Here is a 57,358-nt window from a genome sequence, read left to right as displayed (position 1 = left end):
CCGCCCCACGGGGGGCATGTCGGCCCCCGATTTGTATCGTCCCGGCGGCCGGGTTCGAATCGCTCATCTGGCGCCTCTGCGCGCAGTGAGACGGCAAGGTGAGCGATTCGAACGCTGTCAAGACCCTCCGACCGGTGAGCCCACAGTCGTAGCGTGTCGGCATGGACGGGTTCGCCGCCGTCGACTTCGGCTTCGCCCGCGAGGTTCTGCAGAGGGGCATCGCGGCGCTCTACCTGGTCGCGTTCCTCTCGACGCTGAACCAGTTCCGCCCGCTGCTGGGCGAGCGCGGACTGCTGCCCGCTCCCGAGCTGCTCGCGTGGGCGACATCGTCTTCCGCGAGACGCCGGATGCTGCGCCCGACCCTCTTCACGCGCATCCGCTACACCGACCGCCGACTCGCAGCCCTGTGCTGGGCGGGGATGATCGTCGCAGGCACCGTGGTGATCGGCATCCCTCAGCTGGCGCCACCGTGGGTGCCGATGATCTGCTTCCTGCTGCTGTGGGGCGGGTACATGTCGATCACGAGCATCGGGCAGACGTTCTACTCGTTCGGGTGGGAGATGCTGCTGCTGATGTACCACCACGAGACGCAGCCGATGCCGGGGCCCTTGAGTCGGCAGGCGCATCTGCTGCCGAAGTGGTTCCACAGGGGTGAGGTGCTCGGCAATCACTTCGCTCAGCTGGTGGTGCCGTTCTTCCTGTTCGCGCCGCTCGCGACGCTGTTCACACCGACCACGGTCGACGCGATCCTGCTGCTGATCGGCGCGATCGCCGCGACGATCGTCATCCTCACCCAGCTCTGGCTGGTGCTCACCGGCAACTTCGCCTGGCTGAACGCGGCGACGATCGTCCTCGCCTTCTCGGCGTTCCCGACGTTCTGGTCGTCCGTCGACGTGCCGAATCCGGAGCCGCTGCGCGCCCCGAACGGCATCCCGCTGTACTGGGTCATCCTGACCTCGGCGGTCGGGATGCTGGTGATCGCGCTCAGCTGGCCCGCACTGCGCAACCTTTTCGCCTGCCGCCAGCTGATGAACGCGAGCTTCAGCCGGTGGCAGCTCGGCAACGCCTACGGTGCGTTCGGCACCGTCACGAAGCAGCGGATCGAGTACATCGTGGAGGGGACGACGGATGCCGATCCGGATGCCGCCGAATGGCGCGAGTACGAGTTCAAGGGCAAGCCCGGCGCCCTGCGCCGTATCCCGCGGCAGTTCGCGCCGTACCACCTGCGCCTGGACTGGCTGATGTGGTTCCTCCCGCTCGGCCGCTCGCTCGAGGATTGGTTCATGATGTTCCTCGTCCGTCTTCTCGAGGCCGACCGCCCGACGCTGCGGATGCTGCACCGCGACCCCTTCGACGGTGAGCGCCCCACGTGGGTGCGCGTCGTGTCGTACCGCTACCGCTTCGCGACCCGCGCCGAGCACCGCGGGTCAGGCGACGTGTGGGTGCGCGACCGGCGGCACGTGCTCGTGCGTCCGCTGGGCCTCGGCGACTGAGGCGCCCGCGCCGGCCACACACCGGGCCGTTCCCCCGGGTGCTGTCACACACACGGGGGAGCGGAGCCACACCCCGCTGAACGGAGCCACACACCGGGGGCCGACACTCCACATGTCGGACGCTTTCACGGCATCCGTCCGACATCTGGCGTGTCGGCCCCCGATTCGCAACGGACACTCGCGGCTTCGCAACGGACACGCTCGGCACCGCCCCGGACACGCGCGGCACCGCCCCGGACACGCGTCGCCCCCAGGACCGGCGGCGACGCGGGCGGGTCAGAACGTGATCGGGCGCTTCCCGGCGAGGGATGCATACGCGGCATCCACCACGGCGACCGCTGCCAGCCCGTCGGCGGCGGTGACCCGCGCCTCGCTGCCGGTGCGGATCGCCTCGGCGAAGTCGGCCAGCTGCGCGCGGTACGGGTCGGCACCGGCCGGGTCGAGGTCGGTGTCGAAGCGCAGGATGCGGTCCGAGCCGGCCACCTCGACCATCGACCGGAACGGCGTGCCCGGCTCGAGCCAGTCGGCCCGTAGGTGGCTGATCGCGCCGTTCGCGTGGGTGAGGGTGACATGCGCCGAGACCGGCGGCGAGACACGATCGGCGACCGCCGGTGGATCCTGGGTCGCCGTCACCTCGACGACCGATCCGGCCAGCCACAGCGCTTGGTCGATGTCGTGGATCATCAGATCGCGGATCACGCCGCCACCGGCATCCTCGGCATAGAACCAGGCCGAATCCGGCGCACCGACCGTGCGCCGGAAGGTCAGCTCGGCGAGGGTGCCGACCGATCCGATGCGCTCGTGCAGGTCGCGATACCCCTCGAAGTACCGCACGACGTGCGCGGGAAACAGCCGCACGCCGGCGTCATCGGCTGCGTCGATGAGCGCCCGCGCGTCGGCGGCGCTCGCCGCGAGGGGCTTCTCGCACACGACGTGCCTGCCGCGCGCGAAGGCGGCACGGGCGATCTCGAGATGCGTGGAAGTGGGGCTGATGATGTCGACCACGTCCACCGCATCGATCAGCTCGTCGAGCCCGCCGATGATCCGGATGCCGTAGCGATCAGCCAGCGCACCGGCATCCGTCCTGCGCAGGATCGCGACATCGGCGCCCAGCGCCATCCAGCCCTCGATGTGCACCGGGGCGATGCCGCCCGCCCCGACGATCCCCACCCGAAGCGTGCTCTTCATGGCCCGACTCTACGCCCGGGAGGGGCCGCGCGATCGGCTCAGCCCGCGAAAGGAAGCGTGGGCTGGCCCCGGATGCCGAGGTCGACGGCGAACAGCGACCCGGCCTCGGTGCCGTGGTCGGGGTCGAGTCCCTGCGCCGACGTCGTGATGAACAGGGTGTTCAGTCCGTGCCCGCCGAACGTGCACGCGCTCACCTGCGGCACCGGCAGCCGGATGCTCTCGATGAGCCCTCCCGAGCTGTCGTAGCCGTGCACGGCCGAGCCGCCCCACAGCGCCACCCACACGCTGCCGTCGGCGGCGACGCAGAGCCCGTCGGGTGCGCCGGCGTCGGACGGTATCGACACGAACGGCCGTCGGTTCACGAGGTCGCCGTCCGAGACGTCGAACACGTCGACGCGGCCGGTCGCCGTGTCGGCGTAGTACGCGTGCGAGCCCTCCGACGTGAAGGCGATGCCGTTCGAGATCGTCACCTCCGGCAGCACGTCGCTGATCGACAGATCCGCGTCGATCCGCCGCAGTGACCCGCGTCCCGCCCCCGCGTCGTAGGCCATCGAGCCGGCGAGCAGCCGGCCGTCGGGGTCGCAGCAGCCGTCGTTCATCCGCACGCCGGGATCGTCACCGAGCCGCGCGACCGCTCGGGTCTCGCCGTCGGCCTCGTCGGCCAGATACAGGGTGCGCGCTCCGACGGCGACGAAGCCGCCCGACCGGCGCGGACGTACGAAGGCCAGATACTCGTCGTCGACATGCTGCCGTGTCACGCCGTCATCGCGCAGCGTGAGCAGGTCGCCGGCGGCGCCGTCGACCCATCGCAACCCGCCCCACGCGGCTGCCCAGACCGGTCCCTCGGCATGCCAGGCGATCGGCCCGGTGACGTTGTCGACTCTCACGGCTCGTCCCTCCGCAGCGGCATGCGCTCGGGTTCCGGTTCGGGAGCGAGGGAAGAACCGGATGCCCGTGCCGGGCCGATCTGACCGGCCACCTTCTGCTCGAGCACGTCGACGGCCTCGTCGGAGAGCAGGATGAGTCCGTCGAGCTCTTCGCGCACGCGCTTGTAGGCGAGGTTGCGCTCGGCCTGCGTGGCTGCGTCGTCGAGGGCGACGGTGAGCATGTGCTGCGCGCGATCGAGGCGCTTGCGCTCGTTCTCGCTGAAGTTCGCATCGCGCAGTCGGCGGGCATCGCGCTCGGCGATGTCGAAGGCGACCGCGTAGTCGCCCACCGCGTCGACGTACTCCGCGATCTCGGCCTCGCTGAGCTTCGCATCCGCAGACGCGGGGCGCAGAGTGTCGGCGATCTTCTTCGCCCGCAGGAATGCGGCGGTCAGCGGCTGTCGCCCGTCGCTCATCGCCGGGAAGGCGATGAGCTTGGCGACATCGAGCTCGTAGTCGAGCCAGCGCGCGGTGATCTCGTCGTGCTCGGCGAAGAGGCGCTCGAGCAGCTGCGCGGTCGAGGCGCGCTCCTCGTCGGCCGCGTCGCGCGCGAGCTTCCTCGTCTGCTGCTGCGTGCCCCCGCGGGCGGCGAGCTGGGCGGCCTTGAGCTCGCCCTTCAGACGCAGCGTCTCGAGTCGCCGCTCGTGACGGCGCTTCGATGCGCGCTCCCACGACTTGCCGATGCCGCCGGCGACGCCCATCAGCGGAAACACCAGCCACCAGTAGTTGCCGGCGAAGTCCCACATGCCCCGGAAGAACTCATCCATGATGGGCCCAGCCTACTTCCGCGCACCGCGTGCGCGAGAGGGCTCTCAGCCGGCATCCAGTTATACCCCCGGGGGTATCGGGTACGATCGATCCGTACCCAAACCGAGGAGAGCGAAGATGTGCCGAGCAGTGACCTGCCGAACCTGTGGCAAGACGACGTGGGCCGGTTGCGGCCAGCACGTCGACATGGTGATGGCCGGCGTGCCGTCGAGTGACCGCTGCCGCGGACACGAGAACGAGCCCCGCACGGGCTTCTTCGCGAAGCTGTTCGGGCGGAGCTGACTGTGCGCGTGATCATCATCGGCGGCGTCGCCGGCGGCATGTCGGCGGCCACTCGCCTGCGGCGGCTCGACGAGCACGCCGAGATCATCGTGGTCGAACAGGGCGACTACGTCAGCTTCGCCAACTGCGGGCTGCCGTACTACGTCGGCGGCGTGATCACCGAGCGCGAGTCGCTGCTGCTGCAGACACCAGAGTCTCTGCGGGCGCGGTTCGCCCTCGATGTGCGCACCGGTTCCGAGGCCGTGGCGATCGATCGGGATGCCCACACCGTCACCATCCGGGATGTGCGCACCGGCACGGTCGTCGACGAGCCCTACGATCACGTCGTGCTCGCGACGGGCGCCGCCTCACGCGACGTCTTCGAGCAGATGCCGGGCGCCCCCGTCGTGTCGACCCTGCGCACGATCGACGACGTCGACCGCATCACCGATGCCCTGGCCGGCCTCTCCGAGCCCGGCCGCGCCGTCGTCGTCGGTGGGGGATTCATCGGCATCGAGGCGGTCGAAAACCTCGTGCGCCGCGGCCTGGCCGTCACGCTGGTGCAGCACGGCCCGCACCCGCTCAGCCCCCTCGACGTCGAGATGGCCGCGCTGGTCGTCGACGAGCTGCAGGCGCACGGCGTCGACCTGCGACTGCGCGCATCGGTCGAGTCGCTGGATGCCGAGGGCGTCCACCTCGACGACGGCACCGCCGTCGCCGCCGACATCGTCATCGACGCCAGGGGTGTGCGCCCTGCGGCATCCCTCGCCGTCGCCGCCGGGCTTGCCACCGGACCGACCGGCGGCATCGCCGTCGACGGGGTGCAGCGCACCAGCGACCCGCGCATCTTCGCCGTCGGAGACGGCGTCGAGAAGGTGGATGCCGTGTCTGCCGAGCCGACGCTCGTCACCATGGCCGGCCTCGCGAACCGGCACGGCCGCACCGCCGCCGACGCCATCGCGGCCGCTGCCGGGCTGCTCGATGCGGATCCGGCCGACGCGCTGCCCGCGCTCGGCACGGCCATCGTCGGGGTCTTCGATCTCACCGTCGCGATGACGGGGTGGAGCGAGAAGAGGCTGCGGGATGCCGGTCGCGCCCACCGCGTGATCCACGCGCATCCCTCCGACCACGCCGGCTACTACCCCGGCGCCGAGCGGCTGACCATGAAGCTGCTCGTCGAGCCGATGACCGATCTGATCCTCGGCGCCCAGGTGATCGGCCGCCGCGGCGCCGACAAGCGCATCGACGTGATCGCGACGGCCATGCAGGCCGGGCTCACCGCATCCCAGCTGAGCCGGCTCGAGCTCGCCTACGCACCGCAGTTCGCCTCGGCGAAAGACCCGGTGAACATGCTCGGCTACATCGCCGACAACGCCGCGACGGGGCTGACCCACGCCATCCAGTGGCACGAGCTCGAGGCCGCCGTGGATGACGGTGCGACCGTGCTCGATGTGCGCAGCGCAGGCGAGCACGAGGCCGGAGCGATCCCCGGCAGCGTGAACGTGTCGGTCGACGAGCTGCGCGAACGGCTCGACGAGCTGCCCGAGGGCGAGCTGATCGTGCACTGCCAGGTGGGTCAGCGCGGGCACACCGCCGTGCGGCTGCTGCGCCAGCACGGACGCCAGGCGCGCAACCTCGCCGGCGGATATCTCACGTGGCAGGCGGGCACCCGGATGCTCGCCGCCGACCGCTCTCTCGAAAAGGAGTCCGTATGAGCGCCGCACCCGATGACGAGATTCGCAAGGTCGTGAACCGGCTCAAGCGCGCCCGCGGGCAGCTGACCGCGGTGATCGACGCGATGGAGGCGGATGCCGACTGCCGTGACGTCGTGATCCAGCTCGCGGCCGTCGGCAAGGCCATCGACCGCGCCGGCTTCGCGGTGATCAGCACAGCGCTGAAGCACTGCGTGATCGACGGCGAGGATGCCGACGACGGCGCCCCCAGTATGGCGGAGCTCGAGAAGCTGTTCCTCACCCTCGCCTGACGCGGCGTCGACGCGTTGCGTTGCGTCGACGTTCCGTTCTGGGGGCCGACACGCCAGATGTCGGACGTTCTCGCGGGATCCGTCCGACATCTGGAGTGTCGGCCCCCGTTTCGTCCCGGCCCCCGTTTCGTCCCGACTCCCGGTTCGTCCCGACTTCCGGTTCGTCCAGCCCCCGGCCCGTCCCGGCTCGCGGGCCGTCAGGCGGCACGGTCACGCGCGGCCGCCGTGTCACCCGAGCTTTTCGGCGCACGGCACGCACAGTCGCGCGAAGGGGCGCACCTCGAGCCGACCCTCGGGGATGGGCCGGCCGCAGTTCGTGCAGATGCCGTAGTCACCGGTATCCCATCGCTCCAGCGCGTCGTCGTACTGCCGCACCTCGTCGGCCGCCGCGTCGGCCAGCGCCGACAGCCGCGACCATTCCGACGACAGTGTCACGCCCTCGGGGTCGTGTTCGTCGTCGTCGTTCGATCCCTGTCGGTCGTGCACGAGTTCGGCCAGGGCGGATGCCGCATGCTCGGCGCGCGCCGCCGCATCCTGCCGCTGGGCGGCGAGCGACTCCCGACTGATCCCGGCCATCTCGCCACCCTAGCCCGACTGCCAGCGACGTTGCCGCCGGTGCAGCGGCGTGCGGTCGGCCCGCCGACCCCGCATGCGCCCGCACCTCGAAGGCGAACAATGCCACATGCGCGCGCTCGCCGCAGGGGCCTTGCCCGCGGACACGCATGTGCGTGACCATGGGAATGCCAATCGACGGGAGACATGATGCAGCTGGGAATGATCGGACTCGGACGCATGGGCGCGAACATCGTGCGCCGGCTGATGCGGGACGGACACGAATGCGTCGGGTTCGACGTCAACAGCGACGCAGTCGACGCCATCGTCGCCGACGGCGCGGCCGGAGCCACCGACCTGCAGGACTTCGTCTCGAAGCTGCAGACCCCCCGCGTGATCTGGTTGATGGTCCCGGCCGGGCTCACCGGCTCAATTCTCGAGCAGGTCGCCGACCTGCTCGATGAGGGCGACATCGTCATCGACGGCGGCAACTCGAACTACCGCGACGACGTACGTCGCGCGGCCGCCATGCGCAAGCGCGGCATCGAGTACGTCGACGCCGGCACGAGCGGCGGCGTGTTCGGTCTCGAGCGCGGCTACTGCCTCATGGTCGGCGGATCGGATGCCGCGGTGCAGCACATCGAGCCGCTGCTGAAGACCATCGCTCCCGGCGTCGGCGAGATCGAACGCACCCCCGGTCGCACCGGCGAGCTCGCACCCGAGGAGCAGGGCTACCTGCACTGCGGTCCGGCCGGAGCGGGGCACTTCGTGAAGATGGTGCACAACGGCATCGAGTACGGCATCATGGCCGCGATCGCCGAGGGTCTGAACCTGCTCGAGAACGCCGACGCGGGAGTGCGCGAGGCCGAGCACTCCGCCGAGGTCGCGCCACTCGAAGAGCCCGAGTTCTACCAGTTCCCCATCGATACCGCGAAGGTCACCGAGCTGTGGCGCCGCGGGTCAGTGATCTCGTCGTGGCTGCTCGACCTCACCGCGACCGCACTGAACGAGAACCCCACCCTGCACGACCTCGCCGGCCGCGTCTCAGACTCGGGCGAGGGACGCTGGACGGTCAAGGCCGCCGTGGACGTCGGCGTGCCCGTGCCCGTGCTCTCGTCTGCTCTGTTCGAGCGCTTCGCCTCACGCGGTGAAGACCACTTCGCGAACCAGGTGCTCTCGGCGATGCGGCTGCAGTTCGGCGGGCACAAGGAACTCCCGGCCGGCGACGTCCTCGAGGCCGGCGGTCGCAAGTCGGAGTCGAACGACCGCGGGCAGTCCGACACCGCGTGAGGCGCCGGTCGGTCATCCTTGCGGATGCCGCGCAGGGCGCCAGTATCGGGAAGTATGCTGGCGCAGAATTGACTGGTTCCATCCGGTCGTCTCGGAGTACTCGAGGCCGCCAAATGGGACTCGCGAATGCGCTCCAGTGCGGGCGTCGTCACACAGCCCCCGTATGCTAATCCCCGGCGTTCCGCTCGTCGGTGCCCTCGGCGCGGTGCTCCCGCACGGCCTTGTCGTCGACCTGCGCGGGCGGCGTGTCCGGGGCCGCCGGTGCTGTCGTCCATGCCGTTTGAGAGCAACTCCTGGTCGTTGGGATCGCGGTCGGGTGTGCTGTCGCTCATGCCTACTCCTTCGGTCGGCGTGCACCCGATGCTCTCTGAGGTGTCGAGGTTGCAGGAGGAAGTTGATAGGTCGGCGTCGCGCGACCCAGGGATGCCCCAGGCCCACCTCCCGGAGGCATCCACGTCTACGCAGGCGCCGTCCACCGGCGTGAGCAGCCCACGCCCACTCTGCGCGGGCGAACACTGCTTGCTCTCGTGGTCGGCCGAAATCGCGTCACAAGTGAAGCTCGGTGCGCAGCAGCATCCAGAGCACCAATCGCGCGTCCGGTTCGTTGAGGTCCACCTTCAGCTGCTCCTCGAACCGCCGGAGTCGATAGCGCACCGTATTCGTGTGAATGCCGAGGCGTGCCGCTGCCGCGCTGGGATTGCCCCAGTCGTCGAGCAGGACGGCGAGCACTCGCCGCTGCTCCCGAGCGCGTGACGTCTTCGCGAAGAGCTGCCGGACTGTCTCTGGCAGAGCCGCTCGCGGAACCTGTTCGGGCAGCGCTTCTGCGAGCGTCAACGGTGCCCAAAGATCCGCGAGCGTCGCAAGGCCCGTACGACCGTCTCGAGCCATTTTTCTCACCATTCTGTCGGCGTCGTTCGCCGACTGCTCGATCCCGGAAGTGTCCGACCAGTGCCTCCCGACCGCGACGGCAATGGTCGCGCCCATGCCGGAGAAGCTCTCAGAGAGCGACTTGGCGAGCGTTGCCGAGCCCGCGGACGAGCATTCCGCGGCGGGGGAGTCGCAACCCAGATGCAGCATGAAAGCGACCCCGTCTGCAGTGGTCGAGAGCGTGGCTGCGCGACGGGACCTCGCTGTGACATCCGCGAGGACACGGATGGCATCGGCATCCATTGCCTGCCGGCTTCGCGGTAGGTTGACCTCTTTCAGCGCGATCGCGTGACCCGGGCGCGTAAAGTCCGGAGCGCCGTAGCCGAGCGCGGTACGGGGGTCCGCAGGCTCTTTGCCGGACAGTAGGTCTGCGACGGCTTCGTCGCGACGCACTCTTTCGTCGTCACGCCTACGCATTAGCGCGCCCAACAGAGGGCTCATCTCTGCGGCTGCAGCGCGCAGCACCTCGGCATCTCGTTCGCAGAAGACCGGGGCGTCACGTGCGAGCCAGATGCTGCCAAGTAGACGGCCGTGATGCCGAATTCCAGCGATCAATCGCTGCCCGAGGCCAGCAGCATCGACGCTCTCCGTCTGAATTATCGGAGTGCCAGCGATCAGTCGTGCAAGCACACCCTGGCCGTTAAAGATCTGCTGGTACGGGCCGGGGAGTTGCCGCTGAAGAACCGCCTCGCGGCGAGCCGGATCGACGCCGGGGGTCATTCGGGAGTACGCGAGCAACTGAAAGGTGTCATCTTCGACGATGATGTGCCCGCCGACGTCTGCTGCAGCTCTGTCCGCGATCGCAACGATGCTCATCCGGCCCATCTCGTCTGCGGAGCGGCGCTCTCCCGCGTCTTCTCCGATCTGCGCGAGACGAGCGCGCACCCATTCCGGGTCGGTCCCCGGCCGCAGCACGAGCACGGAGATGTCACAGGCGGGCGGCCAGACGATCGCCGTCGCGGTGTGCGTGAGGATCAGGAGGTCACACCCGTGCGCGCGTGCTGTCGCGACCACACCGTCGAGCGCCGCGCGATCGGAGAGACTGCGGGATTCGATGCGTACGGTACCCACGTCGGCGGGCACGGTGTCATCGCGCGCCCCGACCATGACGTCGACATAGCGATGCAGAGCGTCACTGATGCGCCCGAGCGATACGCGAAGGTCGAGACGAAGATCCGACATGACCCTCTCCTTGTTGCATGCGACAAGTTAGCTGTGGCGGTTTGTTGAATGTAACAGGAATCCACCGGCTCGGCTCTCCTAAGGTGATCGGTATCGCAGAGCAGCGAGTGAACATGAGGAGACGCGGATGTCGAAGCGGACGTTCGGCCTGGCAGTGGCACAGGTCGGTGGAATCCAACCCGAGGAGACGCGCGTCGAGGTTGTCGCAAGACTGATCTCGATGATGCGTGTGGCCCACCAGCGTGGTGCCGAGTTGGTGGTGTTCCCCGAGCTGACGCTCACGACCTTCTTCCCGCGATACTGGACCGAGTCTCTGCAAGCGTCCGACCATTACTTCGAACGTGAAATGCCCAGTGGCGAAACGGCTCCGCTGTTTGCTGCGGCTCGTGAGCTGGGCGTCGGGTTTTACCTCGGCTACGCCGAACTCACGCCGGAAGGGCGACGCTTCAACACGTCGATCCTTGTGGATGGTCAGGGCCGCATTACCGGTAAGTACCGGAAGATTCATCTGCCGGGTCACGCTGATAACCGGTCGAACTTGACGCATCAGCACCTGGAGAAGCGGTACTTCGAGGTCGGGGACCTGGGCTTCGGCGTCTTCGAATCTCAGGGCATCAAGATCGGGATGGCACTCTGCAACGACAGACGCTGGCCCGAGGTTTACCGCGCACTAAGCCTACAGGGCGCCGACCTGGTGGTGCTCGGCTATAACACGCCGCTGGATGTGCCGGGTTGGTCGGAGGAGCCGCACGCGAAGATGTCGACCCATCTGCTGTCATTGCAGGCGGGTGCGTACCAGAACTCGGTGTGGGTCGCAGCTGCGGGCAAGAGCGGTACGGAAGACGGCGTATACATGATCGGTGGGTCCGCAATCGCTGCCCCGTCAGGGGAGATCGTCGCGAAGACCATCGGCGACGAGGACGAGGTCGTCGTAACGCATATCGACCTGGGAATGGCAGAGATGTACCGAGAGAGCGTTTTCGATTTCGCGGCGCACCGGCGACCGGAGAACTATTCGATCATCGTCGACCGGGTCGGCCGGGGGGAACCCGTGCCCGTCCCCGGCTTCGACCGCGAGGCTTGAGGAGATCATGATGAACCGCACGCTCCTTCGAGCAGGGACTCTAGTCGACGGCGGGGGTCGCACGCGAGCGGATCTGCTGATGTCTGATGGGAAGATCGTCGCTATCGGTGACTTCAGCCAGATGTCGACCGAGAATGTTGAGGTCATCGACTGCACCGGTCTCATGGTGCTGCCCGGTGGGGTCGACGTGCACACCCACCTGGATGCGCCTCTCATGGGCACTACGACGGCCGATGACTTTGCCACGGGCACGGTCGCTGCCGCAGTGGGCGGTACCACGACCATCGTCGACTTCGCCATGCAGATCCCCGGGAGCACTCTGACTGACTCGCTCCAGCTGCACAGGGAGAAGGCGAAAGGAAAGGCAGCCATCGACTACGGGATGCACATGTGCATCACCGACCTGTACGACGGCGCGATCGACGAACTCACCGAGGTCAGGGCCGAGGGTGTAAGCAGTCTGAAAGTGTTCATGGCCTACCGTGGCACTCTGATGCTGCACGACGGGCAGCTCTACGATGTGCTGCGCGGTGCGAGTCGGGTCGGCAGCCAGGTATGCGTGCATGCGGAGAACGGCGACGTCATCGATCGGATCGCCGCGGACCTCGTCGCGCAGGGCAAGACCGGTCCCGGGTATCACGAGATCGCCCGGCCGCCCGCGACCGAAGTCGAAGCGGTCGAACGCGCCATTCGTATCTCGAGAATGGCTGATGCCCCACTGTACTTCGTACATCTGTCAACGGAAGGCGCCGTCGATGCGGTGGGCGAGGCCCGCATGGCAGGCTGGCCGGTCTCGGCGGAAACCTGCACGCACTACCTGACGCTGGATCGCGACATCTACGATCAGCCGGGTTTCCAACCGGCCAAGGCAGTGCTGACACCGCCGCTGCGCACGTTCGAACATCGCGAGGCGCTGTGGCGTGGACTGAACTCCGGCGTGCTCAGCGTCGTCAGCTCCGATCACTGCCCGTTCTGCTTCGAGGACAAGAAGCGACTCTCGGGCGATGATTTCCGTGCGATCCCCAATGGCGGGCCGGGAGTCGAGCACCGCATGTCGGTCGTGTACGGAAAGGGAGTCGCCACCGGCAAGCTCACGATCGAGAGGTTCGTCGAACTGACCTCGACGATTCCCGCGAAGCAGTTCGGCCTCTTTCCGCGCAAGGGCCACCTCGGCATCGGTGCCGATGCGGACGTGGTGCTGCTCGACCCCGACGGTACCACCCTGATCACGGCCGACACGCAGTACCAGAACATGGACTACACGCTCTACGAAGGCTGGTCGCTTCCCGGAAAGATCACGAAGGTCTTCGCGCGCGGGCGGCTGGTCGCCGACAAGGGGCGGTTCGTGGGGACTGCCGGCCGCGGCGAGTACCTGCATCGCGACGGCCTCTGAGCCGACCACACATCTGACGGCACCCGAGCCGTTCGCTATCCCTACCGATACTGAAGGAGACAATGATGTCCCGCACCATTACAGATTCGACGTCGACGCTCTACAACGTCGACCTCGCACCGGAGTCGGCCTCCGGCACCTGGAAGACCTGGAACCTCTTTGCCTGGTGGATGTCCGGCTGGCACAGCCTCGCTGGGTATTCTGTGGCCATCGGCCTCTTCGCCACAGGTCTCGTCGGCTGGCAGGTGATGATCGCGTTCGTCATCGGTGTGACCATCATCTACTTCGCCAATAATCTCAGTGGCGTGGCAGGACAACGTGAACGAGTCCCGTTTCCGGTGTTCGCCCGCGCAAGCTTCGGCGTACGCGGCGCAAACATCCCGGCCGTCCTTCGCGGCGTGGTTGGCGTGTTCTGGTACGGAGTACAGACATACCTCGCCTCCCAGGCCGTGATGATTTTGTTGGTCAAAGTGTTCCCGGCGACCCTTTCGCTGACAGAGACGTCCTTTCTCGGGTTGTCCGCCCTCGGATGGATCTGCTTCCTCGCACTGTCGCTCGCGCAAGCCCTCGCTCTTGCGAACGGCATGGAGACGGTGCGCAAGTTGTCGGACTTCGCGGGACCGGTGATCTGGATCGCGATGATCGCGCTCGCCGTTTGGATGCTGGCAAGAGCGGAATGGTCGATCGACTTCAATTTCCGCACAGTCGAGACCGGTGGCGGCTTTGTCGGGATGGTGGCTGCGGCGTTCATTCTCGTGGCGTATTTCGGCGGCCCCACCCTCAACTTTGCCGACTTCTCGCGCAACGCACCGACAGCTGCGATGGTACGCCGTGGCAACATGCTGGGCCTGCTCATCAACGCGACAGCTTTCGGGATTGTCTCGATCGTCATCGCTCTCGCTGCCGTCAAGGTGCACGGCTCGGCTGTGAGCGATCCGCTGGAGCTCCTCTACGACCTCGACAACGTCGCGGCCCTTCTCATCGCGCTGGTCGCGATAGCCATCGCCACCGCGGGAATCAACGTCATCTACAATTTCGTGGCGCCGGTGTACGACATCCTTCAGGTCTGGCCACGTCGGTTCACGTTCCGCTCGGCCGGCGTCGTCATCGCCGTTGTCTCGATTCTGATCACACCATGGAACTTGTTCGCCAACCCGGTCATCGTCAATCAGATGGTCGGTGGTGTCGGCGCCCTGATGGGCCCGCTATACGGGATCCTCATGGTCGACTACTACCTGCTACGCGGCAAGTCCTTGAACACACAGGCGCTCTTCGACGATTCGTCGACCGGGGCTTACTGGTACTCGAAGGGATACAACCCTCGGGCGGTAGTCGCGCTATTGGTCGCCGGAGTCGTGACAGTCTGCATGACGCTTCTTCCGCCACTGGCTGCAACAACCGCCTTTACCTGGCCGGTCGGCGTGCTGCTGGCGGGAGGGGTGTACTTCGGGATCGGCCGCACAAAGAGCACCGAGGCGGATCGGACGTCGCCACAAACGGTAGCGGGCGACGCATGACAGGGGAGTGAGATCCCCCGGGTTTCTATGCACGGGCGCAGGGCATCTGGCCAGTCGCTCGGCGAGATGCGCGGCGTCCTCGAAATGGAGGGCGCCGCCTTCGTCGCGCATCAGCGGGAAAGGATAGCCAAAACCGGCTTGGCGAGACCTTCATGGATGCCACGGCCCACCCGGAGAACCCCGCCCGCGTCAGCCGAACAGCAGCGAGAGCACGGTCACCCCGCCGCCGCCCACGATGAGCGCGACGATGGTGACCCAGGCGACGACCCGGATGCGGTGGCTGCGGCGTTCGCCGAGATCTCCGTAGTCCTCGCTGAGCTCACTCATGCGACCGGCTCGGTGACGGTCGGGCCGAACACGGCGGGCAGCGTGCCGCGCGAGGTCTCGCGCAGCTCGTCGACCGAGACGGTGAAGACGTCCTGCACCTCGAGGGCCGGCTCGGTGTCGGTCACGCCGATGCGCAGCACCGGGTAATCGCGTCCCTCGCAAAGTCCACGGAACTTCACGTCCTCTTCGCGAGGCACGGTCACGATCACGCGGCCGGCCGACTCCGAGAAGAGCGCAGTCGCAGCATCCACCCCGTCGCGCTCCATCAGCTCGGTGAGCCAGACGCGTGCGCCGACGCCGAAGCGCATGACGCCCTCGGCGAGGGCCTGGCCGAGGCCGCCCTCCGACAGGTCGTGCGCCGACGAGATCAGCCACTCCTCGCGAGCGGCTCCGAGGAGCCCTGCGAGGCGACGCTCGCCGGCGAGATCGACCTTCGGCGGCAGACCGCCGAGGTGGTCGTGCACGACGTCGGCCCAGGCCGAGCCCGACAGCTCGGTGGAGGTCACACCGAGCAGGTAGATGTTGTCGCCGGCATCCTGCCAGCCCGACGGGATGCGACGCGAGACGTCATCGATGATGCCGAGCACGCCGACCAGCGGGGTCGGGTGGATGGGCACGTCTCCGGTCTGGTTGTAGAACGACACGTTGCCGCCGGTGACCGGGGTGCCCAGCTCGTAGCATCCGTCGGCCAGACCGTCGACGGTCTGCCCGAACTGCCACATCACCTCGGGGTTCTCGGGCGAGCCGAAGTTGAGGCAGTCGGTGATCGCCGTCGGGGTGGCGCCGGTGACGGCGACGTTGCGGTACGCCTCGGCGAGGGCGAGCTGCGCGCCCGCGTACGGGTCGAGCTGGCAGTAGCGGCCGTTGGCGTCGGTCGAGACGGCGAAGCCGAGACCCGACTCCTCGTCGACGCGCACCATGCCCGCGTCGTCGGGGAAGGCGAGCGCGGTGTTGCCGCCCACGTAGTAGTCGTACTGGTTGGTGATCCAGCTGGTGTCGGCGAGGTTCGGCGAGCCGAGCAGCTGCAGGAACTGCGTGCGCAGCGCCTCGGGCTCGTTCGATCGCGGCAGGTCTTCTGCGGCATCCGCCTGCAGCGCGTCGATCCACGTCGGGTACGCGACCGGACGGTCGTAGACGGGGCCGTCGACGGCGACGGTCGATGGGTCGACGTCGACGATGCGCTCGCCCTGCCAGTCGATGATCAGGCGGCCGTCGCCGGTGACCTCGCCGAGCACGCTGGTCTCGACCTCCCACTTGCCGACCACCTCGAGGAACGCGTCGAGCTTCTCGGGCGCGACGATGGCCATCATGCGCTCCTGCGACTCGCTCATCAGGATCTCTTCGGCGGTGAGCGACGGGTCGCGCAGCAGAACGTTGTCGAGCGAGACGTGCATGCCGCTGTTGCCGTTGGCGGCCAGCTCGCTGGTCGCGCACGAGATGCCGGCGGCACCCAGGTCCTGAATCGCCTCGACCAGCTCGAGCTGGTACAGCTCGAGGCAGCACTCGATGAGCACCTTCTCGGCGAACGGGTCGCCGACCTGCACGGCGGGTCGCTTGGTCGGGCCGGCCTCGTCGAACGAGTCGGATGCCAGGATCGACGCGCCACCGATGCCGTCCCCGCCGGTGCGGGCACCGAACAGCACGACCTTGTTGCCGACGCCGGTGGCGTTGGCGAGCTTGAGGTCTTCGTGACGCAGCACGCCGACCGCGAGGGCGTTGACGAGCGGGTTGGCCTGGTAAACGGCGTCGAAGACGGTCTCACCGCCGATGTTCGGCAGGCCGAGGCAGTTGCCGTAGAAGCTGATGCCGCTGGTGACGCCGTGCACGACGCGCGGGGTGTCGGGGTGGTCGATGGCGCCGAAGCGCAGGGCATCCATCACCGCGACCGGGCGGGCGCCCATCGAGATGATGTCGCGCACGATGCCGCCGACGCCGGTAGCGGCGCCCTGGAACGGCTCGATGAACGAGGGGTGGTTGTGCGACTCGGCCTTGAAGGTGACGGCCCATCCCTCGCCCACGTCGACGACGCCGGCGTTCTGGCCCATGCCGACCATGAGCCTTTCCCTCATCTCGTCAGAGACCTTCTGCCCGAAGCGGCGCAGGTAGTTCTTCGACGACTTGTACGAGCAATGCTCCGACCACATCACCGAGTACATCGCCAGCTCGCCCGACGTGGGGCGGCGACCGAGGATGGTCTTGATCTGCTCGTACTCCTCGGGCTTCAGCCCGAGCGCGGCGTAGGGCTGCTCCTTCTCAGGAGTCGCGATGGCGTTCTCGACCGAGTCGGGAACATGCTGACGAGAGGCAGGAGTGGTCACGCGGGCTCCAGAAGAAGAGGGAGGCGGGGCGCGTCCAGTCTACCGGCGCGTCCCGTCGCCCTCCGCCGTGGGTCACTCGACGGCTACGACGCCCTCGCCGCCGGACTGCTCCGGGTCGGCGCCGGGCTCGGTGCGCACCGGCTGCCCCGCGGCCGAGCCGCGATCGCGCATCAGCTGCTCGCGCGGTGGTTGCGGTCGCTGGTAGGCGTACTCGCCGCCCTGGCGTCCGCCGTAGGGGCGACCGTGGTCGGCGTACTCCTCGCGGAAGAACGCCAGCCGCCACCGGCCCATCGTGATCAGCGCGCCGGTGCGCAGGATGCGTCCCTGCTCCTCATCGCCGATGCGCTCCCGATACGCGCCGCCGCCGACCGCACCCTTGGCGTACAGCACGTACTCGTCGCCCTGCTCGTGACGGATCTCGGCGTGCACCGTTTCGAGGCCGGGCAGCACGAGGTCGCAACTCGGCGATGAGCCGATGGTGACCCGGTCGCCGGTGAGGTCGAAGACCTTGGGTGCCACGCCGTCCCACTGCTCGGCATCCACAGTGAAGATCAATCGGGGATGCCCGGCACCCCACGCGTAGTGAGTGGTGGTGATGCGTCGCGGTCGGTTGCGCTGGAAGGTGGGTGCCAGGGGCAGCAGCACCTGAGCGACGTTCGGGATGGGCGGCAGCGCGCGGGTGGACTGGATGCGGCGCACACTGTTCAGCGCGCTCAGCGAGCCGAGTCGCATGTGCGATGAGCCGGTGACGAGACGCGCGAGCATGCTGCGTCGCACGTCGCCCACCTCGATCAGTGGCCCCTGGGGGCCCTCGATGCGCACGGTGAGCCCCTGCGCGGCGAGCTGCTTGGCGAGGGCGTCGACCTCGTGCAGCTGGGCGCGGTGCACGCTCGGAAGACGCTCGGGGTCACTGACGAAGACGTTCACGCGCTTGCCCTGCGCGGTGACCTTCACCGAGAAGGGCGGTTCGTCATCGGTTCCGAGCAGGGCGACCGTGAGGTCGGCGTCGACGGTGATCATGGCCCGTGCCCCACGGAGGCTTCAGCCCGCGGAGGGGCCGGAATCCCGGTCGGTGTACGTGCCGGTGTCGGAGGTGAGGGTGTTGTCGCTCGTCGTCACCCGAAGCGTGCCGTTGATCTTCCAGGTCGCGCGCGGGGCGTCGGGGCCGATGTCGCGCGGCACCTCGACGGTCATGTCGTCGAACGCGTAGTTGACGACGGCGCCGCGACCCGTCAGGAACGACCACATCTCGCGGCCGAGGTCGGTCCAGTCGCCGATCGAGCGGCCCTCGGGCCCGCTGCTCGATCCGAACAGGTCGGAGGAGGAAGAGGAAGTGCTGTCGCTCATGGTCGGCTCCTTTGCCGGTGTCGGTGATCAGACACTAGTCCTGGCCACCGACACCGGCAAGAGCCGAAGTCGGACCGAGGTCAGAGCTCGACTTTGCCGCTTTCGCCGCCGTCGTACTGCTCTCCCGTGAGCTTCGACTTCACGAAGCTGAACACCGTCGCGATTCGCCCACCCGGGGTGTCCCAGTACTCGGCCGACTCCGCCGTGAAGCGCACAAGACCCACGTCGGGGTCGTCGGATCCGTCAGGGAACCAGGCTTCGACCATCGGGTTCCACAGCTCGTCGATCTTCGAGCGGTCGTCGACCAGCCATGCCGTGCCGGAGAGCGAGACCCACGCGTCGTTCGAGCTCATCGAGACGTTCACGTCTGCATCGGCGGCGAGCTCTGCCGCGGGTGACGAGCTCTTCGAGATCAGGAACCACAGATCGCCGTCGAACTCCGCCTCCTGCACGGTGAACGGTCGAGACACGAGCTTGCCGTCGGCCTTGCGGGTCGTGAACATCGCGAAGCGGAAGTCCTTGATCAGCTCGGCGACCTTCTTGCGGTCATCGGTGGTATCGGTCATCGCCTGCCCCTTCCTGCCGCCCGCCGGTCGCGGGTGGCGTGTGGTCTCACGATGCCTTCGTCGGGTCGCGGGATCGAGGGGGTTGTGGTGCCGCGCGGGCTGGGTTACGCCGTCGGGTCAGAGACGGATGCGTGCCCGGTCGCCGACCGCTCGTCTGAAAACGCGAACTCCGTACGATCCCGGACGGCAGTTCGCTCATTCCGGACGCCCGAGTTTCCCAGACTGGGATCGTGTTCCCGACTTCACTTCACGCGCACCTCGTGCGTCCCCGAACGCGGCACGGCTGTGCCCTGACACCGGACGACTTCGTGTTCTTCCGCGCTGACGGACGGATCGGCTGGCGAGCCGCATCCAAAGTCGCCGGCGCCCAGCACATCCAATACGAGATCTGGGATACGAACGCGCATACGCGAAGCGCGCCGTGCACGACTGCGATGCATGGCAGCATCCGCGTCGATGGCGAGGAGAACGCCCTTCCCCACCCCTACCGAAGGTCCTTGAGACGAAAAGCCGCTCTGCAGGACTGGTACGACGCGATCCTGTTCGAAGAGGCACAGCGAGAGGCGAGCGCACGCAGTGCCCGGCGCTGGGGACAGGATGAGATCTCCAGCATGATCAAGCGCTCGTCCATGGGGATCTCGGCGTACGGCGCCCGCGAGGTCGCCGTCGACTCCTTCCCGACCGTGTCCGCCCTGCAAGCCTGGATCGATGAGGCGCTCTCGGGCACTCGGGTGCGTTTGATCGCGCTCTTGCTCGCGGACTACCCCTATTTTCGCGGCGAGATGCGGGATGGGCAGCTGTTGCAGAAGATGGACGGCGACGAAGCGGTCGCATATCTTCCGATCGTGGTCGCGACCAATCAGGATTCAGCGGTCGCGCTCGCTGAACGGGAGGGGAACCTGCCCCCTCGACCCTCGGCGACTGTCCGGATGTCGGGCGGCACGCGTGTCCGCTGGTCGGCCGACGCGGTGCTGTCGTGGTCTGCGGTGGCCCGCAACAGCACCCTGAGTCGCGACGGCGATGCACGCCCTGCGGCAGGCGACTGGATTCTGCTCGGGGTCGAAGGAACCGACATCGCTCTGCCGGTGCCGTGGGGCAGTTCGAATCTGCTCATCGAGACCGACGACGACGGGGCGCTGGTCGAGATCTCAGTACCGTCGACTGCGAGGCGCGAGCAGCACCATCGCCGCCGCGCAGAGTTCGAAGACAGGTGGGGGCGATGGCTCGACGAAGAGCAGAACCTCACGCGGGAAGAGCTCGAGGCCGGCATCCGGCGCGCCGAAGACGGACTGCGTGCCGTGCTCGCGATCGAGGAGGGCTGATGGCCACGAGGTCAAGCGTGGAAGACGACGTCATCGACATCGACATCGACGACAGCGACGGTGAGGACCGTCCACGCGGGTGCGCATGGGATGAGAGCGTCTGCACCACCGCGCCGGAGTACCGCATCGGGCGGGGCAGCCACGTCGGAGAAGACGACGAGCCGCTCGAGCCCGAGGTTCAGGTCTACTGCGGACGCCACTACGCGCTGGAACTCGCGCGACTCACCGAGGTGCATCTGCACGACTGCGCTGCGCCCGCTTCTCATCATGTTTCGCACTACGGGAGGGTTGCATGAGCAGCTTCAATCAGGATGACACCGTCATCGCACGGGTACTCGCAGATCTCATCACCGGCGACAGCAGTCGTCTGGTCGGCGAGATCCTGCGTCCGGTGCCCAATTTCTGGGACATCGTCGACTACGGCGCGAGCGCGGGTGAGACCCGGTACAGCAAGATGGTGGGCTGGCTGCTCGACCCGCAGGAGGACCACGGACTGGGCACGTTCTTCGCCTCCCGCTTCGTGCAGACGGCCCTCGGCGAGGGTGCGCCGGAGATCTCCGAGCGCGCCCGCGTGCACCCGAGGGAGTGGCGCAACATCGACGTCCTCCTCGTCGACTACGACGAGGAGGGGATGCCGGTGCGCACCCTGGTGATCGAGAACAAGACCGACACGAGCGAGCACACCCGCAGCGGACTGCTGACAGCGCAGACCACCTGGTACAACTGGGTCATCCGCGGTGATTTCGAGAGCATGGAGCAGTCGGTGGCATCAGCGGACCTCGAGCCGGCGCAGGCTGCTCGCCTGCGCAAGCAGATCCGCCGATGGAGGACCGACACCGGCGACTACCGCGGCATCGACGATGCCGGCCGCCACTTCGTCTACCTCACGCCCCGTCAGGACGAGCACGCAGAGGATCCGGAGTTCCGCACCGTCACCTACGAGCAGCTCGAGGGGCTGCTCGATGAGGTGATCCAGCTGCTCACCGATCGGGGTGACGCAGACGCGGCGAAGATCGTGCTCGACTTCCGCCGCACGATCCACCGCCGATTCGACAGAAGGCTCGGCGAGCAGATCACGCACGCCTTCGAGGAGTACCCCGATCTCGGCGCGGAGCTCGCTTCGGTGGCCCAGCAGATGGGTGTGGTCAACGCCGAGGACACGCGCGCCGGTGACAAGCAGTACTTCAAGGCCGCCCGCACGAAGAAGATCGACCCTGAAGAGCTGCGTGCGCACCTCGATCAAGAGCTCGGACGCCGGATCACGGAGATCGAACTGCGACGCCTCGTCGCCCACGTCTGGCAGAGCCGGCCGAGCTCCTTCGCGAACGACACGTCGAAGTTCCACTGGGGTGACAAGCGCAACGGCAGGTTCTCGAAGACGGAGATGCTGCAGAAGATCGCGCAGGCTTTCGTCGTCGAGCACAGGATCACATCGATCGACGAGTTCGAGGAGAAGTTCGGTGCGGTCGTCGGCACCGTGATCCTCCCCGATCCCGCCAATCCGTACGACGGCACGGCGCTGCTGTACGACCCGGACCATCACCCCTATAGCCCGTCCGACGAGAGGCGCCATAAGGCCAAGGAGATCGACATGCGCGACCGCATCGGAGCCATCACCTTCGACGACGGCAAGCGATACCGCGTGCACTGGAACCTCGGGCATCGGCGTCCGGGCCGGGTCGGTGTGATCGCTCACCTGCCTGTCATCCGTCACTTCCAGCAGACGGGCGATCCCCAGGTCTACCCGATCGAGGACGCCTCGTGAGGGGGCGTTCGGTCGACGGGGGCTCGGCCTGGTGGCGTCGCCCGTGGTTCTGGGGGCTGGTGGTGCTGCTGCCTCCCGTCGCGGCGATGCTGGTCTGGTCGCTGGTCGTGCTGGTGTGGATCGGCCTGCACACTCTCGCCGGTCTGCCGCTGCCCCCGGCCATCGAGGAAACCGTTCCCCTCGGCGCCGTCGGCGACACCTTCGGAGGTCTGCTCGGCCCCATACTCAACACCCTCGTGCTGGTCGTGACCATCTCAGTGGCGCTCGGGCAGCGACGGCATGTCGTCGCCGAGCGGGAGGCGAACGTCGAGGTCGCGGATCGCGCTCGCGCTGAACAGGTGACTGCCTGGGTCGCGGAAACCGCTCACTCCGATCAGCAGGGGAGCTATCTGGGCGTGGTGGTCATCAACAACGGTTCGACATTGGTGCGCGATGTCGACCTGGTGGTCACCGTGAAAAATGGCGAATCCCCTCTCGAACTGCGCAATCGAGAAGCGGTCATCCCTCCCGGCACATGGTTTCTGCCCATCAACCGCGCTCATGCCGAGGACCGCGGCGAGGCCATGTCACCGACGCCCGGGTCGGAACCGAGCAGCGATTGGGCCGCAGCAGTGGCCGTCGACACGAGCGGCCACCTGCGGGTCGATCTGCCGGATGACGACCGGCCGCGGGCGCCGCTGACCTCGCACGTGCTCGGCGTGCATCTGCCGATCACGGTGGACGGTCAGAAGCGTCCCTACTACGAGGTTCAGCTGCTGCGCTTCACTCTCGACGGCGCGCAGTGGTGGCGCGACGGCGGAGGCCGGCTCAGCCGCAGCATCCCGCCGGCCGAGGCGGCGCGGACGGCGAATTGGGAGAGCGAATTCTCGCCGCTTGCTTCGGTCCCTCGGCCTCCGTCCGAGGGACCGAAGCAGATCCACCGAAAGGACCCGGGCGTGCAGAGCTTCATCTCGCAGTTCGCGGCACGCCTGACGGGACGGAATGCGGACGACATCTCCCGGAACGTCCGCTACGCGACCGCGGAGCCGCTCCGCGGAGTGGGGATCGGGGCGCTGCGGATCAGCCGTGCAGGCCAGGGCATCGCGTTCTACGAGAGCGATTCGCCCGACGCACCGACAGTGCTGTGGCTCTCAGGCAACACGAATCGGATGCCGGCCGTCATCGACTTCGTGGAGGAGTGGAGAGAGCGCGCCGAGCGTCAGTCGGTCGGTCCGCTGATCTCGGAGCTCGTCGACTACAAGGACCCGATCGAGATGGCCGACCAGTTCGTCGCTCGTCTGCCGAGTCATCTCGCTGAGGTGGTGCCCGCCTCCGCGTGACCGCGCCGGGCCGGTGGCGGCTCAGAGCCGGATGTACGCCGCGCCCTCGAACTGGGCGTCGGTCAGGGCGACGATCGCGGCGGCGACGGTGCGGATGCCGGGCTGCAGGTCGTCTTCGGTGATCTCGTGTGCGCGCATGCCGCCCTCGCACGCCTCGATCGCGGCGCCTTCAGGCAGGCTGTCGATCGCGAGGGCGTCGGCGCCGCGCGTGACGCCGGTGATCGCCGGCCCGTTGACGATGATCCGGATGCGGTGCTCGGGCCGGCCCTTGTGCAGGATGCGCGCCGAGTTGATCGAACGCGCGACGTCAGCGGGGTCGGCGGTGACGTGGATGACGACGGTGCGGGATTCGGCCATACCGGCATCCTGCCACCGGATGCCGGGCGTGGGCTCAGCGCGCGAGCGCGGCCGCAAGATAGGGAGCCGTGCGACTCCCGGACGCTGCGGCGACGGCATCCGGGGTTCCGGTCGCGACGATCCGCCCGCCCGCGTCGCCGCCGGACGGCCCGAGGTCGACGACCCAGTCGGCGTCGGCGACGACGTTCATGTCGTGTTCGACCACGACCACCGTGTCGCCCGCGTCGACGAGGGCGTGCAGCTGCGCGAGCAGCAGGCGCACGTCGGCGGGGTGCAGTCCGGTCGTCGGCTCGTCGAGCAGGTATAGGGTGCGTCCGCGGCGCACCCGCTGCAGCTCGGTGGCGAGCTTGATGCGCTGCGCCTCGCCGCCCGACAGCTCGGTGGCAGGCTGGCCGAGGCGCAGGTATCCGAGACCGACGTCGAGCAGCGCGCGCAGGCTGCGCGCCGCCGCGGGGATCTCAGCGAGCACCTCGGATGCCTGCGCGACCGTGAGGGCGAGCACGTCGGCGATGGAGTGCCCGTGCCAGCGCACCTCGAGTGTCTCGTCGTTGTACCGGGCGCCGTGGCAGGTGGGGCAGCGGCCGTAGCTGCCGGGCAGGAACAGCAGCTCGACGGCGACGAATCCCTCGCCCTGGCAGGTCTCGCAGCGTCCGCCGGGCACGTTGAACGAGAACCGACCGGCCGAGTACCCGCGTTCGCGGGCGAGGTCGGTGCGCGCGAACGCCGTGCGCACCGCGTCGAACAGCCCGGTGTAGGTGGCGAGGTTCGAGCGCGGCGTGCGGCCGATGGGCTTCTGGTCGACCCGCACGAGCCGGTCGACGAGCTCGAGCCCGTCGGTCGATCGCACGGTGAGCACGTCGATGTCGGACGGTGCGGTCGCCTCGGCGATCCCCGGTTCATCGGAGTCGGTCTCGTCTTCTGTGGGGTCGGCGGCCTCGGCATCCGGATGCAGGTGATCGCGCACCACCTCGTGCAGCACCCGGCTGACGAGGGTCGACTTGCCCGAGCCCGAGACGCCGGTCACGGCGACGAGCGTCTGCAGCGGGACGGCGACGTCGACGTCGTCGAGGTTGTGCAGCCGGATGCCGTCGACCCGCAGCCACCCGGCCGCGTCGCGGCGCTCGCGCGGGGCTGCGTGCTCGCCCTGCGCGGAGGGGAAGAGGAAGGGGCGGGTGAGGCTGGCATCCACCTTCTCGAGACCGTCGACGGGGCCGCTGTAGAGCACCTCGCCGCCGCCCTCACCGGCGGCGGGGCCGACGTCGACGATCCAGTCAGCGCGGCGGACGACGTCCATGTTGTGCTCGACGACGAACACCGAGTTGCCCGAGCGTTTGAGCTGCTCGAGCACCTCGAGCAGCGGCTCGGCGTCGGCGGGGTGCAGGCCTGCCGAGGGCTCGTCGAGCACGTAGACGACGCCGAACAGTCCCGACCGCAGCTGGGTGGCCAGGCGCAGGCGCTGCATCTCGCCGGGCGAGAGGGTGGTGGTCACCCGGCCGAGGCCGAGGTAGCCGAGGCCCAGGTCGCAGAGCACCCCGATGCGGGCGCGAAGGTCGACGGCGATCGCGACGGCCACCTCGGTGCGCTCGCCGCTGGCCGCGGTGGGCAGCGCCGCGCCGGGGTCGGTGATCTCGGTGGTGGGGCGCAGCACCTCGGCCAGCTCGGTCATCGGCAGGGCGTTCAGCTCGGCGATCGAGCGCCCCGCGAAGGTCACCGCGAGCGCTTCACGGCGCAGGCCGGTGCCGTGGCACAGCGGGCACGGGCCGGAGCGCATGAAGCGCAGCACCTTGGCGCGCATCATCGCGCTCTGCGAGTCGGCGAGGGTGTGGAAGACGTACTTCTTCGCGCTCCAGAAGCGGCCGTTGTAGGGCTTCTCGATGCGGTCGCGTTGCGGGATGATCTGCACGACCGGCTGCTCATCGGTGAACAGCAGCCAGTCGCGGTCAGCGCGCGGCAGGTCGCGCCAGGGGCGGTCGACGTCGTAGCCGAGCGTGATGGCGATGTCGCGCAGATTCTTGCCCTGCCAGGCGCCCGGCCAGGCGGCGATCGCGCCGTCGCGGATGCTGAGCGACGGGTCGGGCACGAGCGAATCCTCGGTGACGTCGTGCACGACGCCCACGCCGTGGCAGCGCGGGCAGGCGCCGGCGGCCGTGTTGGGCGAGAAGGCGTCGGAGTCGAGGCGCTCGGTGACGCCTTCAGGGTAGGTTCCGGCGCGCGAGAGCAGCATGCGCAGCGAGTTCGACAGCGTGGTGACCGTGCCGACGCTGGAGCGCGAGCTGGGTGCGCCGCGCCGCTGCTGCAGCGCGACCGCGGGCGGCAGTCCGGTGATCGAGTCGACGTGCGGGTCGTGGCCCTGCTGGATCAGCCGCCGCGCGTACGGGGCGACGGATTCGAGGTAGCGGCGCTGTGCCTCGGTGAAGATCGTACCGAACGCGAGCGACGACTTGCCCGAGCCCGAGACGCCGGTGAAGGCGACGATGCGGTCGCGCGGCATGTCGACGTCGACGCCGCGGAGATTGTTCTCGTGGGCGCCGCGGACGCGGACGAACGGATCGGCGGCCGGTGACGTGTCGAGCATCCGGACGAGTCTAGTGACCGGGGATCAGCGCGGCGTTGAGCCGTCAGAACGGGATGGTCAACGAGCCGTCGGCCGCGCGGACGATGACCTTCTTGTCGATCAGTCGATCGATGACGGCGGGAGCGTCAATGGGCTGGGAGCCATCTTCCATCGGCCCGTCGCGGTCAGGGTCGTACCGGTATGCCGCTTCCAGACGCGCACGAGGCACGGGCCCGCCGAGTTCCCGCGACAGTCGCACGAGCGTGCCCGCGACATCCCCTTCGTCCGGCGCCATGCGCGTGAACTTCTGCAGGACGCCGCGCAACTGTCCGACCGCGGCAGCCAGAGGCAGAAATGCCTGACCGGTCAAGATCGATGCGAGGCCGACCAGCAGCTGCCAGAGCGCGTCCTTGCGGAGTTCGGTGGTGTTGATGTGCCACCGCTCGTCGGGCGTGACCATCTCCAAGACAGGGGAATCGCCGCGCCAGTATGAGTGCAGAGGGGCCGGTTCTACGATGATGCCCTCGATGGGCAGCGCACGGGCTTCGGCGAACAGCGCCTTGACGTCTTCGGGCGTGAGTCGGCTCGCGAGGTCGGGCTCGATGAGCGTGAGCGCTGCCGGGAGATCTCGTTTCGAGAAGCTGGTCACGAGCGACACTGTAGCGACGATCCCCGCCGTCAGGTACGGCCACGGCAGAATCACGCGCGCCTGAGTGCTGCAGGTGAGGGGGGAAGCGCGTGGGTGGCGAGATCAGGCTTCGCGCCGGCCGATGGCCCTCACCGCAGCGCCGCGCGCGCGAACAGTCGCAGATCGTCGTCGGCGCTCGCCGGATGCCGGCGCAGCGAGTCGCCGATCAGATCGAGCACCCGTTGCGGGTGGAAGGTGACGTGCGCGATGTCGCGCTCGGTGAACGCGCGGCGGGTGGATGACTGCCAGCCGCACACCTCGAGCCCGAACGCGATGGCGTGCCAGCGCTCGCCGGGCGGTGTGCCGTCGGCGACGGCGAGCAACAGCAGGGTGGCAGCATCGGACTCGGCATCGCTGAGCTTGCGGTACAGGCCACGGGCGATCAGCTGCAGCTGGGCACGAGCGTCGCCGAGCGCCTTCTTCGCCGCGGCGCTGAGCAGCAGGCGCCCCTTCTGCACCCGCATCAGCCCCAGGCGCTGGGCGGCGTCCCGCAGCTCGGCGATCGGCGGCGTGAGGTCTTCGCGGTTGCCCGCACCGATCCAGTCGTCGAGCAGGCCCAGCTCGGTCATCCCGGCGAGGACGGTGGCTGGTGGCATCCATCCCGCGGCGGTGAGCGCGAGGCCGTCGGCGCCGACGGTATCCATCAGCCAGGCGAAGGGGCGCACGATGCGCGCTGCGGTCTCGTCGTCGAGCTCGAGTGGCTCGAGCACCCCGGTGAGGTGCAGGTGCTGGCGCAGCTCGGAGCGGATCGGCGGCGGCAGCTGCGCCGCCAGTTCGACGATCGGCGACTCGTCGGTGACGTCGCCCGGGCGGCGCATCTCGTCGCTCTTCACCAGACCCGACATGTCGTACGGCGAGAGGCCAGAGCCCTGCGGGTTGAACATCAGATTCAGCTCGCTCTGCACGCCGACCAGGTCGAACGCGCCGGGCGAGCGCGGGGCCCACGGGCCGACGGTCGCGCGCAGCCAGTCGGTGATCTCGCGGTGCTCCGGATGCTGCGGATCGGCCAGCGTGGCGAGCTTCTCCGCGTAGCCGTGGATACCGCCCGCGTCTTCGAACGGGCCGCGGTTCGCGCCGTCGAGCAGCACCACCGGTGCGAGCAGCGGGGCATCCGGCTGGCGGTCGACGACGTCGAGGCGGTGCACCCACCCGTCGCCGAAGTCGTACTCGTACCAGAGGGTGTCGAGGTTCGAGAGAACCTGATCGACGGTGGCCGCGTCTTCCGACAGGGCGCCGTCGTCGCTCGCGAAGTCGGGCGACTCCCAGCGCCGCCCTTTCGGGGACGGCCGGTCGGGATCGGTGTCGCTGAACGCGTGCAGGTGCGATTCGCGCCAGCCCATTATCGTCTGCAGGGCGATGTGCAGCATGCGAAGGGGCATCCGCCCGTCGACGTCGAACTCGCGCCAGATCTCGGGTTCGCTGTCGACGAGGGCGACGCGCAGGCGGTACCGGGTCATGAGGTCAGCGTAGGGAAGGGGTGCGACATCTGTGCGCTTCTCGCGCACGAGCACGGGATACCCGCCAGTCGGGCGGTGGAGGAATGTCAGTCGGCGAGGATCGCGCGGGCGAGCAGCTCGTCGGCGATGAGCACATCGATCAGCCCGGATTTGGCGGCGGCGATCGTCGCCGCGGCCCGGTGCCCACCATAAGAGGTGGCGATGATGTGCGGCACGTCGCGCAGTGAGTCGATGGTGGCGCCGATAACCCTGTCGTCGATGTCGTGGCTTACCGGTCGCCCGTCCGCGTCGAACAGGCGTCCGGAGACTTCGCCCACAGCGCCCGCCTGCCGCGCGGCATTCGCCATCTTCCGCGGGACGATCGGATACAGGGCAGACCCGGTCTCCTCCCAGGTGCCGATGGAGAGCACGGCGACGTCGAGGTTCGAGACTCGAGCGAGGCACTCCGCGATCTCGGGCTGCTGTCGCAGAGCGGCCGCCGCGTCCAGATCACCGACGAACAACGGCGCGTACATGGGATGGGCGGTGCCCTCGGCGATGCGAGCGACCTGACGGATCACCTCCACCGAACCCAGGCGATCACCTGGCAGGGTGAGCGCGCCGGCGATCTGCACCACGTCACACGGAGCGAGGCGGGTGAGGTGGTGGGTCATGGCCTCGATGGCTCGGCTCCACGTGAGTCCGATGGTTTGTCCGGCCTGGATCTCCTCTGACAGCAGCGACGCCAGCGCTCGCCCGATCCCGTCGATGGTCGGCATGTGCGTCGAGTCGTCGCTGCGTGAGATCACTGTCGCTGACTTGAGTCGTAGCCGAGCGGCCAAGCGGCGACCCAGCTCGTCGTTCTCCTCGCTGGGATCTCCCACCTCGATTCGCACGAACCCGCGCGCTCGGGCAGACGCGATCAGCCGCGCCACCTGCCAGCGGGACAGCCCGGTCTCCGCTGCGATCTGCACCTTGGAGCGATCGTCGAGATAGTAGGCGCGCGCGACGCGCAGCATCAACTCGTCATCGAAATCCGGAACGTTCGCCTGTGCTGTCACGATCCCCCTCCGTCGGCCCGGCAGATAGCCATGCCCGCTCATATGAGCGCAATACTACCGCTCAGAATTGAAATAGGTGAAGGATGCTCCTACGCTGACCACGCTGACGCTCATTCGTGAGCACAGGTACGCTCAAAAGTGAGAACCCCTGGAGGACTTCATGACCGCACCCACCCGTGGCACAGTCGCCGCTCGGGATGAGGGCAAGACCGCTCGTCGCGCCACCACCGCCGCCTTCGCCGGCGCCTTCATCGAGTGGTACGACTTCTATCTCTACGGCACGGCATCCGCACTGATCTTCCCTGCCGTCTTCTTCCCGGAGACGACGCCGGAGCTGGCTCTGATCCAGTCGTTCGCAGCCTTCGCCGTCGGGTTCCTCACCCGCCCGATCGGTGCGATCCTGTTCGGGCACTTCGGCGACAAGGTCGGCCGCAAGCCGATGCTGCTGCTGACCGTGCTGCTCATCGGCATCGGAACGTTCGGCATCGGGCTGATCCCGAGCGCCGAGCAGATCGGCGTCACGGCAGCCATCCTGCTGATCTTCCTGCGTCTGGTGCAGGGCGTCGGCATCGGGGGTGAGTTCGGCGGCGGTTCGCTGGCCGCTCTCGAGAACGCCCCGATCGGCAAGCGCGGGCTGATGGGCAGCTTCCACCAGATGGGCACGCCGGCCGGTCTGCTGGTGTCGACCGGGGTGTTCAGCCTCGTGCAGCTGCTTCCCACCGAGGCGCTCTTCGACTGGGGATGGCGCATCCCGTTCCTGCTCTCGGGCGTGCTGACCCTGTTCGCGTTCTACATCCGCCGTCACCTGCCCGAGACCAAGTCGTTCACCGACGACTCCGAGGCGACCCGCAAGATCCCGTTCTTCGCGCTCATCCGCGAGAACTGGCGTGGCCTTCTCATCGGCATCGGCGCGCGCATGACCGACGCCGTCACGTACAACATCATCAACGTCTTCGCGATCTCGTACGCCACGAACTACATGGGCCTCGACAGCAGCCACATGCTGACCGGCTTCATCATCTCGGCCGCCGTGCAGATGTGCATCCTGCCGTTCATCGGCGCACTGTCCGACCGCATCGGCCGCCGCCCGGTCTACATCGCCGGCATCATCATCTGCGGTATCGGCGGGCTGTTCTACTTCCCGGTGCTGCAGATCGACAACGTCGTGCTCACGTGGCTGATGATCATCCTTCTGCACGCCATCGGCACCGGCAGCATGTTCGCCATCCAGGGAGCCTTCTTCGCCGAGCTGTTCGGCACCCGGATGCGCTACACCGGCCTCGGCGTCGTCTACCAGGGCTCTGCGCTGCTCGGCGGTGCTCCCACCCCGGCGATTGCCCTCGGCCTCAGCCTGGCATTCGGCACCTACTGGCCGGCCGTGATCTACCTCGTGGTCATGTGCGTCGTAAGCGTGGTGTGCGTCGTTCTGGCCGGAGAGACCAGCCGTATCGACCTGAAGGATGCCGGTCGCCGGCGTGCGGTGAGCGCGCCCGAGACGGCATCCGCTCTGAAGGAGAACGCATGACCCGTCCCAATATCGTGCTGATCATGACCGATCAGCAGCGGTTCGATTCGATCGCCGCCCTCGGTCATGATCACGCCGTCACCCCGCACCTCGACCGCCTCGTTACCGAAGGCGCCGCGTTCACGAACACCTACGTGGCCAGCCCTTCGTGTGCGCCCAGCCGGGCGAGCCTGTTCACCGGCCTTTACCCGCACAGCTCAGGCGTGCTGCGCAACGACGACCCGTGGAAGCACTCCTGGGTCGAGCTGCTCGCCGAGGCGGGCTACCGCACGACGAGCATCGGCAAGATGCACACCTACCCCTACGAGGCCCCGGTCGGCTTCAAGGAGCGCCACGTCATCGAGAACAAGGACAGGGCGCACCCAAACCTGCCCTACTTCCTCGATAATTGGGACAAGGCGTTCTGGATCCGCGGTCTGCAGAAGCCCAGTCGCGTCACCTATCGCGACCTGCCTGACTACGCCGAGCGCCTCGGCGCGTTCGAGTGGGAGCTGCCCGAAGACATGCACGCCGACAACTTCGTCGGTGGGCTGGCCGAGCACTGGCTGCGCACCTACCCGAATCACGATGAGCCGTTCTTCCTGCAGATCGGGTTTCCTGGGCCGCACCCGCCCTACGACCCGACCCCGCGGCACCTCGATCCGTTCCGCGAGAAGGACATGCCCGACGTGCCCCGTTCGCAGGAGGACCTGGACAGCCAGCCCACTCCCCTCAAAGAGCTGCGCAAGCACCACCAGGCCAACGACCACGACGCGATCGTCATGCTCGAGAACCCAACTCTCGAGCAGCTCCAGCGTCAGCGACGGCACTACTTCGCCAATGTCGCGATGATCGACGAGAAGATCGGCGATCTGATCACCGCCCTCGATGAGCGCGGTGTGCTCGACAACACCGTCATCGTGTTCACCTCCGACCACGGCGACGCGCTCGGAGACCACGGACACTCGCAGAAGTGGAACATGTACGAGGGCTCGGTGCACGTGCCCGGCATCATCTGGGGGCCGCCCTACATCCGTGGCGGCCAGGTCCACGAGGGACTCATCTCGCTGATGGACTTCGCGCCGACGATCCTCGAGCTCGCCGGCGTCACCCCGCCCGCGTGGATGGAGGCAGACTCTCTGGTGCCCGCCCTGTCGGGAGAGGAGTGGCAGGGGCGTGAGTACGTCTTCAGTGAGCATGCGCGCGACTTCATCCTCACCGAAACGGCGCTGATGACGATGGTGCGCGACGCGCGCTACAAGCTGGTCGAATTCATCGACTACGACGAGGGCCAGCTGTTCGACCTGCAGGAGGACCCCCGCGAGGAGATCAACCTCTGGAACGCTCCCGAGCACGCCGCCACCCGTGCCCGTCTTGAGAAGGCGATCTCGCGCTGGCGTGCCGAGAGCTCGATGCACACCGCGACCTGGGCGAAGGACATCCGCTGATGAACACGATCGAGTCGATTCCCGCGAGCATGCGCGTCTCGGAGCTGCTCGGCACCGACTCGCTGACCGTCACCGACCGCCCGGTGCCGTCGCCTCGCGCGGACGAGGTGCTGGTGCGGGTCACGTCGGTCGGCGTGTGCGGGTCTGACACTCACTACTTCACGCACGGCCGCATCGGCCCCTTCGTGGTCGAGCAGCCGCTCGTGCTCGGACACGAGGCGTCCGGTGTGATCGTCGCAGTGGGATCGGACGTGGATGCCGAGCGCATCGGTTCACGCGTGTCGATCGAGCCGCAGCGGCCCTGCCGGGTCTGCGAGCAGTGCAAGAAGGGCGCCTACAACCTGTGCCCGCAGATGCAGTTCTTCGCAACGCCCCCTATCGACGGGGCGTTCGCGGAGTACGTCACCATCCAGAGCGACTTCGCGCACGACGTCCCCGACAGCGTCTCGGCGCACGCGGCAGCACTCATGGAGCCGCTGGCGGTGGGTGTATGGGCATGCCAGAAGGCTCAGGTCACCATCGGCACTCGCGTGCTGGTCGCCGGCGCAGGGCCGATCGGTGTGATCACCGCCCAAGTCGCTCGTGCCATGGGGGCGAGCGAGGTCATCGTCACGGACGTCTCCGAGGAGCGTCTGGCGTTCGCGGCGAAGCACGGCGCGACGCGCACGCTGGTCGGCGGTGAGCCGATCGATGAGGTGAGCGTCGACGCGTTCATCGATGCGTCCGGTGCAGCGCCGGCGGTTCGCGCGGGGATCCCTGCCGTCGCGCCCGGAGGCCGCGTCGTGCTCGTCGGGCTCGGCGCCGACGAACTGACCCTGCCGGTGAACCTGCTGCAGAATCGCGAGCTGTGGCTGACCGGTGTGTTCCGCTACGCCAACACGTGGCCGACGGCGATCGAGCTCGTCGCCTCGGGGCGGGTGAACCTCGACTTGCTCGTCACGCACACCTTCGGACTCGATGAGGTCGAGGGCGCGCTTATGGCCGGCCGCCTTCCCGGCGCTCTGAAGGCCGTCGTCGAGCCGTGGCGGTGATTCACGATCGCTTCGCGGTGATCGGCGAATCGCTCGTCGATGTGATCGTGGACGCGTCTGGTGGGCGGACCGCGCGGGCGGGTGGCTCGCCGATGAACGTGGCGATCGGAGCTGCGCGACTGGGCCTGAACACCGCCCTCATCACCGCGTACGGAGATGACGAGCACGGCGCACTGGTGCAGCAGCACATCGAGCGCGAGGGCGTGACACTGATCAATCGCGGCGACGGCCGACGGCCCACCAATCAGGCCGCCGCGACACTCGCGGCCGACGGCAGTGCTGAGTATGGCTTCCGCATGCAGAACCAGGTGCGTGATGCTGCCGACGCCATCGTCGGCAGCGACCTCGCGCACCTGCACGTCGGATCGATCACTGCGGTGTCCGACGGGGAATGGGTGGACGTGCTCGCAGCGGTCGAGTCCAGCCGGGCCACCGCGACGATCAGTTACGACCCGAACTGCCGCCCCGATCTCGGTATCCCGGTCGCAGAGGGCCGCCGCCGCGCCGAGAAGTTCGTCGGAGTCGCTGATTTGGTGAAGGCGAGCGACGAAGACCTCGCGTGGCTGTACCCCGGGCAGACATCGGATGCCGTGGCCGCGCGCTGGATCGGTGCGGGAGCGCGTCTGGTCGTGATCACGCACGGCGAGGAAGGACCGATCGGATACGCGGAGGGCGTGCGCGTCAGCGTGCCGGCGTCGCGCACCCACGTGGCCGACACGGTCGGTGCGGGCGACTCGTTCATGGCTGCGATGCTCGCCTGGTGTGACGAGCGCGGGATGCTCGGCAGGAGCCGCCTCCCACGATTCTCTGCAGACGAGGTGCGGGGAATGCTGGAATTCGCCGCGCGCGCGTCTGCGATCACGTGTGCGCGCGTCGGCGCGAACCCACCCACCCGGGCGGAGCTCGAGAGGAACTGAGCGGCGGCTTCGTGCGTCAGCTCGCCTACCGTGAGTCGTTGCAGCACCGACTCACGACGATCGCTGTTCTGGTCGTCCCAGCGCGTGAGACTCCTGGTCGGCGAGGCGCCTACTTGACTGCCGCCATGCATCCGGATGCCGACGCCGATCCTTCTGCTGCGTCGAGACCGGTCTGGATCTCTCTGATCGTCGGCCTCGCGGCATCCGCCGTGATGCTCTTCCCGTCGTGGGTGGGCGGCGGCCGTCTGCCGCTGCAGAACCGGTGGCACGAGCGGACGCCGGCCGAGGCGATGCCGTTCTCGCTGCTGCCGCTGAGCCAGTACTACGCGCTGAGCACCTTCGTCATGCTGCTGCTCGGCGGGGTAGTCGCGGGCCTCGTCGTGCGCATGCTGCGGGCGCGCGCCTGGCCGACAGCGCTCGGCGTGCTGCTCGTGCACGTGATCGCGACGGCGCAGAGTTTCGCAGTGCTGGCCGGTGGGCTCGGCATTTCCGACGGCTCAGCCGGGTCGCGCGAAATCCTCTACTTCGGCGGGATGCTTGGCGGCGTGCTGGCCGGGATGCTGCTGGCGCAGCTCGGATGCTTGATGGCATCGCGCCCCGCGGTACCGTTGCCCGCGCTCGCCGTGGCGCTGTCGGCCGTGCCGGTGCGCAGCTGGATCGGCTTCGCGGTCGCGTCGTTCGATCCGATCAACGGCTACCCGCCCGAGGTGGGGACGGTGCTGCGCTGGGTGCCCGCGGTGATCGTCGCGGTCGCGCTGATCTGGTGCGTTGTGCGTCCGCTGTCCCGGCTGTTCGTATGGGCGGCGGGCCTGTTCTCGCTCTGGATGCTGCCGGCGGTGTTCACAGCTCTCAGCTACGCGCTCGGGATGCGGGTGCTCGACGGCGACCTGCGCGAGATGGCGCAGGCTGGCGCAGGTGTTCCCGATGGCGCTGGAGGTGGAGGTGCTGCCGGTGGGGGTGGCGCTGGTGGTTGCGCTGGTGGGGACTGTGGTGCGCTGGAAGACCACTGCCTCCCCGGTCGTTGAGCGAGCGCAGCGAGTCGAATGTCGTAACCCTACCTTCGGAAGCACCCGTGTCTTGAGGACATCACCTCGACCTACGCTATGGAGCGTGATTAAGCGACGCGGCGAACGCATTGAAGTTGAGGGAATCGAGTCCACCGCTGAGAGTGGTCTGGTGTACCAAGGGAAGAACGTCATTCCGACCGTGAGGCTTAGCTTCAAGACACCGGACAACGAAGTCGTCGCTGTGGAGATCTCCGCGTACGAGGCGAGCAAGTTGGTTGACGACATGATCGTCAGCTTGAAGACAGCGTTACCGAGGATTCCGCGGCGCCGCTGAGGGAGCCTGTCAAATCGTCTGTGTAAGGGGTGAGGTTCATCTCTGAAGGAGACACTTGTGACTATGAATGCGATCAGCCCGGAACGCGAGGAGCGTCGCCGCCGGCAGAAGGAGCTCGCCGACCAGTTGAAGGCGTCGGGAGCGATGGATGAGATCTTCGCGAAGATCGATGCGGGCGAGGCGCTCACTGGAGTGTGTGGTCGTGTCGAGGTGGGCGCGGACCGTGATTCGGATGCCGAGTTCTTCCTCGATCTCGCGAGCAAGCGCCGCCTCTGGTGACTCGCCGTCCTCGATCTTGCCGCCCGGAAACTCCCATTTGCCGGGCAGACTACCGAGCGGGCCCCGCTGCGCGCAGAGAACCCTGTTGCCGCGGACCATCACGGCACCAACCACCCTGATCTGTTTGCCCACTGGTTACCTTCCCCTTGAAGCCCCCGCACGCTCTCGGGGCAGGCGGGATGCGCATCAGTGTAGATCCGACGATTGTCGCCAAACTTCGCGCGGGAGGGTCCTCGCCTCGGTTCGGCTTGGATGTGGGGGAAGTCGCTGCCGGAGAGTCACGCGCGATGGGCCAGGATGGGAGAATCGCGGCATCGCTGCCGCTTGTTCGTTAGCTCTACAGCAGGAGTGCCCACCTGTGGTGAATCACGTCGCTTTCATCTGGAACATCGCCGAGTCGCTTCGCGGCCCGTTCAAGCCCTCCGAGTACGGGTCGGTGGTCCTCCCATTTACGGTGCTCCGCCGCCTCGACGCCGTCCTCGCCGACACGAAGCCCGCCGTGCTCGAGGTCGCGAAGACCATCCACGCGCTCCCCGAGATGCTCCAGGCGATCGAACTCCAGGAAGCATCGGGCCACCAGTTCTACAACACGTCCCCGTTCGACTTCGCCAAGCTCGTCGCCGACCCGGCCGACCTCCGCGCGAACCTCTCCGCCTACCTGGCCGGGTTCTCGCCGAACGTGCGGGACATCTTTGAGCGGTTCGAGTTCGACAAGACGCTGAACAAGCTGGCGGAGAAGAACAAGCTGTTCGCGGTGACAGAGAAGTTCGCGCAGGCCGACTTCCACCCCCGCACGGTCAGCAACATCCAGATGGGCCTCGTGTTCGAGGAGCTGATCCGGTTCGCGAACGAGAAGTCGAACGAGACCGCCGGCGACCACTACACCCCGCGCGAGGTCATCAAGCTCATGGTCGAGCTGCTGTTCGCACTCGACGACGACGCCCTCTCGAAGGCCAGCGTGGTGCGCTCCATCTACGACCCGACCGCCGGGACCGGCGGCATGCTCTCGGTCGCCGACGAGTACCTGCACACCCTCAACCCGAGCATCCAGTTGAGCCTCTACGGGCAGGACTACAACGACGCCTCGTACGCGATCTGCAAGGCCGACATGGTCATCAAGGGCCAGGACGTCGACAACATCGCCCTGGGCGACACCCTCACCGAAGACGCCTTCGACGACAAGAAGTTCGACTACGGCCTCTCCAACCCGCCTTTCGGTGTCGACTGGAAGGACCAGCGCGCCTACGTCGACGACGAACACACCAAGCTCGGCTTCAACGGCCGGTTCGGCCCCGGCACCCCCGCCGTCAGCGACGGCGCGATGCTGTTCCTGCTGCACCTGGTGTCGAAGATGCGCAAGCCCGAAGACGGCGGCTCCCGCATGGCGATCGTCCTCAACGGGTCACCCCTGTTTTCCGGCGGTGCTGGCGGTGGCGAGTCGAACATCCGCAAGTGGTTGCTCGACAACGACCTCGTCGAGGCGATCATCGGGCTGCCGAAGGACATGTTCTACAACACCGGCATCTCCACCTACATCTGGGTCCTCACCAACCGCAAAGACGAGAACCGCAAGGGCCGGGTGCAGCTCATCGACGGCCGTGAGATGTTCACCAAGCTCCGCAAGGGCCTCGGCTCCAAACGCAACGAACTCTCCCCGAAGAACATCGAGACCCTCGTCGGCCTGTACGCGGGGTTCGAGCACGGCGAGCACTCGAAGATCTTCCGCAACGAGGACTTCCTCTACCGCACCATCACCGTCGAACGCCCCCTCAAACTCAACTGGCACGCCACCCCCGAACGCATCGACACCGTCTTCGAAGCCAAGGCCATCCAGAAGCTGAACGAGACGGATGCCGCAGCCCTCCGTGCTGCACTCGACCGACTCGGCACCGACACGGTCTGGAAGAACCGGGCGGCGTTCCAGAAGGTCCTGAAGGATGCCGCGAAGGCCGAAGGCCTCACCCTCCCAGCACCGCTGCTCAAGACGGTGACGACGGAGCTCGGTGAGCAGGATGACACCGCCGACACCTGCACCGACGCCAAGGGCAACCCTGAGGCGGATGCGTCGCTGCGCGACACCGAGAACGTGCCGTGGGACGAGGATGTCGACGCCTACGTCGCCCGGGAAGTCCTCCCGTACGCACCCGACGCGTGGGTCGACGATGCCAAGACCAAGGAAGGGGCGGAGATCCCGTTCACCCGCCACTTCTACCTGTACATCCCGCCACGACCGCTCGAGGAGATCGACCGCGACCTCGACGCCGTCATGGACCAGCTCCGCGCAATGCTCGTCGAGGTCGAACGATGACGACTTCGGATATCGCGTATCCACTTCTACAACTTCGGCACCTCTCGGAGATTCCGATCACGAACGGTCTAGGCGAATCCGGCGATCCCAGGAACGATGCGAGCTGGCCCAGGTACATACGCACGACCGACATAGACACGGTTCGGAGCCTTGACCCTTCGAAGCGCGTGACGTTGCCCCCCGATATTGCTGCGCAAGCAGTGGTCGACCAGGGTGACATTCTGATGTCGAGTGCGGGTTCAGTCGGAAAGAGCTACCTGCACGTCACGGGTGAGTCGGCCTGCTTTGCGGGGTATCTGTCGCGCTGGCGGGTCAGGCGGGACAGGGCAGACCCAGAGTTCATGGCGTACTGGACAGAGTCAACCCACTTTCTTGACCAGGTTCTATCAGGGGCGGTCAAGTCGACCATCGAGAACTACAGTGCCGCGAAGTACCGTGCGACCTGGGCGCCGGCCCCCGCTCTGGAGATGCAGACGCAGGTGGTGGCGTACCTCGATCGGGAGACGGCGCAGATCGATGCGTTCATCGCCAAGAACGAGGAACTCATCACCCTTCTCACCGAGAGAAGAAACTCAGTCATCACGGCGGCAATCACCGGGGGGCTGTGCTGCTCGAGCGAGCGCGTTGATAGCGGCGTGGACTGGATCGGAGCGGTTCCGTCGCACTGGGAGGTGCGACCGCTTCGCTGGTCCGCCCGCATTCGGACGGGCACCACGCCCTCGGGCGCTTCTGTGTTTGCCGACGAGCCCGGCCAGCCATGGATTCGCCCGGACGATCTCGATGTGTCTGGCGCGCCAAGCGTGGCCTCGAGGTGGCTGACGGAGGGGGGCGCCAGCCAAGGCAGACCTGCTGCCGCTGGTGCCACGCTCGTCTGCACGATCGGTGCAACACTCGGCAAGGCCGGCCGCGTGACTGCCCCCTCCTACTTCAATCAGCAGATCACCGAGGTGAAGTGGGCGCTCAACGACGAGCTTCTGTTCTGGATCTTCGTAGCGGCGCGCGAGGCAGTCGCACGTCTTGCGGTTGGCAACACTCTGCCGATCCTGAACAACGACAAGCTGGCAACACTGCGAATTCCCGTGCCTCCGCTCGCGGAGCAGGCGCAGATTGTTGATCATGTCGAGGAGCAAACCACGCGGATTGATGGCGCGATCGCGACCGCTCGACGCGGGGTGGACTTGATGCGGGAGCGTCGTGCCGCGCTGATTTCGGCTGCGGTGACGGGGAAGATCGATGTGGGGGTGGCCGCATGAGTGGTATCGCGGGGGCGCACCTGGAGTCGGTGCTGGAGAACGAGATCGCGGAGCATCTCGCCGCGAACGGCTGGCTGTACTCGCCGACCGACGCAGGCTACGACCGTGAGCTCGCCCTGTTCCCCGACGACGTGCTCGGCTGGTTGGAGGATTCGCAGCCGACCGAGTTCGCGAAGGTCGTCCGCCCCGGCGACCCGGATGCCCAGCGTGATGCGGCGGGTCGCGGCATCCTGAGTCGTCTGGCGAAGTCGTTGGATCTGGATCCGTTGAAGAACGGTGGGACGATCCGGCTTCTGCATGAGGGTTTCTCGATGGTGCCGCTGCATGGGGGTGCGGTGAAGTTCCGGTTGGCGCAGTTCCGGCCGGCGACCACTCAGAACCCGGACACGCTGGAGGCGTACGGGAAGATGCGGGTGCGGGTGATGCGTCAGGTGCATTACTCGGTGAAGCATCCGAACAAGGCGTTGGATCTGGTGCTGTTCGTGAACGGCATCCCGGTCGCGACAGCGGAGTTGAAGACGGACTTCACGCAGTCGATCGGGAACGCGGTGAACCAGTACCGGTTCGACCGGTCTCCGGCGGGCGAGCCTCTGTTCGGGTTCGCGAAGCGGTCGCTGGTGCATTTCGTGTTGTCGAACTCCGAGGTGCAGATGACCACGAAGCTCGCCGGGCCGAAGACGCGGTTCCTGCCGTTCAACAAGGGCGCGGACGAGGGTGCGGGGAACCCGGTGAACCCGGACGGGTCGGCATCCGCGTACTTCTGGGAGGAGATCCTGCAGCGCGACACCTGGCTGCAGTTGCTGGGGTCGTTCGTGCACCTGCAGGTCGAGGTCGATGTCGACCCCGACACGGGCAAGAAGACAAAGACGGAGAAGGTGCTGTTCCCGCGGTACCACCAGTGGCGGGCCGTGACCCGCCTGGTCGACGCGGCGCGGGTGGAGGGGCCGGGGAACCGGTACTTGGTGCAGCATTCGGCGGGGTCGGGGAAGACGAACTCGATCTCGTGGCTCGCGCACCGCCTTTCCCAACTTCACGATGACCAGAGCGTGCGGGTGTTCGACACGGTCGTGGTGGTCACCGACCGGACGGTGCTGGACAAGCAGCTGCAGGATGCGATCTCGCAGTTCGAGAAGCAGGCCGGTGTGGTGCAGTCGATCACGAAGGATGTGGGCGAGTCGAAGTCGAAGCAGCTCGCCGCGGCACTGACCGGTGGCAAGAACATCGTGATCGTGACGATCCAGTCGTTCGAGGCGCTGATCACCGCGATCCAGACGCTGCCGGAGTTGCAGGGGCGCCGTTTCGCGGTGATCGCTGACGAGGCGCACTCGTCGCAGACCGGGTCGACCGCGGGCGCGTTGACGAAGGTGCTGTCCCCGGACGAGCAGGCCGCGGTCGCCGAGGGTGCCCCGATCGATTCGGAGGCGTACCTGCAGTGGGCGATGGAGGTCACCGCATCCGCCCCCAACATCTCCTACTTCGCGTTCACCGCGACTCCGAAGGCGAAGACCCTCGAGTTATTCGGGCGGGTGCCGGAGGGTGCGGGCCCGGATGCGACGCCGGAGCCGTTCGATCTGTATTCGATGCAGCAGGCGATCGAAGAGGGCTTCATCCTCGACGTGTTGCAGAACTACACGCCGTACAAGGTGGCGTGGAAGCTGCAGCATCCCGATTCCGACTACGACGGCGCCGGGGAGGTCGATGAGTCGACTGCGGTGAAGGCGCTGGTGCAGTACGTGCGGCTGCATCCGACGAACATCAGCCAGAAGGCGAAGATCGTCGTCGACCACTTCCGCACCTTCGTTCAGCCGCTGCTGGACGGCAAGGCGAAGGCGATGGTCGTTACCGGGTCGCGTGTCGAGGCGGTGCGGTGGAAGAAGTACCTCGATAAGTACATCTCGGATGCTGGGGTGTTGGGGGTGCGGTCGCTGGTCGCGTTCTCGGGAACTGTCGATGACCCGAACGATGTCGGTGAGGGGTTAACGGAGCGGACCCAGAACCCGGGGGTGCCGTCGGATCTCGCGGAGGCGTTCAAGCCCGCCACGTACAACGTGATGATCGTGGCGGAGAAGTTCCAGACCGGGTTCGACCAGCCCCGTCTGGTCGCGATGTACGTCGACAAGAAGCTCGGCGGTGTCCAGGCCGTGCAGACCCTGTCCCGGCTGAACCGCACCTACCCAGGCAAGGACAAGACGTTCGTCCTCGACTTCGTCAACGACCCGCAAGAGGTGCTGGACGCGTTCCTGCCGTACTACCGGAAGGCGACGCTCACCGCGACGACCGACCCGAACCTGATCTACGACCTCGTGGTGAAGCTCGACTCGGCCGGGATCTACGAGATGTCCGAGGTCGAGCAGGCATTCGACGCCGCCCTGGTCGGTGGCGTCAACGCGAACTCGAAGGTGTCGGCAGCGACCGCGCCCGCGGTGGACCGGTTCCAGAAGCGGTGGGTCGCCGCAGTGCTGGAGGACGACAAGGCCGAGCAGGACGAGCTGCGGCTCTTCAAGGCAGACGTGGGCAACTTCGTGAAGTTCTACGACTTCATCTCCCAGGCCCGCAACCTCGAAGACACCGACCTGCCCCGCCGGCACTACTTCTTCCGCCGCATACTCCCCCAGCTCTCGACCGAGACCTATGTCGAGCCAGTCGACATCTCGCAGGTGCAGCTCGTCGGCTACAAGATCAACCCGGGCGAGTCGGTGAAGCTCAATCTCGAGCAGGGGCCGGGCCTCGATCCGATTACCGCGATCGGGTCGGGCGCGATCCACGAGAAGCACCGCTCCGCGCTCGAGGAGATCATCTACAAGCTCAACGAGCGCCTCGGCGACAAGTACGGCGTCGGCGTCATCGACCTCCATCTGAATCACGTGGTTGGCAAACTCGCGTTGGACGATGAGCTTGCGAATCAGGCGGCGGTGAACAGCCCGCAGCAATTCGCCGAATCACCGGCGCTGCCGAAAGCGTTCACGAAGGCTCTCCTCGGAGTGCGGGACGAGACTCCCGCGTTCATCGACGACCTGTTCAACGACAGCGGGCTGTATGCGGACTTAGGAAAAGCGTTGCCGGCCATGCTGTACGAGTACTTCAAGGATCAGGGGGCTGCACGTGGCTGACCTCAAGCTCTTCCGCGTCGCCGATGGTATTGCGACCGAACTTCACAGCACGACCGTCGCGCTTGAACGGTCGTTGCAGCAGCTCATCGAGCGGAACATGGAGGAGATGTTCGCGACGCGGTTCCTCGCAAGCGAGTTCTCCACCGGCAGCCGGCATGGCGGCCGAATCGACTCCCTGGGCATCGACGAGAACAACTCCCCGGTGATCTTCGAGTACAAGCGGGCCACCAACGAGAACGTCATCAACCAGGGTCTCTTCTACCTGAACTGGCTCGTCGATCACCAGGCCGAGTTCACCCTGCTCGTCATGAAGGAGCTAGGACAGGACGTCGCCGACGCAATCGACTGGCGCGCACCCCGTCTCGTGTGCGTGGCGAGTGGCTACACCCGCTACGACGAACACGCGGTCGAACAGATCAACCGATCGATCGATCTCGTCACCTATCGCGACTTCGGAGGCGAGCTCTTCGCGCTCGAGCTCGTCCACGCGTCTCGCGTCGAGCCGCAGTCCGCCAACGATGCGCCTGACGTATCCAGAGGACATGGGCGGACCGTCACGGAACTGCTGGGTCAGTCCTCCCCGGAGCTCACCGCGCTGTATGAGCGGTTGGACGCCTTCCTCGTCGCGCTCGGCGATGACGTATCGAAGAAGGCGACGAAACAGTACTTCGCTTATCGGCGGCTGAAGAACTTTGCGTGCGTTGAAGTGCACCCACAGTCACGCAACCTTCTCGTGTACCTGAAGGTCAATCCGGACGAGATCGAGCTTGAAGAGGGTTTCTCCCGCGACGTCCGAAACATCGGGCACTTTGGCACTGGCGACCTGGAATTGCGCATCTCGAACCAACGTCACCTGGACCGCGCGGAGAGCTTGCTGCAGGCGAGCTACGAGAACAGCTAGCCCCAGCGCCCGCGCGAAAACCGTCGCTCCGGCGGGCTGTTCGACGTCGCGCTTACCGCTGCCCCGGAGGCCGCAGATCGATGGTCGGCAGCTCATCAGCATCCGCCCCGCGCCGCGCGAGCATGTCGACCAAATCCTCTTGCCGCGGCTGGCCGAGCGTCAGCCGGTACAGAGCGAGGGCCGACCGCAGCCGCTCGTAGCGCTCGCTATCGCGGCTGAGCGGGTACCAGCTCACCACCCGATGGATCCTCGCCGACCCGGGGTACATCCACCACGGGGCGAACTCGCCCAGGTCGGTCGCCGTTGCCTCGGCGGCGGCGAATGCCGCGCGCCAGGCGCGCACATCCGTCGACTGCAGCACGTCGTGCCAGTGCGTCTCGGCGACGTTCTTCCGCACGGCGTGACCGGCGAACCGGTTCACTCGTCCCTCGCGCTGCTCGAAGTCGACCGGGTTCGACGGGAGGTTCCAATGCACGACCGAGTGGCTCCACCAGTGGAAGTCGATCCCCTCCTGCCCGACACTCGTCGACGCGAGCACGAACGGAGCGAACGGGCTGTTGAACGCTGCCCGGACTTTACCCTGACGAATGCCCACCTGCTCGTTCGAGGTCTCCTGCCGGCCGCCGTACCGCACTGCGAACCGGGCGTTCAGCGAGATCTCACGGCGCTCGGGCGAGTTGTCGCGCGCGACGTAGCGCGCCGGCCGAAGCGACATCGCATCCGCCGCTTGTTGCGCGACCTCCAACAGCTTCTCCGATCCGATCGCCGTCGGAGCGGCCGCCCACGCCAGAAGAGCACCTGCTTCGTCACCGAGGAGATTGCCCCGCTGCTTGTTCCTTCCGATTGCCCGACAACGCGGCGCCCATCTCCTGCACGCGTTCGATGAGCTCCTCGGGTGTCCCATCGAGAGAGATCGCATGAGCGACCACGGTCGTTCCTGTCGCGACGATGAGGTAGCGCTGCGGTTCGACGTCACCCGAGACGTACAGCAGATGTGCTTCGGGAACGCCAGCCGTCACCGCGTATGCAAGCGCCTGGTAGACATCGGCGTTCGGCGGCGAACCGCTGCCGGCCCCCCACACCTTGTACTTCGTGTCGGCGACCGTGATGACCTGTCCACGGCGAGAGATGACGATGTCCGGACGCATCCGCACCCGACCGTCGACATCCAAGTTCCAGCCCGAGGCCTGCAACTCGACATCGAACCCATCAGAGGCGAGGGATTCCCGCAGCACCGTGCCGACGAAATTCTCGAAGACATGGGCCATGTTCATGAGAAAGGCCGACCCAGCGGTCGTGCCCGCCTGGCGCGCCCACGAAGTCGCTTCGATAACCCAGCGTGCCAATCGGAGGGCGGGCTGATAGTGGGCGTTCAAGCGCGATAGAGGCGGCATCGTGAGCGGACCATTCACCCGCAGATCTGAGACGTCCCCGAACATGACGAGCGCCACACTGAGCTCCTTCAGCCATCGTTCGGGGAGCCGCTCCTGACGTGACAGGGCGCTGAGGGCAGCCCTCAGAATACGGTTCTCGGCCACATCCTCCGTGTAGTCATCGAGGGTCAACTCGACAGGCGACGGGATGCCGGGACGGACCTTGAGTTGTCGCGCAACATCCCATCGGCCGCGGACCACCGTGCTCGTCTCGTCGGAGGCGACGTAGCCCTTGAGAAGCCCCCGGCGGGTCGCTGAGCCGATTGCGTGGAGCAGCGACGCGGCCAGTGCCGTCGGTAGGTCGCTGTCGGCTTCGAACGAGAATGCGTGGTCGTCGACCGCGATCTGACTTCCCCCGTACGACGCCATGAAGATCAGGCTCCGCAACGGCGTCTTGGGCTGAATGATGAGCCGCAGACCGTCGAGCCCCACTACGCCGACACGACTGACATCGGTGACGCGCCAGACCCCCTCGTCCGATGTCTGCAGGACCCGGCAGAACCTCATCTCCTGCAGTCGCACAGCCTGTGAGGCGCTGAGCGCGACGATCGACTCGCCCTTCTCGGCGATCGTCACTGTTCGGTAGGCGACAGCGGAGTCGTTCACGGCAGGTGGGACGTGTCCGACGCCGACGCGACGGATCCGAGCAAAGCCGTCAGACCATACTTCACGTGCACGTTCACACCTGTGCCCATGTGTCTCTCCTCGAGCAGCGGCAGGATGCTCTCCTCCCACACTGCATGCAGGTCTTCCATGGTGAGGTCCTCGCGGCGCAGCAGGTGACTCGGGCCGATGCGGTCTTCACGGTCGCGAATGCTTGCGTTCAGCGCATCGAACAACTCTGCGATGGGCAGGGACTGCGGGTGCTGCAACGCCCATCTGCCGAGGATGCCGGCGACCGGAGCGACATCGGGATGCAGCTCGAAGAACGAGAACCGTCGACGCATCGCGGAGTCGAGTAGAGCGATCGAACGATCTGCGGTGTTCATCGTGCCGATGAGCAGGACGTTGGCAGGAAGACTGAACGACTTGCCACCGTCGTCCCCGGATCCGGCATACATCACATCGATCGCGTCATCGCGGTACTCCAAGAGGTAGTACAGCTCGCCGAATACCTTGCTCAAGTTTGCACGATTGATCTCATCGATCATCAGCACATGTGGAACGTCAGGATTCTTCCGCGCCTCATCAGCGATCTCGCGCAGCGGACCGCGCGTAAGTGAGAACGAGAGTTGACCACCGGCATCGGTCACCGGGCGATAGCCCGCGAAGAAGTCCTCGTACGTGTAGGACGGATGGAATTGAATGCGCTTGATCACGCTGCCCGGCTTCGCAAGCCGTTCAGCGAGCGCGCGCGCCAGGTACGTCTTTCCCGTGCCCGGAGGTCCATACAGAATGACCTGGCCACGACGATGAAGCGCCGAGGCAAGCTTGGTCAGCCATGCCTTGTCGAGGTGCGTGGCCGCTGCGAGATCCACGACGTCCACGTCACCGACTGCGAAGCCTCGAGGTTCGATCAGTCCCGCCTCGCTGTCGTCGAGAAGAGAATCAGGTGCCTGTGGGTCGACGGTCGGAGCGGGCGTCTGCTTCCAACGCGCCTCGAAGGCCGGATCGTATAGGTCGATCGGCTTTCCCTCTTTGACCTGCAGGGCGATCACGATTGCCTGCAGGTCGGCGTCGGCGTCATCAGAGAACTGTCCGCCGATCTCTCCAATGAAGGCTTTCCGGACCAGCTCACGATGCTCGGGCGAGACGATAGGGCCAAAGAAGCCGGGGTGCACGAGGTACAGCAGCGCATAGCGCTGCGTGGGGAAGCCGCGATCCTTCACGAAAACAAGCTCGCGCCACCGGCGCGGGTCCTCCAGGGCAAGCTGTTGATCGTCCTCGCTCAGTCGGGACCACGCCAGTAGCACGTCGAGGATGACGGTGATCGCGTGGTTGATGTGCGACTGCATCCCTATCCCAGGGTTGAAGGCGCCACCGGCGAAGGCGGTATCGAACACACGCGGGATTTCGACAGGGTGCTGCATGAGCTGCAGCACTGATTCAATGCGCTCGCGCTTCTTTGCATGGCCCATCACTCTGGCGATCGGCAGCAGCTGGAAAGCGAGGACCTCTGCCATGAGCAGCTTCAGGTCATCGGAGGCTTCCGCAAACTGCGTCTCAAGGTTAGCGGTGAACCCCTTGCCCTCTTCTTTCCGTGCATCCGCCCAGCGCGCGTGCAGTGCAGCGATGTTCTGAGGGGTCCACAGCTCGCGACCCGGTGCGAACGCAGAGAGACCTTTGCGCAAGCCTTCATCCACGATCAGCTCCGCAGCCGCGAGGAGCCGACGCTGATCGTTATCGTCGCTCACCCACCGCTCCGGGAGGGCTCGTTCGATCTCGTTGCGTCGTCGGTCTCGGGAACCAGCGGCGATGCGCTGTGCTTCCCGATAGAGCTCTCCGCCCGCGTATTCGCCGAGGGCCGCGAGCCCCTTCGGCGTGATCGACCATTCGCCCGCCAGTGATGGGTTCTTCTGCAGCCAGCCGGATTCGACGAACTCCGAACTCGCAAAGCGCCAGTTCGTTTCTCCGCGAGGCTTGTTCTTAGTGTTCAGCTCGGTTTCGAAGGGGGACAGCGGCACACGAGCGCGAGCTTCTTCCCAGATGTCCGATACAGAGAGGTAGTCTCCGCCTGGCGCCTTTTCGGCGAGGATCTCTAGTGCGGCTCGCGCCCGTTCCGGCGTCTTGAGTTCCTTCTCCACCCCATGCTCCTTCGCCTAGACCTGCGAGCGAGTCTACGAGAGTGGCGGGATCGACAGAGCGGCGACGATGGCGCAGTAGCTGGTGCTGGAGGTGAGATCGCCTGTGAAGTCTTACGATGCCTCTGGCGGACCACGCGTACAGTCGCGGTCATGGATATCGCATCGATGATCATGGGCGGTTCGATCGCTTCGATCATGTGGATCGCCTTCTACCCGTGGGCGAAGCTGCGGCGGCTGAGAGAGCTTGAGTCGCAGGTCGACGGTACGGCGGGGTGACGACATGGCCCCGACCGTCCCCACCTTCACCGCCGCGCAGGTGCGCGCGGCGGAGGCGCCGCTGCTCGCGGCCGGTGTCCCGCTCATGCGCCGTGCAGCTGCCGCCCTCGCCGAGGTGATCGCTGAGCAGAGCCCCGAACGGGTGCTGGTGCTCGCCGGCCCGGGCGACAACGGCGGCGACGCGCTGTTCGCCGCTGCCGACATCGCCGCACGCGGGGTTCCCGTCGACATCCTGCGCACCTCCGACCGGGTGCACACAGAGGCGCTGCAGGCGGCGATGGATGCCGGCGCGCGCAGCATCCGTCTCGACGAACTCGATCCTTCCGCCTACGACGTGATCGTCGACGGCATCCTCGGCATCGGCGCGCACGGTGCCCTGCGCGGGCAGGGCCGCGACGCGGTGACCGCGCTGCTGTCGGCATCCGCCGTCGTCATCGCCGTCGACCTGCCCAGCGGACTCGACGCCGACACCGGCGCTGCCGACGACGCCGTGCTCGCCGCGGCGACGACGGTCACGTTCGGCGCGGTCAAGGCCGGCCTCGCCCGCGGCGAGGGCCCGCGGCTGAGCGGGCGGATCGTGCTGGTCGACATCGGGCTGACGCTCGACCCGGCGGATGCCGTGGGCCAGGCGACCGTGACGGAGAGGCGCGCCGGGTGAACCGTGCGCGCCGCGAGTTAGGCTCGAGGCCGTGCTCGGTTCATCTGTCGAGGTGCATGTCGATCGTGAGAGCGTCGCCGCCGGCGACGATGTCGTCTCGCATGCCGCGGTGGTGCGCGTGCGGCGTGGCACGCGACTGAGCGCGATCATCGAGCAGGTGTCGCCGGATGTGCGAGTGGCCGGTTGGTCGTGGGTCGTGAAAGCCGACGGTGTGACCGCCGCGGTGTGGTCGGTCGATCATGGTGTGCAGCTGCTGACCGACGACCGTCGGGTGACGCAGAAGTCGGTGACGATCCTGTTCCGCTACCCGGTATGGCTGTTCGCCCGTCTGGAGCAGGGGGCCCGCCGAACCGCGAGGCGCGGCGCGCCGAGTATCAGGCGCGCTGACGGCTCTCGCATCGAGGCCGGTCATTCTGCACAATGGCCGATGCTGAGAGGTACTCCACAGGTGCCGGGATGCGGAGCGGTGAGCGTCGGGGCGGATGCCTATCGTCGCCTGCATGAACTATCGCGAGCACCTGGTCGTTCCGTCGTCCGTGCGCGTCGAGGTGTCGGTGCCGGGTCGCCCCGAGTGGGACAGGACGATCGAGCTTCCGAAGCACTCGCCTGAGACATGGCTGTGGGAGGCCTACCTGCTCAGTGTCGGTATCGAAGCGTGCGACGAGGAGGTCGCCGCACTCAGGTATCGCCACCCGGACGTCTACTGCGGCGAGAGCTGGGTGCTTCGAGACGAGTGGTCCGCGCCGTTCGCGGCCCGTGCCGTGCGCTACGCCGATGACGACTTCTTCGACGATGATCCAACTGCACTCGCCGAGGCAGCGGTGCGGGTGCCGTCGTTTCCGTTCGAACTCGACATCACCGTTGAGCGCGCGTCCGGTCGGCAGGCGGGAGACGCGAGCGTGTCGATCGTGGGTGCCGGCGTCGACAGTTCGCCGCGGCCCTCGAAGGACTGGCAGACGAGCGCACAGCCGCTGGATCTGGATCAAGCCAACCGCGAGCTCGTCCGTCGCTTCGGCATCGTCGTGCCGTTCGTCCGCTCGGAGTCCCTGCGCGCCATTCCCGACGACACCTCCGCGGGCTCGCTGATCGCTGATCTGCTCGCACCGCTGACGCCGGTGCGGCGGCTCGCCCTTCGGGCTCATCTGGACGCCACCGACCTGCTCGACGCCAACCGGCTGGGCATCGACACGGTGCGCCAGGCGACCCACGCGCTGCGCGCCCTGATCGACGCAGTCGGGCCCGACGGCGCCGACCAGGACGCCACCAGCGGGTGGCTGCCGACCAGCGTCACCGACAGGGTCGTCGCCGGCGTCGAGTGGGATGCCGATGATGCGGCGGATCTGCTCAGCTCGTTCGCACGGCGTGCGGGGCTCATCCGGCGGCTGAAAGGACGGGTCGTGGTCACCGCACTCGGGAAGCAGCTGATGTCCGATCCGGTCGAGGCCTTCCCGCGGGTCGTCAGCGCGATCACGAACGGGGCGAGAAGATACTCGTACTCGCTCGACACGAGCCGTTTCTCTCGCGCCGCGGCTCTGCTCGCACTCGCCGATGGATCCGCCGCGTCGTACGACGAGCTGGCCGGATACCTCGAGAAGGCGCACGCGGCGCGCAAGACGAGAAGCTACGACGAGTACGGCGACTGGTACGACTCCGGCCGTTCCCGCGCGGGGTTCGATCGGGGCGAAGCGGATCGGGTGCTTCGCGAGCTCACCGACGGACTGCTCGCGCTGTCGGCTCCCGGTGCCTTCGGCCTGGTGACGCCGCGCATCCGGGCGGTGGCGCGTCTCGCCTTGCAGCGTGGCTGAGCGTTGGATGCGGGGAGCTCTTGAGCACCGCGCCCGACGAGAGCGGCCCGCGGATACCCGAACAAAGTTTCGGTAAATGCTTGATTTCTTGATCGAACAGAAGTACTATAAATGCATGTCAAAGCTCACGCCGTTGATCGAAGCGATGTCGTCGCTCGATCGATCGTGGGGTGATGCGGAAGATGCCACGGATCTGACCCGTGAGCAGTTGATCGCCATCGACAGCGCTATCGGGATGGTGAAGCGTCGATTGGATGCCGTGCACGCCGACGTCGCCGCGGGGATCTCTCGCGAGTCGCGTCCTGAGCTCGGAGCAGGCGGCCTGGCCAAGCAGCAGGGGTACCGCACGCCGGCGAAACTCATCGCGGCGACCACCGGCGTCTCGACGGGGGATGCGATTCGACTCATCAAGGTTGGGGAGGCGACGGCTCCGCGGGCGGATCTGCTCGGTGATCGGCTTCCCGCGCGCTATCCGCTGGTGCGGGAAGCCCTGTCTGACGGTGCAGTCAGTTCGCAGGTGGCCGGGCTCATCATCAGCCTGCTCGATCGGTGCCGTATCGCTGCAGGGCCTGAGCGGACGAGCGAGGGCGAGCGGATCCTCACCGAGGCCGCGGTCGGGCTGTCTTTGGACGACGTGCGCAAGCTGATCGTCCGTGCCGAGGCGTGGCTGGACCCGGACGGAGTGGAGCCGCGCGCGGAAGAGCAGCGCGCCAAGCGGTCACTGACGATGTTCGAGCGTGACGGGATGGTTCATTTGAACGCGCTGCTCGACCCCGAGAGTGCCGCCCCGGTGATCACCGCGATCCGCGGATACGTCACCGCCGCATTCGCGGCCCGACAGGATGCACCGGATCCCGATGCGCCGGATGCCGATCGCCGTACCGTCCCGATGCTGCAGGCCGACGCTCTGAGCCTGTTCGGATCACACATGCTCGGCTGCACCGCGCAGACGCCCGCGCTCGCAGGAGCGACCGTGGTGGTGCGGATGACCTTGCAGGATCTCCAGGCGGGCACCGGGTCGGCGACGATCGACGGGATCGACCAGCCGATCAGCATCAGTGCCGCCCGCCGGATGGCCGCCGACGGCGGGATCATCCCGTGCGTGCTCGGCGGAGACAGCGAAGTGCTCGATTGGGGGCGCCGCCGTCGACTGTTCACCCCGGCGCAGCGACTCGCTCTCGCCGAACGCGACGGCGGATGCGCCATGTGCGGCCTGCCACCCGGCATGGCCAAGGCGCATCACATTCGATGGTGGCGACGCGACGCCGGACCTACCGATCTCGCGAACGGGGTCCTGCTCTGCGAGACCTGTCACCACCGGATACATGACAACGGGTGGGACATCCGCATCGACCCACCGGGCCAAGGCAACACCGTCTGGTTCGTGCCGCCGCCGCACGTCGACCCCGCCCGCACGCCTCGCCGGGGTGGGAGAGCACGCTTCGACATCGCGGCCTGATCGTGCGCGTCGGTGATCGTCGTGCGGTCACGGCGCATCCGCCAGCTGTAGTGCCTGGTTCAGGTGGGGCCAGCGGTGATTCGTCAGGCTCGGTGGCCAGGGTGGGGTCAGTGGCGCGTCGGCAGGCTCGGGATGGGTCAGTCGCTTCGTCAGGCTCGGTGGCCCGGGGTGGGGTCAGTCGCGTCGTCAGCCTCGGCCGCCCAAGCCGGGGTCAGCCGCTTTGGCTGGCTCGGCGGCCCCGGTGCGCCTCAGTCGGCTTCGTCAGGTGCAGTGGCCCATGTAGGGCTCAGGGCCAACAGTGCCCGCTCAGGCCGACCCGCTCCACGGCGCCGGCACGATCACCCAGGCGACGCTGGCTGCCGTGTCGCCGGTGACCTCCCACGTGTGCGGCTCGCGGCCGGGGAAGGTCAGCGCGTCGCCGGCGCGCAGCGCCACCGAGCGGTCGGCGAAGCGCACGGTCACCTCGCCCGAGATGACGTGCAGCACCTCGACGTCGCAGTTGATCGTGTACAGCTCCGCACCGCCGTGGGCGTGCGGTTCGAGCTCGGAGCGCAGCAGCTGCACCCGCTCCTCGCTGCGCGGTGAGAGCAGGCGCTCGTCGGCGTGCATGCCGCCGAGATTGATCCGCGGCGCGTCAGCGAAGGTGACGTGCTGGATCTCGGGCTCCGTAAACAGCGCACCGACCGGCAGCGAGAGCACCTGACACAGCTGCACGAGGGTCGACACGCTGGGGGAGGTCTCGTCGCGCTCGACCCGGCTGAGGAAGCCCTTCGACAGGCCACTCGTGGCGGCCAGCTGGCTGAGCGACATGCCCTGACTGGTGCGCGCCGCGCGCAGTTTCGCGCCGATCGGCGTGGTCACTGCATCGGCGTGCGGGTGGATGGCGCGCATGGGCACTCCTCGACACAGGACGGCGTCCTCTTGACGCACGCCGTGCGACGCGCGTATGGTCACTCAAAGGTTGCCTCCAACGTACCAAAGGTTGTCAAATATGCAACACCCTGTTTCGGGTGATAACGAGCTCCCCGCCGACACCACCCCCTCGCCTGCCACCGCGCCGCGCGGCCCGGTCGACGCCAGCGTCGTGCCGCGCTTCGCCGGCATCGCCACCTTCGCGCGCCTGCCCCGCCTCGACGAGGTCGAGCGGGCGGAGGTCGCCATCGCCGGCATCCCGTTCGACAGCGGTGTCAGCTACCGACCCGGTGCTCGCTTCGGCCCGTCGCACGTGCGCGAGGCCTCGCGTCTGCTGCGGCCGTACAACCCCGCACAGGACGTCTCGCCGTTCGCCGCGCAGCAGGTCGCCGACGCCGGCGACATCGTCGCCAACCCGTTCGACATCTCCGCCGCCGTCGCCGAGATCGAAGCCGGCGCGCGGGCTCTGCGCACCAAGGCCGACCGCCTCGTCATCATCGGCGGCGACCACACCATTGCGCTGCCGCTGCTGCGCGAGGTCGCCTCGGTGCACGGGCCGGTCGCGGTGCTGCACTTCGACGCGCACCTCGACACCTGGGACACTTACTTCGGCGCCCCGACCACCCACGGCACACCTTTCCGCCGGGCCTCCGAAGAGGGCCTCATCGATCTCGCGGCGAGCATGCACGTCGGCATCCGGGGTCCGCTGTACGACAAGAGCGACCTCGAAGACGACGAGCGGCTGGGCTTCGCCATCATCACGAGCGAGTATCTCGAGACGCACGGTGTGGCATCCGCGATCGAGCGCATGCGCGCCCGCATCGGCGACAAGCCGCTCTACATCTCGATCGACATCGACGTGCTCGACCCCGCGCACGCCCCCGGCACCGGCACCCCCGAAGCGGGCGGCATGACCAGCCGCGAGCTGTTGCACATGCTGCGCGCGCTCGCCGGGTTCCGCATCGTCGGCGCCGACGTCGTGGAAGTGGCCCCGGCCTACGACCACGCCCAGCTCACCGCGGTGGCGGCCAGCCACGTCGTCTACGAGCTGCTGAGCGCGATGGCCCCGCGCTCCCCGCAGCAGCAGCCGCTGCCGACCACCACGGAGGAGGCAGGATCATGACCACACCCGAGCCCGAATCCGTCGCCGACGCGGCCGCCGCCATCGTCGACGCGTTCGCGGCGACCGACACCGAGCGCTACTTCGCGGCGTTCGCGCCGGATGCCACGTTCATCTTCCACACCGAGGCCGCCCGCCTCGACAGTCGAGCCGCGTACGAGCACATCTGGGCCGAGTGGCTCGAGAGCGGATGGCGCGTGCTCTCGTGCGCATCCACTGACAGCCGCGTGCAGGTGTTCGACGGGGGCGGCATCTTCACGCACACCGTCGACACCACCGTCAGCACCGCCGACGGCGTCGAGTCGTACCGCGAGCGCGAGACCATCGTCTTCACCCTCCAGGGCGATCAGCTGATCGCCGTGCACGAACACCTCTCGCCGCTCACCGGCACCCCCTGATCAGATCCACGCGCCCGCGTGACGACGCGATCGCAAGGCAAAGGAGCTTTACGATGTCCCTCTATACCCGCCTCGAGCAGAGGCTGCAGACCCAATCCGACGATGCCGGACCCATTCGCGGCACGTATTCCACCGGCCGTCTGCTGATGATCTGGCTGGCCGCGAACCTCGTGGTCACCACCCTGCTGACCGGAACGCTGTTCGTTCCCGACGTCTCCTACGGCCTCGTGCTGCTGCTCGTCATCGGCGGCACCATCGCGGGTGCCGCGGTGCTCGTCGCGGTCGGCACCATCGGACGCCGCACTGGCCTGCCCACCATGGCGCTCACGCGCGGCCCGTTCGGCATCCGCGGCAGCCTGCTCGCCGTCGCGGCGAACGTCATCATCCTGATGGGGTGGAGCTGGGTGCAGGCGATGCTCGCCGGCATCGCGCTCGACTACGTCGTGATGACCTTCACCGGCTTCTCGAACCCGGTGATCTTCGCCGTGCTCTGCCAGACGATCGTGGTGATCCTCGCGATCTTCGGCCACGCCGGCGTCGCCAGGGTCGAACCGTGGTTCGCCGTGGTGATCCTCGCTATCGCGGCGTACATCTTCGTGACCGCGTTCACGACGTTCAGCCCCGCCGAGTTCACGTCGATCGCGGCGTCGGCTGAGCCGTTCTACACGCCCGGTCTCGTCTTCGACGTCGTGCTCGCCACCGCCATCTCGTGGACCGTGCTCTCGGCCGACATCAACCGGCTGGGTCGCAGCAACCGGGCCAGCGTGGTCGGTGCGGGCGTCGGGTATACGCTCTCGACGATCATCTCGATGACCCTCGGCGCGACCGCGATGGCCTACGTCGTGCTCAACGGCGGCGACGCGGTGGCCTTCGACCCCGTGACCATCATCGAACCGTTCGGCTGGATCTTCGGCGTCGCCATCTTCCTGTCGGTGATGGCCACCAACACGATGGTCGTCTACGGCATGGTCACCACCGTCGTGAACGCGGTGCCGGGAACCCGGATGCGCTTCCTGCCGACCGCCCTCGTGCTGGGCGTGCTCTCGATCGTGGGCGCGACCTTCTTCGGCCTGCTCGATCAGTTCACGACGTTCCTGGTGACCATCGGCGCCCTGTTCGCACCGATCTTCGCGATCATGATCGTCGACTACTACGTCATCAAGCGCGGCTCGTACGACCGCGACATCCTCAACGCCCGCGGTGGACGTCACTGGTACCAGGGCGGCGTCAACTGGCTCGCGGTCGGGTCGTGGGTCGTCGGCGCGGTGCTCGCCTACGTCTGGGCGTACGTGCTGCCGCTGCCGTTCGGATCGACCGCCCCGGCGTTCGTGATCACGTTCGTGCTGTACCTGCTCGTGTCGTGGCCCACGCGATCGCGGGACGGCGCCGGCCACGTCGGCAACCTCGCCGAAGAGCCCGTGCCGGCGGGGCGGAGCTGAGCGAATGCCGAAGCTGCGCGACCTGAGTCATCCCATCCGCGACGGGATGATGGTCTACCCCGGCGACCCGCATGTCGCGATCAGCCCGGCGCTGAGCGTGGAGCGTGACGGTGTGCAGGTCGAACGCGTCGATATGGGGTCGCACACCGGCACCCACATCGACGCTCCGGCGCACACCGTCGCCGGTGGCCGCACCATGGCCGAGGTCACTCTCGACGAGCTCGTCGGCGATGCGCTCGTGCTGCGCGTTCCGGGGCTGGCGGATCGGCAGCGGTACGGCTGGGACGATCTCGCCGCTGCGGGGCAGATTCCGGATGCTGTTCCCGCGATCGTCATCATCGACACCGGCTGGGCGCAGTGGTTCGGTCAGGACCGCGCGACCGACCACCCGCATCTGCACCCGGATGCTGCGGCCGAGCTGTGGCGGCGCGGCATGCGCGTGCTCGCCGTCGACACCCTCAGCCCCGATGAGACCGGCGGTTCATCGGCGGAGTTCCCGGTGCACGGGATCGTGCTGGGCGGCGACGGCCTGATCGTGGAGAACATCTGCGGCCTGGCCGACCTGCCCGCCCGCGTGCAGGTCGGGTTCTTCCCGTTCAAGCTGCAGGGTGACGGCGCGCCGGTGCGGGCGGTGGTGTTCGAGCGAGAGTGATCCGGCCTACGCGAACCCGCCGCTCAGGCGCCCGTGGAACGTGCCGCTCGCGTCATTCATCCCCGTGATCTCGACCGTCTTGCCGTATGCCGCGTACTTCGTCTCGATGGCATCCAGAGCGGCGACGGTCGACGCGTCCCACACGTGCGATCCGGAGAGATCGATGACCACCCGATCGGGATCGTCGGAGTACGAGAACAGCGTCGTCAGGTCGTTGCTCGAGGCGAAGAACAGCTCGCCGGTCACGCGGTAGGTCGCCACGCCGTCCGACACCTCGCGGGTCACGTCGACCAGGTGCGCCACGCGGCGCACGAACAGCACCGACGCGACGAGCACGCCGCCGACGACGCCGACGGCGAGGTTGTGGGTCAGCAGCACGAGCACGACGGTCGAGACCATCACGAAGGTCTCGCTCTTGGGCATCCGCTTGAGAGTCGACGGGCGCACGCTGTGCCAGTCGAAAGCTCCGATCGCGACCATGATCATCACCGCGACCAGCGCCGCCATCGGGATCGTCGCGACGAAATCGCCGAACACGACCACGAGCAGGAACAGGAAGACGCCGGCGCAGAACGTCGAGATGCGGGTGCGTGCACCCGACTCCTTCACGTTGATCATCGTCTGGCCGATCACCGCGCATCCGCCCATGCCGCCGAACGCGCCCGACAGGATGTTCGCGACGCCCTGCGCCCACGCCTCGCGGCCCTTGCGCGAGTGGGTGTCGGTGATCTCGTCGACCAGCTTC

The 57,358-nt window shown here is 67.3% G+C and carries 49 protein-coding genes and 2 pseudogenes (1 of these 51 running past the window's edge); 30 read left to right on the top strand and 21 right to left on the bottom strand.

What is annotated here, in order from left to right; all coding sequences use genetic code 11:
- Positions 1-161 precede the first annotated feature (161 nt).
- The gene (locus tag H9633_RS05230) at positions 162-1,493 is read left to right on the top strand and encodes a lipase maturation factor family protein (protein WP_191712349.1); all 1,332 of its coding nucleotides are present in this window, start codon (positions 162-164) and stop codon (positions 1,491-1,493) included.
- Between the two features lie 276 nt (positions 1,494-1,769).
- Here H9633_RS05230 and H9633_RS05225 read toward each other — a convergent pair whose 3' ends face one another.
- The 3 genes from H9633_RS05225 to H9633_RS05215 are packed head-to-tail and all read right to left on the bottom strand — an operon-like array spanning position 1,770 to position 4,374.
- The gene (locus tag H9633_RS05225) at positions 1,770-2,681 is read right to left on the bottom strand and encodes a Gfo/Idh/MocA family protein (RefSeq protein ID WP_191712348.1); all 912 of its coding nucleotides are present in this window, start codon (positions 2,679-2,681) and stop codon (positions 1,770-1,772) included.
- Positions 2,682-2,719: 38 nt separating this feature from the next.
- On the bottom strand, positions 2,720-3,568 hold the full coding sequence (locus H9633_RS05220; RefSeq protein ID WP_191712347.1) for an SMP-30/gluconolactonase/LRE family protein: 849 nt from the start codon (positions 3,566-3,568) through the stop codon (positions 2,720-2,722).
- Positions 3,565-4,374, bottom strand: a complete 810-nt coding sequence (locus tag H9633_RS05215) for a hypothetical protein (RefSeq protein ID WP_191712346.1) — start codon at positions 4,372-4,374, stop codon at positions 3,565-3,567. The genes H9633_RS05220 and H9633_RS05215 overlap by 4 nt, the downstream gene beginning before the upstream one ends.
- A gap of 285 nt (positions 4,375-4,659) precedes the next feature.
- Between H9633_RS05215 and H9633_RS05210 the strand changes: the two genes are divergently transcribed.
- Positions 4,660-6,351 carry an FAD-dependent oxidoreductase gene (locus tag H9633_RS05210; RefSeq protein WP_191712345.1) on the top strand — a complete coding sequence of 564 codons (1,692 nt, stop codon included), beginning with the start codon at positions 4,660-4,662 and terminating at the stop codon, positions 6,349-6,351.
- The gene (locus tag H9633_RS05205) at positions 6,348-6,620 is read left to right on the top strand and encodes a metal-sensitive transcriptional regulator (RefSeq protein WP_191712344.1); all 273 of its coding nucleotides are present in this window, start codon (positions 6,348-6,350) and stop codon (positions 6,618-6,620) included. Before H9633_RS05210 ends, H9633_RS05205 begins: the two co-directional genes overlap by 4 nt.
- Before the next feature lie 228 nt (positions 6,621-6,848).
- Here H9633_RS05205 and H9633_RS05200 read toward each other — a convergent pair whose 3' ends face one another.
- On the bottom strand, positions 6,849-7,196 hold the full coding sequence (locus tag H9633_RS05200) for a TraR/DksA family transcriptional regulator (protein WP_191712343.1): 348 nt from the start codon (positions 7,194-7,196) through the stop codon (positions 6,849-6,851).
- A 183-nt stretch (positions 7,197-7,379) separates the two neighbouring features.
- Here H9633_RS05200 and gnd point away from each other — a divergent pair, with 183 nt between their 5' ends.
- Positions 7,380-8,462: a phosphogluconate dehydrogenase (NAD(+)-dependent, decarboxylating) gene (gene gnd, locus H9633_RS05195; RefSeq protein ID WP_225211049.1), complete on the top strand. Its 1,083-nt coding sequence runs from the start codon at positions 7,380-7,382 to the stop codon at positions 8,460-8,462.
- Positions 8,463-9,008: 546 nt separating this feature from the next.
- Here gnd and H9633_RS05190 read toward each other — a convergent pair.
- Positions 9,009-10,571, bottom strand: a complete 1,563-nt coding sequence (locus H9633_RS05190; RefSeq protein ID WP_191712342.1) for a PucR family transcriptional regulator — start codon at positions 10,569-10,571, stop codon at positions 9,009-9,011.
- Positions 10,572-10,698: 127 nt separating this feature from the next.
- Here H9633_RS05190 and H9633_RS05185 point away from each other — a divergent pair, with 127 nt between their 5' ends.
- From H9633_RS05185 to H9633_RS05175, 3 genes are all read left to right on the top strand, one after another.
- A complete protein-coding gene (locus H9633_RS05185; protein ID WP_071640837.1) occupies positions 10,699-11,655 on the top strand; it encodes an N-carbamoyl-D-amino-acid hydrolase in 957 nt (318 codons plus the stop codon).
- Between the two features lie 7 nt (positions 11,656-11,662).
- Entirely contained in the window at positions 11,663-13,048 is a 1,386-nt protein-coding gene (hydA, locus tag H9633_RS05180; RefSeq protein WP_071640835.1) for a dihydropyrimidinase, read from the top strand.
- A gap of 65 nt (positions 13,049-13,113) precedes the next feature.
- Positions 13,114-14,565 (top strand): NCS1 family nucleobase:cation symporter-1, encoded by a 1,452-nt coding sequence (locus tag H9633_RS05175; RefSeq protein WP_218161786.1) that lies wholly within the window; start codon positions 13,114-13,116, stop codon positions 14,563-14,565.
- 189 nt (positions 14,566-14,754) lie between these two features.
- On the opposite strand, the gene H9633_RS05170 is transcribed toward H9633_RS05175, so the two are convergent.
- From H9633_RS05170 to H9633_RS05150, 5 genes are all read right to left on the bottom strand, one after another.
- Entirely contained in the window at positions 14,755-14,892 is a 138-nt protein-coding gene (locus H9633_RS05170; protein ID WP_191712341.1) for a hypothetical protein, read from the bottom strand.
- Positions 14,889-17,210 (bottom strand): phosphoribosylformylglycinamidine synthase subunit PurL, encoded by a 2,322-nt coding sequence (purL, locus tag H9633_RS05165; protein WP_191712340.1) that lies wholly within the window; start codon positions 17,208-17,210, stop codon positions 14,889-14,891. Before purL ends, H9633_RS05170 begins: the two co-directional genes overlap by 4 nt.
- 72 nt (positions 17,211-17,282) lie before the next feature.
- Complete coding sequence (locus H9633_RS05160) at positions 17,283-18,230, bottom strand: FHA domain-containing protein (protein WP_071640818.1); 948 nt, start codon at positions 18,228-18,230, stop codon at positions 17,283-17,285.
- A 21-nt stretch (positions 18,231-18,251) separates the two neighbouring features.
- Positions 18,252-18,557 (bottom strand): hypothetical protein, encoded by a 306-nt coding sequence (locus H9633_RS05155; protein WP_071640814.1) that lies wholly within the window; start codon positions 18,555-18,557, stop codon positions 18,252-18,254.
- Between the two features lie 80 nt (positions 18,558-18,637).
- Positions 18,638-19,123 (bottom strand): pyridoxamine 5'-phosphate oxidase family protein, encoded by a 486-nt coding sequence (locus tag H9633_RS05150; RefSeq protein WP_191712339.1) that lies wholly within the window; start codon positions 19,121-19,123, stop codon positions 18,638-18,640.
- Positions 19,124-19,353: 230 nt separating this feature from the next.
- Here H9633_RS05150 and H9633_RS05145 point away from each other — a divergent pair, with 230 nt between their 5' ends.
- Genes H9633_RS05145 through H9633_RS05130 form a run of 4 tightly spaced genes read left to right on the top strand, consistent with a single transcriptional unit; the run spans position 19,354 to position 23,529 of the window.
- The gene (locus tag H9633_RS05145) at positions 19,354-20,445 is read left to right on the top strand and encodes a hypothetical protein (protein ID WP_191712338.1); all 1,092 of its coding nucleotides are present in this window, start codon (positions 19,354-19,356) and stop codon (positions 20,443-20,445) included.
- Positions 20,445-20,741: a hypothetical protein gene (locus H9633_RS05140; protein WP_191712337.1), complete on the top strand. Its 297-nt coding sequence runs from the start codon at positions 20,445-20,447 to the stop codon at positions 20,739-20,741. The genes H9633_RS05145 and H9633_RS05140 overlap by 1 nt, the downstream gene beginning before the upstream one ends.
- Positions 20,738-22,210 carry a PD-(D/E)XK nuclease family protein gene (locus tag H9633_RS05135; protein ID WP_191712336.1) on the top strand — a complete coding sequence of 491 codons (1,473 nt, stop codon included), beginning with the start codon at positions 20,738-20,740 and terminating at the stop codon, positions 22,208-22,210. The genes H9633_RS05140 and H9633_RS05135 overlap by 4 nt, the downstream gene beginning before the upstream one ends.
- Positions 22,207-23,529, top strand: coding sequence for a hypothetical protein (locus H9633_RS05130; protein ID WP_191712335.1), 1,323 nt, complete (start codon positions 22,207-22,209; stop codon positions 23,527-23,529). The genes H9633_RS05135 and H9633_RS05130 overlap by 4 nt, the downstream gene beginning before the upstream one ends.
- Before the next feature lie 21 nt (positions 23,530-23,550).
- Here the strand turns inward: H9633_RS05130 and H9633_RS05125 are convergent, their stop codons facing one another.
- The 5 genes from H9633_RS05125 to H9633_RS05105 form a co-directional block, all read right to left on the bottom strand.
- Positions 23,551-23,886, bottom strand: coding sequence for a DsrE family protein (locus H9633_RS05125; protein WP_191712334.1), 336 nt, complete (start codon positions 23,884-23,886; stop codon positions 23,551-23,553).
- A 34-nt stretch (positions 23,887-23,920) separates the two neighbouring features.
- Complete coding sequence (locus tag H9633_RS05120) at positions 23,921-26,461, bottom strand: excinuclease ABC subunit UvrA (protein WP_191712333.1); 2,541 nt, start codon at positions 26,459-26,461, stop codon at positions 23,921-23,923.
- 43 nt (positions 26,462-26,504) lie between these two features.
- Complete coding sequence (locus H9633_RS05115; RefSeq protein WP_225211048.1) at positions 26,505-27,089, bottom strand: hypothetical protein; 585 nt, start codon at positions 27,087-27,089, stop codon at positions 26,505-26,507.
- A 128-nt stretch (positions 27,090-27,217) separates the two neighbouring features.
- Positions 27,218-28,585 (bottom strand): plasmid pRiA4b ORF-3 family protein, encoded by a 1,368-nt coding sequence (locus H9633_RS05110; RefSeq protein WP_191712331.1) that lies wholly within the window; start codon positions 28,583-28,585, stop codon positions 27,218-27,220.
- An 86-nt stretch (positions 28,586-28,671) separates the two neighbouring features.
- Complete coding sequence (locus H9633_RS05105; protein ID WP_177243774.1) at positions 28,672-29,625, bottom strand: sugar-binding transcriptional regulator; 954 nt, start codon at positions 29,623-29,625, stop codon at positions 28,672-28,674.
- 160 nt (positions 29,626-29,785) lie between these two features.
- Between H9633_RS05105 and H9633_RS05100 the strand changes: the two genes are divergently transcribed.
- From H9633_RS05100 to H9633_RS13315, 7 genes and pseudogenes are all read left to right on the top strand, one after another.
- A complete protein-coding gene (locus tag H9633_RS05100; protein ID WP_191712330.1) occupies positions 29,786-31,150 on the top strand; it encodes an MFS transporter in 1,365 nt (454 codons plus the stop codon).
- Positions 31,147-32,577 (top strand): sulfatase family protein, encoded by a 1,431-nt coding sequence (locus H9633_RS05095; RefSeq protein WP_191712329.1) that lies wholly within the window; start codon positions 31,147-31,149, stop codon positions 32,575-32,577. The genes H9633_RS05100 and H9633_RS05095 overlap by 4 nt, the downstream gene beginning before the upstream one ends.
- On the top strand, positions 32,577-33,608 hold the full coding sequence (locus H9633_RS05090; RefSeq protein WP_191712328.1) for an NAD(P)-dependent alcohol dehydrogenase: 1,032 nt from the start codon (positions 32,577-32,579) through the stop codon (positions 33,606-33,608). Before H9633_RS05095 ends, H9633_RS05090 begins: the two co-directional genes overlap by 1 nt.
- Positions 33,605-34,525: a carbohydrate kinase family protein gene (locus H9633_RS05085; RefSeq protein WP_191712327.1), complete on the top strand. Its 921-nt coding sequence runs from the start codon at positions 33,605-33,607 to the stop codon at positions 34,523-34,525. The genes H9633_RS05090 and H9633_RS05085 overlap by 4 nt, the downstream gene beginning before the upstream one ends.
- Positions 34,526-34,638: 113 nt before the next feature.
- Entirely contained in the window at positions 34,639-35,550 is a 912-nt protein-coding gene (locus H9633_RS05080; RefSeq protein ID WP_191712326.1) for a hypothetical protein, read from the top strand.
- 85 nt (positions 35,551-35,635) lie between these two features.
- Positions 35,636-35,866, top strand: coding sequence for a hypothetical protein (locus H9633_RS05075; RefSeq protein ID WP_191712325.1), 231 nt, complete (start codon positions 35,636-35,638; stop codon positions 35,864-35,866).
- Positions 35,867-35,929: 63 nt separating this feature from the next.
- Positions 35,930-36,073 (top strand): annotated as a pseudogene (locus H9633_RS13315) (IS256 family transposase); the annotation flags it as partial.
- A 45-nt stretch (positions 36,074-36,118) separates the two neighbouring features.
- Here H9633_RS13315 and H9633_RS13310 read toward each other — a convergent pair.
- Positions 36,119-36,244 (bottom strand): annotated as a pseudogene (locus H9633_RS13310) (NUDIX domain-containing protein); the annotation flags it as partial.
- A gap of 262 nt (positions 36,245-36,506) precedes the next feature.
- Between H9633_RS13310 and H9633_RS05060 the strand changes: the two are divergent.
- The 4 genes from H9633_RS05060 to H9633_RS05045 all read left to right on the top strand — a co-directional run bounded on the left by H9633_RS05060 (position 36,507) and on the right by H9633_RS05045 (position 43,717).
- Positions 36,507-38,453 carry a type I restriction-modification system subunit M gene (locus tag H9633_RS05060; protein ID WP_318247201.1) on the top strand — a complete coding sequence of 649 codons (1,947 nt, stop codon included), beginning with the start codon at positions 36,507-36,509 and terminating at the stop codon, positions 38,451-38,453.
- Positions 38,454-38,620: 167 nt separating this feature from the next.
- The gene (locus tag H9633_RS05055) at positions 38,621-39,706 is read left to right on the top strand and encodes a restriction endonuclease subunit S (RefSeq protein WP_191712323.1); all 1,086 of its coding nucleotides are present in this window, start codon (positions 38,621-38,623) and stop codon (positions 39,704-39,706) included.
- A complete protein-coding gene (locus tag H9633_RS05050) occupies positions 39,703-42,816 on the top strand; it encodes a type I restriction endonuclease subunit R (RefSeq protein ID WP_191712322.1) in 3,114 nt (1,037 codons plus the stop codon). Before H9633_RS05055 ends, H9633_RS05050 begins: the two co-directional genes overlap by 4 nt.
- Positions 42,809-43,717 carry a DUF5655 domain-containing protein gene (locus H9633_RS05045; protein WP_191712321.1) on the top strand — a complete coding sequence of 303 codons (909 nt, stop codon included), beginning with the start codon at positions 42,809-42,811 and terminating at the stop codon, positions 43,715-43,717. Before H9633_RS05050 ends, H9633_RS05045 begins: the two co-directional genes overlap by 8 nt.
- Before the next feature lie 52 nt (positions 43,718-43,769).
- On the opposite strand, the gene H9633_RS05040 is transcribed toward H9633_RS05045, so the two are convergent.
- The 3 genes from H9633_RS05040 to H9633_RS13245 all read right to left on the bottom strand — a co-directional run bounded on the left by H9633_RS05040 (position 43,770) and on the right by H9633_RS13245 (position 47,894).
- Positions 43,770-44,432, bottom strand: coding sequence for a helicase-related protein (locus H9633_RS05040; RefSeq protein ID WP_225211047.1), 663 nt, complete (start codon positions 44,430-44,432; stop codon positions 43,770-43,772).
- 91 nt (positions 44,433-44,523) lie between these two features.
- Positions 44,524-45,726 (bottom strand): McrC family protein, encoded by a 1,203-nt coding sequence (locus H9633_RS05035; RefSeq protein WP_191712319.1) that lies wholly within the window; start codon positions 45,724-45,726, stop codon positions 44,524-44,526.
- A 26-nt stretch (positions 45,727-45,752) separates the two neighbouring features.
- Positions 45,753-47,894: an AAA family ATPase gene (locus tag H9633_RS13245; RefSeq protein WP_191712318.1), complete on the bottom strand. Its 2,142-nt coding sequence runs from the start codon at positions 47,892-47,894 to the stop codon at positions 45,753-45,755.
- 150 nt (positions 47,895-48,044) lie between these two features.
- Here H9633_RS13245 and H9633_RS13130 point away from each other — a divergent pair, with 150 nt between their 5' ends.
- The 4 genes from H9633_RS13130 (at position 48,045) to H9633_RS05015 (ending at position 52,092) form a co-directional block, all read left to right on the top strand.
- Complete coding sequence (locus H9633_RS13130; RefSeq protein ID WP_256221027.1) at positions 48,045-48,170, top strand: hypothetical protein; 126 nt, start codon at positions 48,045-48,047, stop codon at positions 48,168-48,170.
- Between the two features lie 4 nt (positions 48,171-48,174).
- Complete coding sequence (locus tag H9633_RS05025; RefSeq protein WP_191712317.1) at positions 48,175-48,828, top strand: NAD(P)H-hydrate epimerase; 654 nt, start codon at positions 48,175-48,177, stop codon at positions 48,826-48,828.
- Between the two features lie 500 nt (positions 48,829-49,328).
- The gene (locus tag H9633_RS05020; protein ID WP_191712316.1) at positions 49,329-50,633 is read left to right on the top strand and encodes a hypothetical protein; all 1,305 of its coding nucleotides are present in this window, start codon (positions 49,329-49,331) and stop codon (positions 50,631-50,633) included.
- Positions 50,634-50,748: 115 nt separating this feature from the next.
- Positions 50,749-52,092 carry an HNH endonuclease signature motif containing protein gene (locus tag H9633_RS05015; RefSeq protein ID WP_191712315.1) on the top strand — a complete coding sequence of 448 codons (1,344 nt, stop codon included), beginning with the start codon at positions 50,749-50,751 and terminating at the stop codon, positions 52,090-52,092.
- A gap of 306 nt (positions 52,093-52,398) precedes the next feature.
- On the opposite strand, the gene H9633_RS05010 is transcribed toward H9633_RS05015, so the two are convergent.
- Positions 52,399-52,983 carry a helix-turn-helix domain-containing protein gene (locus H9633_RS05010; protein WP_191712314.1) on the bottom strand — a complete coding sequence of 195 codons (585 nt, stop codon included), beginning with the start codon at positions 52,981-52,983 and terminating at the stop codon, positions 52,399-52,401.
- Positions 52,984-53,083: 100 nt separating this feature from the next.
- On the opposite strand from H9633_RS05010, the gene speB reads away from it, so the two are divergent.
- From speB to H9633_RS04990, 4 genes are read left to right on the top strand one after another with little or no spacing between them, the layout of a single operon-like run.
- Positions 53,084-54,127, top strand: coding sequence for an agmatinase (speB, locus tag H9633_RS05005; RefSeq protein WP_191712313.1), 1,044 nt, complete (start codon positions 53,084-53,086; stop codon positions 54,125-54,127).
- Positions 54,124-54,522, top strand: a complete 399-nt coding sequence (locus tag H9633_RS05000; RefSeq protein WP_191712312.1) for a YybH family protein — start codon at positions 54,124-54,126, stop codon at positions 54,520-54,522. The genes speB and H9633_RS05000 overlap by 4 nt, the downstream gene beginning before the upstream one ends.
- Positions 54,523-54,575: 53 nt before the next feature.
- Positions 54,576-55,961 (top strand): purine-cytosine permease family protein, encoded by a 1,386-nt coding sequence (locus tag H9633_RS04995; RefSeq protein WP_191712311.1) that lies wholly within the window; start codon positions 54,576-54,578, stop codon positions 55,959-55,961.
- Between the two features lie 4 nt (positions 55,962-55,965).
- Positions 55,966-56,613: a cyclase family protein gene (locus H9633_RS04990; RefSeq protein ID WP_191712310.1), complete on the top strand. Its 648-nt coding sequence runs from the start codon at positions 55,966-55,968 to the stop codon at positions 56,611-56,613.
- Between the two features lie 6 nt (positions 56,614-56,619).
- On the opposite strand, the gene H9633_RS04985 is transcribed toward H9633_RS04990, so the two are convergent.
- Positions 56,620-57,358, bottom strand: the 3' portion of a protein-coding gene (locus H9633_RS04985) for a SulP family inorganic anion transporter (RefSeq protein WP_191712309.1). 758 nt of this gene lie beyond the right edge of the window; the window shows 739 of its 1,497 coding nt (coding positions 759-1,497); its start codon lies beyond the right edge, outside the window; it ends in the stop codon at positions 56,620-56,622.

This window comes from Microbacterium commune, assembly GCF_014836945.1.
Classification (GTDB): Bacteria; Actinomycetota; Actinomycetes; order Actinomycetales; family Microbacteriaceae; genus Microbacterium; species Microbacterium commune.
Note: the sequence above shows the minus strand (reverse complement) of the source record. Positions and strands in the feature narration are given on the sequence as shown.

Coding starts and splice junctions, on each gene's coding strand:
- H9633_RS05140 (WP_191712337.1), top strand. CDS start 20,445: ATGGCCACGAGGTCAAGCGTGGAAGACGACGTCATCGACATCGACATC.
- H9633_RS05090 (WP_191712328.1), top strand. CDS start 32,577: ATGAACACGATCGAGTCGATTCCCGCGAGCATGCGCGTCTCGGAGCTG.
- H9633_RS05040 (WP_225211047.1), bottom strand. CDS start 44,432: ATGTCGCTTCGGCCGGCGCGCTACGTCGCGCGCGACAACTCGCCCGAG.
- H9633_RS05170 (WP_191712341.1), bottom strand. CDS start 14,892: ATGAGTGAGCTCAGCGAGGACTACGGAGATCTCGGCGAACGCCGCAGC.
- H9633_RS05000 (WP_191712312.1), top strand. CDS start 54,124: ATGACCACACCCGAGCCCGAATCCGTCGCCGACGCGGCCGCCGCCATC.
- H9633_RS04990 (WP_191712310.1), top strand. CDS start 55,966: ATGCCGAAGCTGCGCGACCTGAGTCATCCCATCCGCGACGGGATGATG.
- H9633_RS05125 (WP_191712334.1), bottom strand. CDS start 23,886: ATGGCCGAATCCCGCACCGTCGTCATCCACGTCACCGCCGACCCCGCT.
- H9633_RS05135 (WP_191712336.1), top strand. CDS start 20,738: ATGAGCAGCTTCAATCAGGATGACACCGTCATCGCACGGGTACTCGCA.
- H9633_RS05160 (WP_071640818.1), bottom strand. CDS start 18,230: ATGATCACCGTCGACGCCGACCTCACGGTCGCCCTGCTCGGAACCGAT.
- H9633_RS05120 (WP_191712333.1), bottom strand. CDS start 26,461: ATGCTCGACACGTCACCGGCCGCCGATCCGTTCGTCCGCGTCCGCGGC.
- H9633_RS05015 (WP_191712315.1), top strand. CDS start 50,749: ATGTCAAAGCTCACGCCGTTGATCGAAGCGATGTCGTCGCTCGATCGA.
- H9633_RS04995 (WP_191712311.1), top strand. CDS start 54,576: ATGTCCCTCTATACCCGCCTCGAGCAGAGGCTGCAGACCCAATCCGAC.
- H9633_RS05155 (WP_071640814.1), bottom strand. CDS start 18,557: ATGAGCGACAGCACTTCCTCTTCCTCCTCCGACCTGTTCGGATCGAGC.
- H9633_RS05110 (WP_191712331.1), bottom strand. CDS start 28,585: ATGACCCGGTACCGCCTGCGCGTCGCCCTCGTCGACAGCGAACCCGAG.
- H9633_RS05150 (WP_191712339.1), bottom strand. CDS start 19,123: ATGACCGATACCACCGATGACCGCAAGAAGGTCGCCGAGCTGATCAAG.
- H9633_RS13130 (WP_256221027.1), top strand. CDS start 48,045: ATGGATATCGCATCGATGATCATGGGCGGTTCGATCGCTTCGATCATG.
- H9633_RS05205 (WP_191712344.1), top strand. CDS start 6,348: ATGAGCGCCGCACCCGATGACGAGATTCGCAAGGTCGTGAACCGGCTC.
- H9633_RS05185 (WP_071640837.1), top strand. CDS start 10,699: ATGTCGAAGCGGACGTTCGGCCTGGCAGTGGCACAGGTCGGTGGAATC.
- H9633_RS05200 (WP_191712343.1), bottom strand. CDS start 7,196: ATGGCCGGGATCAGTCGGGAGTCGCTCGCCGCCCAGCGGCAGGATGCG.
- H9633_RS05175 (WP_218161786.1), top strand. CDS start 13,114: ATGTCCCGCACCATTACAGATTCGACGTCGACGCTCTACAACGTCGAC.
- hydA (WP_071640835.1), top strand. CDS start 11,663: ATGATGAACCGCACGCTCCTTCGAGCAGGGACTCTAGTCGACGGCGGG.
- H9633_RS05010 (WP_191712314.1), bottom strand. CDS start 52,983: ATGCGCGCCATCCACCCGCACGCCGATGCAGTGACCACGCCGATCGGC.
- speB (WP_191712313.1), top strand. CDS start 53,084: ATGCAACACCCTGTTTCGGGTGATAACGAGCTCCCCGCCGACACCACC.
- H9633_RS05225 (WP_191712348.1), bottom strand. CDS start 2,681: ATGAAGAGCACGCTTCGGGTGGGGATCGTCGGGGCGGGCGGCATCGCC.
- H9633_RS05100 (WP_191712330.1), top strand. CDS start 29,786: ATGACCGCACCCACCCGTGGCACAGTCGCCGCTCGGGATGAGGGCAAG.
- H9633_RS05050 (WP_191712322.1), top strand. CDS start 39,703: ATGAGTGGTATCGCGGGGGCGCACCTGGAGTCGGTGCTGGAGAACGAG.
- H9633_RS05230 (WP_191712349.1), top strand. CDS start 162: ATGGACGGGTTCGCCGCCGTCGACTTCGGCTTCGCCCGCGAGGTTCTG.
- gnd (WP_225211049.1), top strand. CDS start 7,380: ATGATGCAGCTGGGAATGATCGGACTCGGACGCATGGGCGCGAACATC.
- H9633_RS05025 (WP_191712317.1), top strand. CDS start 48,175: ATGGCCCCGACCGTCCCCACCTTCACCGCCGCGCAGGTGCGCGCGGCG.
- H9633_RS05215 (WP_191712346.1), bottom strand. CDS start 4,374: ATGGATGAGTTCTTCCGGGGCATGTGGGACTTCGCCGGCAACTACTGG.
- H9633_RS05190 (WP_191712342.1), bottom strand. CDS start 10,571: ATGTCGGATCTTCGTCTCGACCTTCGCGTATCGCTCGGGCGCATCAGT.
- H9633_RS05095 (WP_191712329.1), top strand. CDS start 31,147: ATGACCCGTCCCAATATCGTGCTGATCATGACCGATCAGCAGCGGTTC.
- H9633_RS05020 (WP_191712316.1), top strand. CDS start 49,329: ATGAACTATCGCGAGCACCTGGTCGTTCCGTCGTCCGTGCGCGTCGAG.